Annotated in this window: 48 protein-coding genes (1 of these 48 running past the window's edge); 25 read left to right on the top strand and 23 right to left on the bottom strand. The window is 43.7% G+C overall.

From position 1 onward, the window contains the following. The 3 genes from AC5JM2_RS02455 to AC5JM2_RS02445 form a co-directional block, all read right to left on the bottom strand. Positions 1-340, bottom strand: partial view of an NACHT C-terminal helical domain 2-containing protein gene (locus tag AC5JM2_RS02455; RefSeq protein WP_495833324.1) — the 5' portion only. It extends 2,219 nt beyond the left edge of the window; the window shows 340 of its 2,559 coding nt (coding positions 1-340); the start codon lies at positions 338-340; the stop codon falls past the left edge of the window. Between the two features lie 383 nt (positions 341-723). After that, positions 724-906, bottom strand: coding sequence for a hypothetical protein (locus AC5JM2_RS02450; RefSeq protein WP_495833323.1), 183 nt, complete (start codon positions 904-906; stop codon positions 724-726). A 74-nt stretch (positions 907-980) separates the two neighbouring features. Further along, positions 981-1,886 carry a phosphodiester glycosidase family protein gene (locus tag AC5JM2_RS02445; protein ID WP_495833322.1) on the bottom strand — a complete coding sequence of 302 codons (906 nt, stop codon included), beginning with the start codon at positions 1,884-1,886 and terminating at the stop codon, positions 981-983. Positions 1,887-2,245: 359 nt separating this feature from the next. On the opposite strand from AC5JM2_RS02445, the gene AC5JM2_RS02440 reads away from it, so the two are divergent. From AC5JM2_RS02440 to AC5JM2_RS02430, 3 genes are all read left to right on the top strand, one after another. Then, entirely contained in the window at positions 2,246-3,829 is a 1,584-nt protein-coding gene (locus AC5JM2_RS02440; protein ID WP_495833321.1) for a phytoene desaturase family protein, read from the top strand. A 37-nt stretch (positions 3,830-3,866) separates the two neighbouring features. After that, the gene (locus AC5JM2_RS02435; protein WP_495833320.1) at positions 3,867-4,646 is read left to right on the top strand and encodes an MBL fold metallo-hydrolase; all 780 of its coding nucleotides are present in this window, start codon (positions 3,867-3,869) and stop codon (positions 4,644-4,646) included. A gap of 544 nt (positions 4,647-5,190) precedes the next feature. Then, positions 5,191-5,712 carry a hypothetical protein gene (locus AC5JM2_RS02430; RefSeq protein WP_495833319.1) on the top strand — a complete coding sequence of 174 codons (522 nt, stop codon included), beginning with the start codon at positions 5,191-5,193 and terminating at the stop codon, positions 5,710-5,712. A gap of 295 nt (positions 5,713-6,007) precedes the next feature. Here the strand turns inward: AC5JM2_RS02430 and AC5JM2_RS02425 are convergent, their stop codons facing one another. Continuing rightward, the gene (locus AC5JM2_RS02425) at positions 6,008-6,190 is read right to left on the bottom strand and encodes a hypothetical protein (protein WP_495833318.1); all 183 of its coding nucleotides are present in this window, start codon (positions 6,188-6,190) and stop codon (positions 6,008-6,010) included. Positions 6,191-6,360: 170 nt separating this feature from the next. Here AC5JM2_RS02425 and tmk point away from each other — a divergent pair, with 170 nt between their 5' ends. From tmk to AC5JM2_RS02410, 3 genes are read left to right on the top strand one after another with little or no spacing between them, the layout of a single operon-like run. Continuing rightward, a complete protein-coding gene (tmk, locus tag AC5JM2_RS02420) occupies positions 6,361-6,996 on the top strand; it encodes a dTMP kinase (protein WP_495833317.1) in 636 nt (211 codons plus the stop codon). A 23-nt stretch (positions 6,997-7,019) separates the two neighbouring features. After that, the gene (locus AC5JM2_RS02415) at positions 7,020-8,219 is read left to right on the top strand and encodes a n-acyl-d-glucosamine 2-epimerase (protein WP_495833316.1); all 1,200 of its coding nucleotides are present in this window, start codon (positions 7,020-7,022) and stop codon (positions 8,217-8,219) included. Between the two features lie 45 nt (positions 8,220-8,264). Beyond that, positions 8,265-8,855: a Uma2 family endonuclease gene (locus AC5JM2_RS02410; protein ID WP_495833315.1), complete on the top strand. Its 591-nt coding sequence runs from the start codon at positions 8,265-8,267 to the stop codon at positions 8,853-8,855. Between the two features lie 16 nt (positions 8,856-8,871). On the opposite strand, the gene AC5JM2_RS02405 is transcribed toward AC5JM2_RS02410, so the two are convergent. Then, positions 8,872-9,702: a hypothetical protein gene (locus AC5JM2_RS02405; RefSeq protein WP_495833314.1), complete on the bottom strand. Its 831-nt coding sequence runs from the start codon at positions 9,700-9,702 to the stop codon at positions 8,872-8,874. Between the two features lie 135 nt (positions 9,703-9,837). On the opposite strand from AC5JM2_RS02405, the gene AC5JM2_RS02400 reads away from it, so the two are divergent. Together AC5JM2_RS02400 and AC5JM2_RS02395 are read left to right on the top strand one after the other, a co-directional pair. Beyond that, positions 9,838-10,104: a BrnT family toxin gene (locus AC5JM2_RS02400; RefSeq protein WP_495833313.1), complete on the top strand. Its 267-nt coding sequence runs from the start codon at positions 9,838-9,840 to the stop codon at positions 10,102-10,104. Continuing rightward, positions 10,088-10,318, top strand: coding sequence for a hypothetical protein (locus tag AC5JM2_RS02395; RefSeq protein WP_169267470.1), 231 nt, complete (start codon positions 10,088-10,090; stop codon positions 10,316-10,318). The genes AC5JM2_RS02400 and AC5JM2_RS02395 overlap by 17 nt, the downstream gene beginning before the upstream one ends. Positions 10,319-10,421: 103 nt before the next feature. On the opposite strand, the gene AC5JM2_RS02390 is transcribed toward AC5JM2_RS02395, so the two are convergent. Both AC5JM2_RS02390 and AC5JM2_RS02385 read right to left on the bottom strand, forming a co-directional pair. Further along, the gene (locus AC5JM2_RS02390) at positions 10,422-10,757 is read right to left on the bottom strand and encodes a XisI protein (RefSeq protein WP_495833312.1); all 336 of its coding nucleotides are present in this window, start codon (positions 10,755-10,757) and stop codon (positions 10,422-10,424) included. Beyond that, positions 10,745-11,164 carry an element excision factor XisH family protein gene (locus AC5JM2_RS02385; protein ID WP_169267472.1) on the bottom strand — a complete coding sequence of 140 codons (420 nt, stop codon included), beginning with the start codon at positions 11,162-11,164 and terminating at the stop codon, positions 10,745-10,747. The genes AC5JM2_RS02390 and AC5JM2_RS02385 overlap by 13 nt, the downstream gene beginning before the upstream one ends. Positions 11,165-11,468: 304 nt before the next feature. On the opposite strand from AC5JM2_RS02385, the gene AC5JM2_RS02380 reads away from it, so the two are divergent. From AC5JM2_RS02380 to AC5JM2_RS02365, 4 genes are all read left to right on the top strand, one after another. Then, a complete protein-coding gene (locus AC5JM2_RS02380; protein ID WP_495833311.1) occupies positions 11,469-12,665 on the top strand; it encodes a phosphotransferase enzyme family protein in 1,197 nt (398 codons plus the stop codon). Next, positions 12,662-13,198, top strand: a complete 537-nt coding sequence (locus AC5JM2_RS02375; protein ID WP_495833310.1) for a DOMON-like domain-containing protein — start codon at positions 12,662-12,664, stop codon at positions 13,196-13,198. The genes AC5JM2_RS02380 and AC5JM2_RS02375 overlap by 4 nt, the downstream gene beginning before the upstream one ends. Before the next feature lie 150 nt (positions 13,199-13,348). Continuing rightward, on the top strand, positions 13,349-13,684 hold the full coding sequence (gene petJ, locus AC5JM2_RS02370) for a cytochrome c6 PetJ (RefSeq protein ID WP_495833309.1): 336 nt from the start codon (positions 13,349-13,351) through the stop codon (positions 13,682-13,684). A gap of 106 nt (positions 13,685-13,790) precedes the next feature. After that, positions 13,791-14,729, top strand: coding sequence for a tetratricopeptide repeat protein (locus AC5JM2_RS02365; RefSeq protein WP_495833336.1), 939 nt, complete (start codon positions 13,791-13,793; stop codon positions 14,727-14,729). Between the two features lie 70 nt (positions 14,730-14,799). Here AC5JM2_RS02365 and AC5JM2_RS02360 read toward each other — a convergent pair whose 3' ends face one another. Next, positions 14,800-16,500: a tetratricopeptide repeat protein gene (locus tag AC5JM2_RS02360; RefSeq protein WP_495833308.1), complete on the bottom strand. Its 1,701-nt coding sequence runs from the start codon at positions 16,498-16,500 to the stop codon at positions 14,800-14,802. Between the two features lie 687 nt (positions 16,501-17,187). Between AC5JM2_RS02360 and AC5JM2_RS02355 the strand changes: the two genes are divergently transcribed. Beyond that, on the top strand, positions 17,188-17,967 hold the full coding sequence (locus tag AC5JM2_RS02355; RefSeq protein WP_495833307.1) for a class I SAM-dependent methyltransferase: 780 nt from the start codon (positions 17,188-17,190) through the stop codon (positions 17,965-17,967). A gap of 115 nt (positions 17,968-18,082) precedes the next feature. On the opposite strand, the gene AC5JM2_RS02350 is transcribed toward AC5JM2_RS02355, so the two are convergent. The 4 genes from AC5JM2_RS02350 to AC5JM2_RS02335 all read right to left on the bottom strand — a co-directional run bounded on the left by AC5JM2_RS02350 (position 18,083) and on the right by AC5JM2_RS02335 (position 23,301). Continuing rightward, positions 18,083-18,778, bottom strand: coding sequence for a class I SAM-dependent methyltransferase (locus AC5JM2_RS02350; protein WP_495833306.1), 696 nt, complete (start codon positions 18,776-18,778; stop codon positions 18,083-18,085). Between the two features lie 166 nt (positions 18,779-18,944). After that, complete coding sequence (locus tag AC5JM2_RS02345) at positions 18,945-20,060, bottom strand: iron-containing redox enzyme family protein (RefSeq protein WP_495833305.1); 1,116 nt, start codon at positions 20,058-20,060, stop codon at positions 18,945-18,947. Positions 20,061-20,334: 274 nt separating this feature from the next. Then, positions 20,335-22,200 (bottom strand): peptidoglycan D,D-transpeptidase FtsI family protein, encoded by a 1,866-nt coding sequence (locus tag AC5JM2_RS02340; RefSeq protein ID WP_495833304.1) that lies wholly within the window; start codon positions 22,198-22,200, stop codon positions 20,335-20,337. A 399-nt stretch (positions 22,201-22,599) separates the two neighbouring features. After that, positions 22,600-23,301, bottom strand: a complete 702-nt coding sequence (locus tag AC5JM2_RS02335; RefSeq protein WP_495833303.1) for a hypothetical protein — start codon at positions 23,299-23,301, stop codon at positions 22,600-22,602. Between the two features lie 485 nt (positions 23,302-23,786). On the opposite strand from AC5JM2_RS02335, the gene AC5JM2_RS02330 reads away from it, so the two are divergent. The 4 genes from AC5JM2_RS02330 to AC5JM2_RS02315 all read left to right on the top strand — a co-directional run bounded on the left by AC5JM2_RS02330 (position 23,787) and on the right by AC5JM2_RS02315 (position 28,861). Further along, a complete protein-coding gene (locus AC5JM2_RS02330) occupies positions 23,787-24,050 on the top strand; it encodes a hypothetical protein (RefSeq protein WP_495833302.1) in 264 nt (87 codons plus the stop codon). A gap of 817 nt (positions 24,051-24,867) precedes the next feature. Then, positions 24,868-25,185: a hypothetical protein gene (locus tag AC5JM2_RS02325; protein WP_495833301.1), complete on the top strand. Its 318-nt coding sequence runs from the start codon at positions 24,868-24,870 to the stop codon at positions 25,183-25,185. A gap of 345 nt (positions 25,186-25,530) precedes the next feature. After that, positions 25,531-27,816, top strand: coding sequence for a 1,4-alpha-glucan branching enzyme (gene glgB / locus AC5JM2_RS02320; RefSeq protein WP_495833300.1), 2,286 nt, complete (start codon positions 25,531-25,533; stop codon positions 27,814-27,816). A gap of 298 nt (positions 27,817-28,114) precedes the next feature. After that, the gene (locus tag AC5JM2_RS02315; RefSeq protein WP_495833299.1) at positions 28,115-28,861 is read left to right on the top strand and encodes a thioesterase II family protein; all 747 of its coding nucleotides are present in this window, start codon (positions 28,115-28,117) and stop codon (positions 28,859-28,861) included. Positions 28,862-28,867: 6 nt separating this feature from the next. Here AC5JM2_RS02315 and AC5JM2_RS02310 read toward each other — a convergent pair whose 3' ends face one another. After that, positions 28,868-29,512: a sigma-70 family RNA polymerase sigma factor gene (locus AC5JM2_RS02310; protein ID WP_495833298.1), complete on the bottom strand. Its 645-nt coding sequence runs from the start codon at positions 29,510-29,512 to the stop codon at positions 28,868-28,870. A 110-nt stretch (positions 29,513-29,622) separates the two neighbouring features. Here AC5JM2_RS02310 and AC5JM2_RS02305 point away from each other — a divergent pair, with 110 nt between their 5' ends. Together AC5JM2_RS02305 and AC5JM2_RS02300 are read left to right on the top strand one after the other, a co-directional pair. Beyond that, on the top strand, positions 29,623-30,357 hold the full coding sequence (locus AC5JM2_RS02305) for an HAD family hydrolase (RefSeq protein ID WP_495833297.1): 735 nt from the start codon (positions 29,623-29,625) through the stop codon (positions 30,355-30,357). 220 nt (positions 30,358-30,577) lie between these two features. After that, on the top strand, positions 30,578-30,712 hold the full coding sequence (locus tag AC5JM2_RS02300; RefSeq protein ID WP_495833296.1) for a hypothetical protein: 135 nt from the start codon (positions 30,578-30,580) through the stop codon (positions 30,710-30,712). A 137-nt stretch (positions 30,713-30,849) separates the two neighbouring features. Here AC5JM2_RS02300 and AC5JM2_RS02295 read toward each other — a convergent pair whose 3' ends face one another. From AC5JM2_RS02295 to AC5JM2_RS02285, 3 genes are all read right to left on the bottom strand, one after another. Further along, a complete protein-coding gene (locus tag AC5JM2_RS02295; protein WP_495833295.1) occupies positions 30,850-34,524 on the bottom strand; it encodes an NACHT and WD repeat domain-containing protein in 3,675 nt (1,224 codons plus the stop codon). Positions 34,525-34,533: 9 nt separating this feature from the next. Next, complete coding sequence (locus tag AC5JM2_RS02290) at positions 34,534-35,625, bottom strand: CHAT domain-containing protein (protein WP_495833335.1); 1,092 nt, start codon at positions 35,623-35,625, stop codon at positions 34,534-34,536. A 208-nt stretch (positions 35,626-35,833) separates the two neighbouring features. Continuing rightward, positions 35,834-38,638 (bottom strand): zinc-dependent metalloprotease, encoded by a 2,805-nt coding sequence (locus tag AC5JM2_RS02285; RefSeq protein ID WP_495833294.1) that lies wholly within the window; start codon positions 38,636-38,638, stop codon positions 35,834-35,836. A gap of 225 nt (positions 38,639-38,863) precedes the next feature. Here AC5JM2_RS02285 and AC5JM2_RS02280 point away from each other — a divergent pair, with 225 nt between their 5' ends. From AC5JM2_RS02280 to AC5JM2_RS02270, 3 genes are all read left to right on the top strand, one after another. Then, on the top strand, positions 38,864-39,166 hold the full coding sequence (locus AC5JM2_RS02280; protein ID WP_495833293.1) for a hypothetical protein: 303 nt from the start codon (positions 38,864-38,866) through the stop codon (positions 39,164-39,166). A 77-nt stretch (positions 39,167-39,243) separates the two neighbouring features. After that, complete coding sequence (locus AC5JM2_RS02275) at positions 39,244-39,579, top strand: DUF2281 domain-containing protein (protein ID WP_495833292.1); 336 nt, start codon at positions 39,244-39,246, stop codon at positions 39,577-39,579. Further along, positions 39,579-40,022, top strand: a complete 444-nt coding sequence (locus AC5JM2_RS02270) for a PIN domain-containing protein (protein WP_495833291.1) — start codon at positions 39,579-39,581, stop codon at positions 40,020-40,022. Before AC5JM2_RS02275 ends, AC5JM2_RS02270 begins: the two co-directional genes overlap by 1 nt. 202 nt (positions 40,023-40,224) lie before the next feature. On the opposite strand, the gene AC5JM2_RS02265 is transcribed toward AC5JM2_RS02270, so the two are convergent. From AC5JM2_RS02265 to AC5JM2_RS02255, 3 genes are all read right to left on the bottom strand, one after another. Continuing rightward, positions 40,225-42,954: an AAA-like domain-containing protein gene (locus AC5JM2_RS02265; RefSeq protein WP_495833290.1), complete on the bottom strand. Its 2,730-nt coding sequence runs from the start codon at positions 42,952-42,954 to the stop codon at positions 40,225-40,227. Positions 42,955-43,236: 282 nt separating this feature from the next. Next, on the bottom strand, positions 43,237-45,360 hold the full coding sequence (locus AC5JM2_RS02260; RefSeq protein WP_495833289.1) for an AAA-like domain-containing protein: 2,124 nt from the start codon (positions 45,358-45,360) through the stop codon (positions 43,237-43,239). A gap of 568 nt (positions 45,361-45,928) precedes the next feature. Then, on the bottom strand, positions 45,929-47,122 hold the full coding sequence (locus AC5JM2_RS02255) for an FtsW/RodA/SpoVE family cell cycle protein (RefSeq protein WP_495833288.1): 1,194 nt from the start codon (positions 47,120-47,122) through the stop codon (positions 45,929-45,931). 561 nt (positions 47,123-47,683) lie between these two features. Between AC5JM2_RS02255 and AC5JM2_RS02250 the strand changes: the two genes are divergently transcribed. Next, a complete protein-coding gene (locus AC5JM2_RS02250) occupies positions 47,684-48,199 on the top strand; it encodes a P pilus assembly/Cpx signaling pathway, periplasmic inhibitor/zinc-resistance associated protein (RefSeq protein WP_495833287.1) in 516 nt (171 codons plus the stop codon). A 227-nt stretch (positions 48,200-48,426) separates the two neighbouring features. On the opposite strand, the gene AC5JM2_RS02245 is transcribed toward AC5JM2_RS02250, so the two are convergent. From AC5JM2_RS02245 to AC5JM2_RS02230, 4 genes are all read right to left on the bottom strand, one after another. Beyond that, positions 48,427-48,633 carry a phycobilisome linker polypeptide gene (locus AC5JM2_RS02245; protein ID WP_210612449.1) on the bottom strand — a complete coding sequence of 69 codons (207 nt, stop codon included), beginning with the start codon at positions 48,631-48,633 and terminating at the stop codon, positions 48,427-48,429. Positions 48,634-48,865: 232 nt separating this feature from the next. Beyond that, positions 48,866-49,354, bottom strand: coding sequence for an allophycocyanin subunit beta (gene apcB / locus AC5JM2_RS02240; protein ID WP_495833286.1), 489 nt, complete (start codon positions 49,352-49,354; stop codon positions 48,866-48,868). Positions 49,355-49,420: 66 nt separating this feature from the next. After that, positions 49,421-49,906: an allophycocyanin subunit alpha gene (apcA, locus tag AC5JM2_RS02235; protein ID WP_495833285.1), complete on the bottom strand. Its 486-nt coding sequence runs from the start codon at positions 49,904-49,906 to the stop codon at positions 49,421-49,423. Between the two features lie 904 nt (positions 49,907-50,810). Next, entirely contained in the window at positions 50,811-54,110 is a 3,300-nt protein-coding gene (locus tag AC5JM2_RS02230; RefSeq protein ID WP_495833284.1) for a phycobilisome rod-core linker polypeptide, read from the bottom strand. 553 nt (positions 54,111-54,663) lie between these two features. Here AC5JM2_RS02230 and AC5JM2_RS02225 point away from each other — a divergent pair. Further along, a complete protein-coding gene (locus AC5JM2_RS02225; RefSeq protein WP_495833283.1) occupies positions 54,664-55,413 on the top strand; it encodes a filamentous hemagglutinin N-terminal domain-containing protein in 750 nt (249 codons plus the stop codon). 96 nt (positions 55,414-55,509) lie between these two features. Next, entirely contained in the window at positions 55,510-57,555 is a 2,046-nt protein-coding gene (locus AC5JM2_RS02220; RefSeq protein WP_495833282.1) for an autotransporter outer membrane beta-barrel domain-containing protein, read from the top strand. Positions 57,556-57,671: the final 116 nt, after the last annotated feature.

Genomic DNA, 57,671 nt, shown 5'->3' with positions numbered 1-57,671 from the left:
GAGAATTACCCGAACTACTTTGAGGATTTTCTCGTTGAGCCAAGTTCGGAAATTCCTCTTTCAACATAGAGCGAACAATTTCTCGAATATCTGCGGCGTTAGAACCCTGAAGGACAGAACGAGCAACTTCTCGAATCGCTTCGGCATCAAGCCCTTGGTAAGTGCGATCGCCTATATGAATATCTTGTCCCTGTCCGATATTGACGTTGTACTTTCCTACTTCCACATTTTGAACACCACCACTATTTAACCACTGACGCAAAGCTTCAACATCGGAATCGGTTTGAGTTCCGTTGAGGATGCGTTGAATAATGTCGTTGAGGTTACTAGGGTTCGCCATTTATCGGAGTTTTTTAGTTTTATTTTAGACCATATATAGTGAATTTACTTATGAAGTCGAAGATTTTGAGAAAAACTCGGCAATCCATTTAATTGGTAAATATAGCTTCAAAGGATGTTGCTTAAATTGCTGAAAACCATACTTTTGATATCAAACAAAAGAAATCCCCACTATTCCTACCTACAAAGCTGTGGATGGAAAAGATGGGGATAAATTTGGATTCTGTTTTTGAGTACTTTCAAATTTCCTGATTACACTCAAACTTAGAGTTCCCTGTTTGTGATCAGGAAATTTGAAAACCTACTTTTCAAGTAGTTTAGATGTGGGGTAACGATTTCCTTGTTTGTTGTCGTAAGCTTCGAGTTACAATAGTTCAGGCTCTTTCACTCGTTAAATGCTTCAAGTTTACTTAAATCTATAGATCTAATGTGTTCTTTGTTGGAGTGTTCAATTTCCCTTACAACGAAACTCCTGTCTGTTTGCACTCCAACATCTGGCTTTTCACTCTCGACTTGCGATGAACTTTTCACTTGTGTGTAATCAATTCCCTCAAAATCTTTTTTCATAAAGCTTTCCTCTATTTGCAGTGTCTTGCAATTAGAATTCCCATTAGCGCAAGAAGTAGTGAAAAGTGTAGGACTCACTGAGCCGCGTAAAATCCCAAATGGTTACCAACAGGACGCTCACGCATTGGTACTCTGGTATGTATTGGAGCATTTAATATTTTTGAGCCATTATTAGTTCCCATCACCAATGTCGTTGATCCACCCCCATCTAAATTTAGTGCTGTATGAACCCCCAAATCGGCGACAATTTTTCTTAATTCAGCCATTGTGATTCCTTCACTGTAAAGTGGTTGCTTCCCGTCTACCAAAATCAGCCACAGTTTTGTCCCTTCTCGATTGACAGCAGCAGCAACACGTGGATACGGCTTATTATTTTCTAAACTGTCATTAATTGGCTTACCGTCATAAACCAAAAGCTGGTTCCCTGCAACACCTTGAATTGTCCCTTCAGGACAGTTAGGACTTTTCAAGATTTGAGCACGATTTTGGGCAGAAAAGCACAACATGGGGAAATTTGCTTCGGGTGGTGAATAACGATATCCATTAGAGATAGCCTCGCCTATTGGATGAGAAGGATCACCACTGTGAGGATAGTAGTCCCAAGGGGACTTTTCGTGGAAAAGATGGAAAAAGCTAGCATTAATTGCTAATTGCAGCTTGAATTCTTTGAGAAAATCAGAGGTTTTCCGTGCGCTTGTTTCTCTATCCGTTGGTTTTGGTTCTCCTGGAGTGACAAGTGGTTTAACTCCTGGTGTTTTTAAGTCAATGGTGACAATGTGGATCATTCCTGGGCGTGGTGTCGAGAGAGGATAACGTTTGTAAACAATTCCACGAAACAAGACTTGCTCCATATCCGTGCGGGGGGGACGCAGAAAACACCGCCAGCCGTAGAATATGAGTGGTGATAATAGTAGAGCTAGTAAACCTATCCCGGTAGCTAGTAACAATCGCCGTGTGTAAACTTTGTATCGATAATGCATTGCTTGATGGAAGTAAAGCTATTCTTGGGCGATAGTGCACCTGTAATGCCAAAAAATATCTTCAAACGCCTAGCACTAATTTAGCGTCAATTCCTAGAACCTGTACCAGACGCGCATATAACCTACTGCCAAAAAAAAATATTGTGATTTTCCGGAAAAGATAAACCTCTGATTGTAGATATTGTTAGTTGACTCCTCTATAACTAAACATCTATATGAGCCGCAGGGGATATAACCCCAATCTCTATGGAAAACCCGGTTACAACAACCGGGTTTTTGGCATTATGTGCAGTTTTAAGAATTGTTACGTTGCATTACAATATCCTTGAATGACGCAAGACTAGCACAAGGTACGCTCAGTGGTACAGCAAACTTCTTCTAATACAGCATCTATCTTAGGTCAGAAAGAGATAGATTTTATCATCATTGGTAGTGGTATTGGCGGTTTAAGCTGTGCAGCTCTTCTGGCACGGTATGGCTTTGATGTCACAGTTTGCGAAAGTCACTCAATTCCAGGTGGTGCAGCACATGCTTTTGAGCGTGATGGATTCAAATTCGACTCAGGTCCATCACTCTATTCTGGCTTATCCTACAGTCCCTCTGCTAATCCTCTCAAACAAGTACTAGATGCAATCGGTGAGGAGTTACCTTGCGTCACCTACGATACGTGGGGTTGCTGTTTACCAGAAGGAGATTTTGACACCTCAGTTGGCACTGACCAGTTTTGTGAGGTGCTACAACGGTTTAGTGGTGCTGAGGCTATAGCCGAATGGCGTGAACTACAGCGTGTGATGGAACCATTGGCGCGTGCTGCAACTGCACTACCGCCAGCAGCCTTGCGGCTTGATGTCGGCGCGATTATGACTGTGAGTAGATTTGCCCCGTCTTTATTCCAACATATTGCAGACATAGGCAAGCTCACGGGACCGTTTAGCCGAATTATGGACGGCGTTATCAAAGACTCTTTCATACGCAACTGGCTGGACTTGCTGTGTTTTCTTCTTTCTGGACTACCAGCAGATGGAACAAGTGCCGCAGAGATGGCGTTTATGTTTGCAGATTGGTATCGACCGGGCGTTAAGCTTGACTATCCGATAGGTGGGAGTGGTGCTTTAGTAAACGCCTTGGTACGGGGACTGGAACGTCACGGCGGTGAATTGATGTTGAACGCTCATGTTGAGGAAATTCTTGTAGAAAGCAAGCGTGCTGTGGGTGTGCGTTTGCGTGGTGGGAAACAAATAAAAGCGCGTCGGGCAGTCATTTCTAATGCTTCGGTATGGGATACGCTCAAGTTGATTCCACAAGAAGCATTACCAAAAAAGTTTCAGGAACGACAAGCAACTCCAGAGTGCGATAGTTTTATGCATCTCCATTTAGGTATTGATGCACAAGGATTGCGCTGGGACCTTGCTTGTCATTATATAGTTGTTAATAATTGGGAAAATGGTGTCACTGCTCCTCAGAACGTCGTATTGGTGTCTATTCCCTCAGTTTTAGATCCCTCATTAGCACCACCAGGAAAGCACGTTATTCATGTTTACACTCCTGGTAACGAACCTTATGAACTATGGCAAGGGATGAATCGAAAAAGTGAGGAGTATGCGGAACAAAAGCAGTTGCGTGCAGAAGTTATGTGGCAAGCCTTAGAACGAATTATTCCAGATATTCGATCGCGTTGCGATGTCACACTAGTTGGTACACCACTGACACACGAGCGCTATTTGCGACGCCATAAAGGTTCATATGGTCCTGCCATTCAGGCTGGAAAAGGTTTCTTTCCTGGTTCTGGTACACCTATTCCAGGGCTTTTGTGTTGTGGAGACTCGACTTTTCCTGGTATTGGTTTACCTGCAGTCGCCGCGAGTGGGATGACGACTGCAAATACACTCGCACCTTTACACAAGCATGTCCAAATGCTTCAGGACATAGGTTACCTTGGTTAGTTCATAATAAATTTAGGTGTTATCTTTACAAAAGTTTATGTATTTAACTTGGTTAGACAGCAATTCTTGGCTGATTGAAATCGGCGGACAACGGATACTTCTTGATCCTTGGTTAGTTGATTCGTTAACTTTTAGCGGTCAGGATTGGTTCTTCAAAGGCTCGCGATCGCAACAACGCCCAATACCAGAGAACATAGATTTAATTCTACTATCTCAAGGTTTGGAAGACCATGCTCATCCACCAACGCTGAAGCAACTTGACCACAATATTCCAGTCGTAGCTTCTCCCAATGCTACCAAAGTTGTACAGCAGTTAAATTACACTCAAGTCACAAAACTTGCTCACGGGGAAAGCTTCACCCTGAATCAAAGTGTTGAAATTAAAGCAACTCCTGGCTCACTGGTTGGTCTAAATTTGGTGGAAAATGGTTATCTCCTCAAAGAATTGGAAAGCGGTTTGACTCTTTATTACGAACCTCATGGAAATCATTCCCCCATACTCAAGGAAATTCCTCCAGTGGATGTCGTTATCACTCCGTTAACTGAGTTGGGTTTACCTTTAGTTGGCGCATTTATCAAGGGGAATAAATACGCTTTAGAAGTTGCTCAGTGGTTGCAACCTCAAGTCATGGTATCAACTGCAGCTGGAGGTGATGTCACTTTTGAAGGATTACTTAGCTCTTTTCTTCAGACGAAAGGAAGCATTGAGGAATTTCGTTCGTTACTAGAAAAGAACAATTTATCAACACAGGTGATAAATCCTAAACCAGGCGATCGTTTTGAGGTGAAGTTAGAAAAACGAGTGTTGAATGTGTGAAGCTTCTGGTTCTGCTAAATGCGAGGCGGAGCCTCGATAACTGTATTCCCAGTCTCAGACTGGGAACAAGTTTAGTCTGAGACTGGGAACAAGTTTATGAAAGTTTTTGTGGTGAAGTACTAGAAAGGACGGAGCTTTTTCACCGTTTTCTGTAAAAGAAAACATCACAATTTGTCGTCAAAACTCCTGCTCTTCCTCAAAAAACCAAATTTCTGCTAAAAGGGTTATACCAATAAGCCAAAGAAAGCAGCAACCCACAAACCAAAGTATTCCTGTCATTGTGCTCACCTCCAACCAAGAGTTTTACTTATTGCAAAAAAATAAGTTTAAATGCAAGATAAGCCAGAGCAAAGTTCATGATATTTTCGCTTTGCTATCTCGACTTTCTTGATTTATATAAAGCCCTCTCTTTAAGATATCGAGATTTTTTGCAATGATTCCTAGGTTGAAACAAAGTTTAAAAAAGACTTATGCAACCCTCGAAGTTTTCAGTTTTACGAATTCTGCTATAACAGAGAAGTTTAACGTCGTGAGGAGAAAATTAATGCGATTACTACTAAGTGGAGTCCTTCTGAGCTTTGGATTGTCTTCACTTGTTTTGCCAGATTCATCTTTAGCTCAAGCACAGTCGTCAGCGTCGCAAACCCAAATAAACGCGATGGTAGAAGCACTGCGGCAAGCAGCACCGCCGAAAAGTGGTACTAAAGATGATGGATATTATAGTGAATGGCGAGTCAAACCAGAAACCCTGAAAGGTTGGTCAAAAAATTGTCTCAAGAAGGAAGTGACACCAGCGCAGTTTGACAGTGATGCTGGGTTAGCACGCGAAGTGGTCTCATGTATTACACGCCGGGAGTTAAGTAAGCAGTTGGCTGCTAGTGGTAACAATGAAACGGCTGCTGTGCGTGGTGTTGCTTGTTGGTGGATGACTGGTAACTACACAGGCTGCAACAGCGGCTTCACTGCTGACTATGTAAAAAAAGTTGTAGCTTATTACCAGAAACCGGGTTCAAAACCAGCATCTGGTACTGCTAAACCCGTAACCAGTCCATCTCCAAAATCTTGATTGCAGTTTAGTGCGGATAGTTGATCTAAGTCTAATACAGCTGTTTGTAGAGGGCTTGATGAAAGTTACTCACGCGTTGGTCAACAAGAGTCAAAATGGCCAACTGAAATACTCGTTTTTGATGCACAGTGTTATGTTTGGTTAGGTTTGAATGCCGCCGAAAAGCCGGATATAACCTATCTAGAATGATAATGGTTGACCAACGGGTGAGCAGGATTTATCCAAGGCACAGCATGCTGTGCCCCTACCTTGGTGGGGTGCAACAACAGAACCACTATATATTTCAAAATCTGTATTAAATAGAACTTGCAACGGTAGAAGATTCTGGTTTTGATTTCACTCGCTTTTGTCGCTTGCTAATAAGTTGTCTTTTTTTCTGGTTTTCCATTACTTTACTCAAACCAACGGCTACAATGTATGTCATTTCTGCCGCTGCTTGATATGCTAATTTAATATCTGCTTCCTGTTGGTTACTCATAGTTAAGTTTGTTTATTGCTACTGTTATTACTCGTTGATACAAACAATACAATGTTTGTCATTAACTAGACTTCATCCATTTGGGTCACCCAATCGGGTGATATCGAGGATGACTAGGTAAACTGCTAGTCATCATGAGATAATAAAAATTTCAAAAAATTCCAAAAAATATGAAGGGTAAATTAATTGTATTTGAAGGAGTGGAAGGTTGCGGAAAAACTAGTCAAATACAGCTCACGCAAGAGTGGTTACAAAGTTTTCAGACTTCGGTAGTTGTGACTCGTCAACCAGGAGGAACAGAGTTAGGGTTGTATCTGCGAAAACTTTTGTTAGAAGCAGGCTCTCACTCTATTGTAGATAAAACCGAATTACTTTTGTATGCTGCCGATCGCTCGCAACACGTAGAACAAGTTATCAAGCCCAGCCTAACAGATGGGGCGATTGTTTTGTGCGATCGCTACACTCACTCTACCATTGCCTACCAAGGCTGGGGACGTGGTTTAGATATCAATTTAATTCATCAGCTAAACACCATTGCGACATCCGGGTTAGAAAGTGACCTAACTTTGTGGTTTGATGTTGATGTTGAGGTGGGACTTGCTCGAAAACGAGGAGGCGGGGATATACTTGACCGCATTGAAAAAGAAACAATAGCCTTTCATCGTCGCGTCCAGCAAGGATATGCACACTTAGCCGACTCTCACCCAGAGCAAATTGTTCGTGTGGATGCTAGCTTGAGTCAGGAAGCTGTACAACAAAAAATTCAAACAATTTTAACCCCTAAGCTCAAAGCTTGGGTTGACTAGAAAAAGGATAAGTAACAGAATTCATGGAGCACAACTTTAAAGAGCTTGCTGAACTTTACAAAAACGCGCTCCTCAATGACGTACTCCCGTTTTGGGAAAAACACTCGATTGACTGGGAGCAAGGCGGATATTTCACTTGTCTTGATCGTCAGGGGAAAGTTTATGACACAGATAAATTTATCTGGCTGCAAAACCGTCAGGTGTGGACTTTCTCCATGCTTTACAACCAACTAGAAAAACGCGAAAATTGGCTGAAAATTGCCAGCAATGGCGCGAATTTTCTCGCACAACATGGTCGAGATGCTGACGGAAATTGGTACTTTGCGCTAACTCGTGAAGGGAAGCCTCTGGTTCAGCCTTACAATATTTTTTCGGATTGCTTTGCAGCAATGGCTTTCAGTCAATATGCCCTCGCTTCTGGTGAAGAATGGGCAAAAGATGTAGCTATGCAAGCTTACAACAATGTTTTGCGCCGCCAAGATAACCCCAAAGGCAAGTATACCAAAACCTATCCTGGTACACGTCCGATGAAATCTCTGGCTGTACCGATGATTTTAGCCAATCTGACTCTGGAAATGGAATGGCTACTACCAAGCGAAACCCTTGAGAACGTCTTGACTGCAACCGTTCAGGAAGTGATGAGCGATTTTCTTGACAAAGAACGCGGATTGATGTTTGAAAATGTTGCTCCGGACGGTTCGCACATTGATTGTTTTGAGGGACGTCTGATAAATCCCGGTCATGGTATTGAAGCGATGTGGTTCATCATGGACATTGCTCGTCGTCGCAACGATACTCAAACGATTAACCAAGCTGTTGATGTGGTGCTAAATATCCTGAATTTTGCTTGGGATAGTAAGTACGGCGGATTGTATTATTTTATGGATGCAGATGGTCATCCGCCACAGCAACTGGAATGGGATCAAAAATTGTGGTGGGTTCATTTAGAAACTTTGGTTGCATTGACGATGGGCGTTAAGCATAGCTGCGCCTCCGGCGATCGCCTAACAGGGCGTAATGCGTGTCGGGAATGGTATCACAAGATCCACGATTACACTTGGTCGCACTTTGCCGATCCAGAATACGCTGAGTGGTTTGGATACCTCAATCGCCGTGGAGAAGTGTTGTTAAATCTTAAAGGTGGGAAATGGAAGGGTTGCTTTCACGTCCCGCGTGCGTTGTATTTGTGTTGGCAGCAGTTTGAGGCGTTGAGTGGAAATTAAATTTATTAAATTTAAAGTGGAAGCCGCTATATCTGAATAAACGCCATGACTGTTGTCAAACCAAAGCGATTCACAATCGACGAATATCATCGACTGATTGAAATTGGATTTCTGACGGAGGGAGACAGGATTGAATTGATTCGGGGAGAACTGATCCAAATGACTGCAAAGGGCACACCTCACACATTTTGTACAACTCGACTTTGCCGTCAATTTGATCGATTGCTAGGCGATAGAGCTGTCGTGCGTTGTCAAGAGCCTATCATTCTCCCGTCAGATAGTGAGCCTGAACCAGATGCAGTGATTGCACGAGGAGATGAGGCTGACTATCTTGCTCACCATCCCTATCCCGAAGATATTTTGCTTGTTGTCGAAATTTCCGATTCCACATTGACTTATGACCAAACAACGAAACTAAAGCTATATGCAGAAGCCGGAATTTCTGATTACTGGATCGTGAATTTGCAAGCTCGTCAACTAGAGCGTTACAGTCAGCCTTATCAAAATATTCAAGGTGAGTTTAATTATCTGAGTAAACAGATTTCTTTGGCGAATCAGTCAGTGTCAATTCCTGGGTTTGAAGATGCTTTCTTGAACTTGAGTCGGATTTTTCCAGAGGGTGCGGTTGGTGAGTGATATTATGTCCGGTTGATTAGTTATAAAAAAGAATATCTATAACTCCAAAATCGAGCAATTGATCTGGCGGACTAACGTCCGCCAGATCAATTGTTTTCGGCTTTTGTTTGTGCTTAAAATTCTGCTCACGGAGCCTGAATTGAGCTTGAGAACCAATAAAGTTAATTTCCACTTCCATGAATTGAGCTTGCAACTTTATAAATTTCGCCCGATTTTCAGTAGCTTGCTTTCTCACCGCTGTCCTCTGAATTTCATACACCTTATTATTGGTACGCATACAATTGCCTGGAGCGCTTATCAAATGTTTAGAATAATTGGATTTTTCTTTCTGTTCTAACTCTTGTAGTTCGACAGTCGAATTATAAATAGCGCTAAGGAGTGTTGCTAAAGTTTCACCAATTATCGGCTTTTTACTGACCAAAATTTCTTTAACTAATTTTTTCGCCGAATTAAGTGTTAGGCACGGTGAATTAAGTGCAGTTAACAAATCCTCGTTTGTATCACGCAACTCTTGCTGTATCTCTTGCAGTTCTAATTCTTTGTAGTACAGCAGTTGCTTGAAACTTTCTACTTGCTCGCACAAAAGCTCTAGTGTCTCTTCCATTTCTGGTCTTTCACTATAGTTAAGCTCAAGGGATCTTATTGTCAGACTATTTTTGTGTTTAGTATTTTCGCTTTGATCACCTGTTTGAGCAGATTGACTGATTCGGGTGACAATTTTTTCTATAAGTTCTATAGTACTGGATAATACGCTCATATCCAGAATGTTGTCATCTTCGGTATTATTTACCCCTGATTGTAAATCTTCTAGGGATCTTGACTTGGAATCGTCGTTTAAAGAGTCCATGCACTTTGGTAGCAAGCTTCTTAAGTTATTTTAGTCGAAGACATAAGCTGAGCATAGCGCTTCTGACCAAGAAAGGGGTGTAGGGGTATGGGGGTGTAGGGGTGTAAGAGAAAGAACAAATGTCTCAACAAATAAATGTGGAATCCTGATAAAGCAGACACAAATCTTAAAAAGCACAGCGTTTCATTCCAGGAAGCCGCTACTGTATTTGGCGATCGCCTATCGATAACATTTCCAGATCCTGATCACTCGATAGGAGAGAGTCGATACGTTACTATCGGATTATCCAGGTATGATCGCTTGCTGCTGGTTTCTCATACCGATCAAGATGAGCGTATCCGGATTATCAGTGCAAGAGAAGCAACACGGCGAGAGCGGAGATTCTATGAGGAAGGAGACTGAAAACGAGTTTGAGGATGAGCTACGTCCTGAATACGACTTTTCCAAAATGACAGGTGGTGTTCGGGGGAAGTATGCAGAACGCTATAAAGCTGGAAATAATCTCGTATTACTTGATCCTGACGTAGCACAAGCATTTCCAACTGATGAGTCTGTCAACGAAGCATTACGATTATTAATGCAAATTGCTCAACGCCAACGCACACAACATCAATAAGCGTTAAAACTTTGTACGATGACTGGCGCTAAGCTGCGTTACGTTTACGCCCATCTGTGCGAATGTGCGGATGAGTAATAACTATTCAAGATTTCCTTACCTCTTACGACACACTATACCCCGTATACTCTCTTACGTACACAGGTTGTAAACCCAACACGATATCATTCTTTCGCACACCCATTGCTACCAATTCATCAGCAATCAATTTATCAGTCTGGTTGCGTTGAATCCAGATTTTACGGTCTTTAATATCTAAATGCATAACGCAGTAGTAGATGCGGCGATGTTTATCCCATCCCAAATCAACAATTTGATAATGGTCGTGTTGTGTATCAAAAATTGTTTGCACCTCAATTTCGTCATTACTCAGTGTACTTTTGCTGTATTCTCTCAAGAGTTCTTGGATACACTGACGATAAAATTCTAATTTTTCCATTTGACTATTACCTCATCCACTGGATCGTATACAATCAGTTTGACTTGATATTTGCTCACTGACGCTTTGGGTAAATCATGTTGAAAAAATGACTCATAAGCAGCAATAGGAACACCTAAATATAAGGTGTATTCTGTCTTATTTAATTCTAAAATTAAACGGTAATTTAAATATTGACCCAGAGCAATATGGAAATCAAAAAATGCTGAGTCACTCAAAAAACTTTTGACTTGTACTGCAATCTTTTCTCCGAATTTCTCAGCTACTAACAGCCGTTCTGAAAGCAAGTCAACTCTAATTTCATCTTCCTCAGTAAACAAAATCCTCAAAGGGTCATGTGTGATCACCCACTGTTCTTTCTCAAGACCTTTTTTGAGTGCTTTGTAGAATCGGTCTTTGGCTAACATTATCCCTCGCACACCTGTTAATCTGATTTTATATCAGTAAGGTATCCCAAAAAATCCTTGACTAAACTTCTTTAATCATTAGTTATTGCTCATGAGTATTGACTTTTTAGCACTCATGAGTTCTGATGCGAAACCCCATTTTTGTAACAGTTATTTGCTATCAGTTATTAGGTTATCAGCACATCTGGCTCCAGAGGGGCGCTACGATGGGGAGGGAGTAATTTAACGGTGGGATGAGTTAAGCTACGATATCTCCTATTGCCTCGTGCAATGACGTGGGGAGTCGCGCAGGTTAAAGACTAAGATGACAGAAGAACTCAAGACACAGAATACAGACAATCTTGTTACCATTGCCAAGCAATTTACCCTACAAGGGAAGGTTACGGACGTCCAATCCTTGGGAAGTGGTAATATTAATGATACTTTTTTAGTGAGTCTAGATTCTCCAGAGGAACAGCATTTTGTTCTGCAACGCATCAACACACAGGTATTTCGTCAGCCACAACTGATCATGCAGAATATGCGTACCTTCACTGAGCATATTCATAAACGGCTACAAAATGCAAGTCTCAGCCGTCGCTGGGAAGTACCTCGGGTGTTGTTAACCAAGGATGCTCAAGATCACTGGAGAGATGCTGACGGTGAGCAGCGCGTTGGACGGGTTCCCCGGCTTGAAGCGACTGCGTTAGCGCAGCGGAACCGGAGGTTCTCCCCGGAGGGCTCGTTTTGGCGGGCAATCAGTTTTATTGAAGGTGCACAGTCTTTCGACACGATGCGCGATCGCTCACACGCCAAAGAAATTGGCTACGCTTTGGGGATGTTCCACAATCTTATCAGCGACTTGCCGCCGGAAAAACTTGCTGACACCCTGTTCGGGTTCCACATTACGCCGCTGTACCTGAAGCACTACGAGGAAGTTCTGGCGAAAACTAGTCCGCGCCAATCTCCGGAAGTGAATTACTGCTTACAATTTGTGAGCGATCGCACTAACGTCGCACATGTCCTTGAAAATGCCAAAGCCACAGGTAACCTACCACTGCGCCTGATGCACGGTGATCCAAAAATCAATAACGTTATGTTCGACACTGTAACCCAGCAAGCTGTCAGCGTGATAGACCTCGACACTGTTAAGCCAGGTTTGGTACATTACGATATTGGCGATTGTTTGCGATCGGGCTGCAATCTCGCCGGAGAAGAAACCGAGCAGTGGGAAAGCGTTTCTTTCGATACTGATTTGTGTCAGGGAATTCTACAAGGCTATCTCTCTGTGGCAAAGGCGTTTCTCACCGAGAATGACTATGCTTACATATACGATGCAATCCGTCTGATTGCGTTTGAGTTGGGACTGAGATTTTTTACTGACTATTTAGCAGGGAATGTCTACTTCAAGGTAAAACACTCAGAACACAACCTTGCGAGGGCGCTTGTCCAATTTCAACTCACCCAAAGCATCGAATCTCAGGAAACAACGATTCGCAACATAATTGAGGATTTGAAATGAGCAACCAGACGTTTTCTCTGCAACCCTTTCCTTCTGCTGAACCAATACCTAATTTAAAGATTACAGGCAATATCGCCCGACAAGCGAATCAATTCACTATCCACTACGCGCTTCTCGGTGATTTAAAAGAAGTTGTCATTCCTACACCATCAGACACACCAGCGCGAAAGCACGAACTGTGGAAAGACACCTGCTTTGAGTTCTTCCTTGGTGTCAAGAATTCTGACAGGTATTGGGAATTCAATCTCTCCCCAGCTGGAGACTGGAATGTCTATCGGTTTGAAGCGTATCGTCAAGGAATGCAAGAAGAAACAGCTTTTACAACACTCCCGTTTCATGTTGAGTATCTATCGGACAGTTTCACACTTGGGTTGGATGTCAATTTAGATAAAATCATTGCAGCAAACCAAGCCCTTGAAATTGCCATCACCACCGTCATTAAATATAGAAATGAAGTGTCTTACTGGGCGTTGACTCATCGAGGAACTGAGGCTGACTTTCACCGAAGAGACAGTTTCATCATTGCGTCTTGAAATCCAAGTTAAAATTTCGTGAAGTTTTTCGATATTGGCAGTCATTTTGTAGTACCTAAGTTTGACAGCCTGTCTTTTGACAACAACTGCTGGAAACATCAAAATTATGGTGATTCTTAAAGAATATGCCAATTCTCGGGAGAACACGGGATGAAAAAGATTTTTTCAGTATTGTTGTTGGTGATGGTAATTTTTACCTTTGCCTTCAATTCTCCAGCTCTTGCAGCAGACGCTGCTAAGGGAGCTAAACTCTTCAGTGCCAATTGCGCTCAGTGTCATGCAGGTGGAAAGAACCTAGTTAACGGTGCCAAAACCTTAAAAAAAGAGGCTTTGCAAAAGTTTGATATGTACTCAGAAGAAGCTATTATCACCCAAGTGACAAAAGGTAAAGGTGCCATGCCTGCCTTCAAAGGTCGTTTAAAACCTGAGCAAATTGGAGATGTAGCAGCATATGTGCTCGGACAAGCTGATAATGGTTGGAAGTAAAAATCAGTACTAGTAATCTACGTACAAATATCAGCTTTATAGGTAGGGCATTTGCCTTACCTACTATTTTGTTCTGCTAGCAATGTGAGACATTCTTATGAATCGCTTGAATCGCTGTTTTCGATTCACGCTTGAGTTTGGTGTTGCTGTGGTACTTGCTTATTTTGTGCTGATTTCACCAATACACTTGTCAGCTACAGCCAGCACCCAAGTCACAGGGGATGACTTCTTTAAGATGGGAGTCAAAAATGTGCTGAACGACAACTATCAGCAAGCCATTAAAGATTTCACTCAAGCAATTGAGCGCCAGAGCAGTTTTGGTGCGGCTTATAGTAATCGATGTTTCGCTTATCTTCAATTAGAAGATTATCAGAAGGCGGTAGCAGATTGCAACCAGGCGATAAAAAATGCACCAAACGGTGCTGAGGCTTATGTGAACCGTGGACTTGCCCAGTACAGACAAGGAAATTATCCGGCTGCGATCGCTGATAATAGTCAGGCGATCGCACTCAAACCCTATGATTTCCGAGCCTACTATAACCGAGGGATCGCGAATGCTATGTTAGGAAATCACCAACAAGCAATAGCAAACTATAATTCAGCCTTAAGTCAAATTTCTCCTTATCCAAGTCCTCTACTTGCAGATATTTACAATGATAGAGGGATATCTCGTTTTCAGTTGCAAGATTTCCAAGCAGCCAACCACGACTTTTCTCTAGCAATTCGTCTCAATCCTCAGGACTATAGAGGTTACTTTAATCGAGGTTGTATTAGTGGCAAAAGCGGAGATAACAAAAGTGCAATTCAGGATTTTACTGAGTCACTGAAGTTGAATCCTAACGATGCTCATGCTTATTTTAACCGGGGTATAGCTTATCATGAGCTTGGTTATGAACAGACTGCAATACCAGACTTACAAAAAGCGGTTAAATATTTTGCAAACTTGGGACAAACCACCTTATACGAAAAAACTTTAGATTTATTGAAGAATTTACGGCAGGAACTTCTATTTTTATCAGAAATAGCTCTTGTTTCATTTTGGTGAGCTTTTCTTGGGTGAGAAATTAAACTGAGAGAGTTTTTCGATTGAAAAATCCTCTCAGTTTAATTTCTACTTACATTTGTTCGCTAGAAAGCTTAGGTAGTTGCTCAATGGCTTTTGACCAAACTCTTTTGTAATCTTCAATTGCGCCGCTGTAATCTTTAAGCTTAGAGCGAGCGTTACCTCGGCTAATATAAGCTTTAGGATCGTTAGGATTGAGCTGTAGAAAGTAGGTGTAATCTTCAATTGCACTATGATAGTCTTTTAGCCGAGAGCGGGCATTAGCTCGATTGATGTAAGCTTCAGCATCGTTGGAATTCAATTCTAGACACCGAGTGTAATCTTTAATTGCGGCAGTGTAATCTTCTAACTCACAATAAACATTGCCCCGGCTAATGTAAGTCTTAGCATCATTCGGATTTATCCACAAGCACTGAGTATAATCATCGATTGCACCAGTGTAATCTTTGAGTAGAAAACGAGCATTTCCCCGGCTGACATATGCTTGTGGATCGTGAGGATTCATCTTCAAAGATTGTGTGTAATCCTCGATCGCGCCACTATAATCATTCAAATCACAACGAGCATTACCCCGTTGAATATATAACTTGGCTTGATCAGAACTTAGTAACAGAGTAGCGGTACTTTCTTCAGGCTGATATTGGGTGTTACTTAAGGTAACGTAACTCTCCGCATCGTCAGAATTAAATGGCAGATACTGGATGCTATCCTCAAATGTGTTACTGTTATTTTCCAAGATAGAGTGAGTGTGAGTCTGGCTGATATTGATATCACTGTCCATATCCATATCAGTGGAATGGAGTTCCAAATAATGGGTGTGTTCTACAACTGCTTCTTTTTTGTCAACATCAGAGTAAGTAAACCCCATATCACCAGGAATCAAATTGTGAGGATGAGGGTGCATGGCGCTACTGTAATCTGCAACTGCTCCTTTGTAGTCTCCTAACTCAAAGCGGAGCAATCCCCGATTTTGGCGAGCTTCAACATCGTTAGGATTGAATTGCAGATACTGATCAAAATCTATCATTGCACCTTGGTAGTCTCCTAACTTTTGACGGGCAAGCCCTCGGTTATAGTAAGCCTTAAAGCCGTTAGGATTAAGTCTCAAGAACTCGTTAAAGTCTACAATGGCTCCTTTGTAGTCTCCTTTTCGAGCTTTTTCTTCTCCTCGGCGGTAGAAAACTTCAATAAAATCCTGTTGCTGACGAAGCTGTTCTGCTGCCTGCTGTTGTTGAATAATAGTATGTGATAAAGTTATCGCATGGCGTCGCAACTCAAATTGTGCCATGACCTGACTACTCAATGCCCGTAGTGCTTCCACCTGTTCAAGACTCAAATCTCGAGGCATAACATCAATGACGCATAGCGATCCAAGTCTAAATCCCTCAGGTGTAATCAGGGGTGCGCCAGCGTAGAAACGAATATTGGGATCATCGAGTACCAAGGCGTTTGTTGCAAACCTAGAGTCTGCCAACGCATTTCTGACGATTAATGGTTTTTGCTGCAAAATGGTGTAAGCGCAAAATGCAAGATCCCGACTTGTTTCAGGTGCTGTTAAACCCACCTTCGATTTAAACCACTGCCGACTCCCATCAACAAGGCTAATGATCGCAATTGGAGTATGACAAATTTGTGCAGCTAGGAAGGTTAAATCGTCAAAGACTTTTTCAGGATGAGTGTCAAGAATTTGGTACTGGCGCAGTGCATTGAGTCTATCCAATTCATTGTTAGGGAGTGGGGGTTGTGAGTTCATCTTTCTTTGATAGATCTTCAAAGGTTAGTTTTTGAAAAAATGTATCTTCTTAATATGGTGTTGTGCTTCTCAAGTACTTAAAGACACTCAATTTACTTGTGCAATGCGAGTCAAAAAGCCCTTTGAACTGACTAATTACTGGCTGCTAAAGCGGTTACAGTCATATCCTGTTAAAAACCAGATCCAAATTGTGACTCGTTTCAAATTTACTATATAACATTCTGTGTATCCTAAATAACACTCTATGGTTATAAGAAGAAGAATAAAATTATTACATCTACTTTTAGATAGAATTTTTAGTGGAAATGATCTTTTTGTTTCATGCTCAATCAGAACAGAAGCTTAGGTACTTAGGCAATGACGACACTTACATGTTTGAGGTATGTACAAATATAGGAATCCGGTTTTATTTGTGAACTAACAAAGTCAGGGCAGGGAACGCTTAACAGGGAACAGGGAATAGGGAAGAAGCAATAAAGGTGTACGGGGTTTTTTAAGCGCAAAGCGCAGGCTGCGGCAACAAAAATTAAATAGGAGTCCTACAGATATATTTGACATGTTACAAAATTTATGCAAAGTTCTTTCAAATTTATTTATGCAATGATTATTATCATCTAGCAGGTAACTTGATTGAGCAACTTTACTAAGTATAAATGAAATGACTATAAATGCTAATGAAATTCCTGGATGAATGTTTTAAAAAAATTATGGTTATCAGTGATAGTACTTATGGGAGAACATTTACCTGAGCGCAATACGTCTGAAGAAGAACGTTTTCAAGATGACTATTATTCCTACTTTGAGTCGCCGGAAAATGCCCCTCGATATAAACCGGCAGTTTCTTTTCTGGGTGACGCTTTTGAGCAACAGTCATTTTCATTATTGGATCTGGGATGTGGTAATGGTGCTTTGTGTAAGTATTTACCTGAGCGCTGTGACTACTTCGGAGTCGATCACAGTGAATTGGCTATTGAATACTGTTTAAAGCTCTACCCCAACAGGAACTTCGTTGCTAAAGATCTATCGGTTGTACTGCCTGAACTTGTTGCAAAGAACAAAAAATTTGATGCAGTTGTTTTATGCGGACTCCTTTTTCATACTACTGACAAGGAAACCCTAGAAAAAAAAGACGATCAGGAATTCATTCAATTTTGTCTGGGCAAAATAATAAGTGACAAAGGATATTTGGTCATCACTGTACCTTTTGCCTACGGCGATCATCCATCTCATAATCTGTATACCCGAGCAGAATGGCTACAAAATTCCGTAGAAGAAATGCTGGAAACTGCCAAGGCAAAAATTGTTTACGAGAATATTTCTCTGCTGCTCGGCTTGGATAAAAAGATTCGACAGCAGAAAACGACGCCTGACTGGTTTGTTCCAGATAGTAGCGCTGACTATTCCAATAAGTACGCTGGAACATATATGGCAACTTGGACATTTATTGGCTCCTCCTCGGTACGTTAAATCCTAATCTTTAGTTTTTGTGAAAAAACTTCTTGAAGCAAGACAGAAACACTTCAAGAAGTTTTTATTTCATAGTTAGCTGTGAAATTTATTGATGAATTTTTCACAGCCTATTTTACAGACTAGTCATGACTTGAGCTAATTCCTTAGATAAATCCACCCTAGATTCTTGAGATTTTTGAAATAAAACACCAGCTAAAAAGTAATAATCGCCAGAATAAAATGCCATTTTGTTTTCTCGTAATTCCTCTATGTGTTTTTTCACTTTTGGCTCAGAGCTATAGTAGCCAAATTGCAAAGGTAAAACCACAAAATTCTTTACATGGTAACCGTTGGCTCTTGCATGATGAATCGTACTTTCTGGGTTGGAAAAGCTAGAGACTAAAAGTAATACATTATCATAACCTAATGATAAGAGTTCGTTGGTAACTGTTGCTCCATCTTCTCCACCAAATAACAAAGGCATATAAATATCATTATCTGGTGCAGGGAGATAAGGTGGATTAGCTACTAGATACTCTGCTTCGGGTTGAGAAAAATCAAACAAACTGGAATTATAGATGATGTATTTATGACCAAGATTATATTCATCTATCGTTGAATTAGCGGCTTTCCAAGCAGAAGAATTTAATTCAAATCCATGTATGACACCATCAAACCGGTTTTTCAAGAGTGAATTAATAACTGGACTGCCATCTCCTGAGCCAAATTCAACAACACATTCCGATTTTTTACAATTTCTCAAAACCAAGTTTTCCAAGCAATGGGAATAGAAATTAGATTCTTCAGGGCAAGAAAAAATGTTTTTCATTTGACTTTCACTATCTGTAGATTACATTTGTTATGAAGGGCAGTGCTCACCCTAGGAAATTTTGCAAAAAGGCAAGCACAAACTGTTCTTAAGCCAAGCAATTGATGACTAAAGAAATAGTTTGCTCTTAGGTAAAGACTAATGAGTTTCTAACTTTTAAGATGTTTTAGATAGATGAGGCAGCTTGTTCTGCTTCACGTATTGATTGGACAACAGCAAAGCTCGCGCGATCGCCCATCAGCTTTTCTTGGTCGTACCCCAACACTAGTTCCCACGCCTCATTGGGATACATTTGGGCTAAAGGTAAAGCCACATCATCCAACATCCAGCGTCCGTGGCGTTCATCTTCCCGAATGTGCAATTCCCAATAACCCATCGCTGCGTCAGACAGTCCAAGTCTTTGTGCTGCAGCAAGATAGTTTCTATAAGCCGCAGGTCCTGCTATCTCAAAATAGGTTAACCCACCACTATACCGTAGGAAATGACGCTTGCACTCAGTCAGTAGAAAGTTCTGATTAGCGCAGGCCAGAACTTCCCAAGGAACTAAATCGAAATATCCTTCTGGTTCAGTATTCATCCCAAATTCAGTCAGCATTTGGGCAAAAAATGTAGAGTGCTTGCGAGAAAAACGACCGTTGCCGTACTCTTCCAACAGGACTCGCACCAAAGTACACTGTACTTGATTAGCAGCGCCACCCAAAATGCGGGAAAGACGACTACCTTCCACTAAACCGTCAAACGAGCCAATAGCCAGTAAGTGACGGTAGCCAGCCTCGCTCATTTCCTCCCGGATGTAGCGACTATCTTCTGATAAAGGCGGTTCTAAATCGTAAGCACCACGCTCAACGAGAGCTTGCTTAACATCTAGTTGTTGCAATGCAGCCACATCGATTTGTCCAAGTTCCCACTCTTGCCAAGCTGTCTCAATTTGGTCACGCACCTTATGTAAGTAAGGAGAACGCTCGTTTATGTAGTGGCGTAGATCATCGTACCAAAACAGATTTAATCGATTAATGCGATATAGTATGCGTTGGAGAAAACGATGGGCTGCATCATCACCAGCGCCATTTTGATAAGCAGCAGAAATTGCTACACCGAGTGTGTCTTCAAACTCGTTCTTCTGTGAGGGATCTGCATCTAGTTTTTTGTCTAAATTTTCTGTTGCCAGCAGTTCTATAAATTGCTGCTCAACAATATCGTAATTTATACTTACTTTTTCTGGTATCTGCGTACTCTTTGCTTCAACCTCGGCGAGAGGAGATATCATTAAATTGCTTTGCATGGAACATTTTACTAGTAAAGGCTGGCATGAAATTATTTCAGCGTCTACTATCTAGATTTCCATTAAGTCAATTTAAGTACATCTCCCACGAGTGATAAAGAAAAATTAAGTTATTGATAAAAAATTCAGTATACAGGCATACAAAGATCAGGAGATGGGGAGATTCAAAATTTTGAATTTTGAGTTGATATGCTGCTTGTCACGCCAGTCCAGAAGGGCGGAGGACACCTCCGCAAGGGACAACTCTTGGCACAAAGGCTGGCTCCGCTTTTGTTCAACGCGGACTGGTAGGTGCTTGATTGGCAGGTATTTGAGTCATTAGTTTACTTGGTGGAATTTGTTCAATAGTAATCAGTGCTTCCATCACTGACTTAGCAACGGGTGCTGCTACAGTACCACCATAGGCATTTTGACCCCTGGGATCATCAATCAATGCCAACACAACATAGCGGGGAGATTCCACAGGTAAAATACCCACAAAGCTAGTGATTTTAGCTCCGATGATGTAGCCACCAGCGCGACTAGCTTTTTCGGCTGTGCCAGTTTTGCCTGCGATGCGATATCCACGAATTTGTGATTCTTTCCCTGTTCCGTCATCAACCACAGTTTCCATCATCTCTACAACTTTTCGGGCAGTCGTCAATGAGAAGATTTGACGGGGTGCAGCTCGATTGGGTGAGTAGTGGATCTGCCCTTTGGTATCTACCAATCCCTGGACTACGTGGGGTGTGACCAATTTACCCCCATTCGCTAAAGCACCAAGCATTTGCACCAACTGCAACGGTGTCAACGAAAAGCCTTGACCAAAAGAGGTCGTTGCTGGTTCAACTGGTGTAGCAAGAAATTCTTGCTGGCTTTTAAGCTGACTGCTAACAGTGAAGGGTAAATCTGTATCAACGCTTTGCCTTAAACCCAAACGTTCCAACCAACCGTAGTAGACAGAGGGTTGCATTCTTTGGATAATTTTCACCATGCCTATATTACTGGAGTGCTGCAAAACCTGAGCGATGTTTATCCGCCCGTAACGTTTGTTTTCAGCATTCTTGATTGTTCTGTCACCTACTTGAATGTAACCAGGGTCATTAAACATATCTTCAGGTTTAATAATGCCAGCTTCCAAACCAATAGCTACATTCAAAGGTTTGAAAGTTGAACCTGGTTCATAGAGATCTGCTACTGTCCAGTTTTTAAATAAAGAGATATCGGCTTTAGAGTATTCGTTTGGATTATAAGTGGGCTGAGAAACCAAAGCGAGTAGCGAACCATCCCACGCATCCATAACAATCACTGCCCCTCGTTTTGCTCGGTACTTTTGTATTTGTGCCTTAAGAGCAAAGCGGGCAACTCTTTGTAGACGGCTGTCTATAGTCAGTTGTAGTCGCAGATCATCAGAATTGAATAAACCGTCTGGAGCATAATCTGGCATCAGCGACCCGTTACCTGTTCTGCTGAGCCGTACCATATTCATAGAACGTTCTAGCAACTTCTCTTGGCTGTACTCCACACCAGCCTGACCACGACGGTCAAGATTAACATAACCTACTACTTCTGCAGCTAAATCCTGCTGTGGGTATAATCGGGAGTATTTTTGAATTGACTCTAGACCATTGAGATGTAGTGAAGAAATACGATCTGCAATTTCTTCTGACAAGGCATTAGCAAGTGTAATACCGCTTTTTTTACTGTCAAACTTTTTTTCTAACTCATCAGCATCTTGATCCAGTATTGGCGAGAGCAGTTCTGCCATCTGGTTGTTAGACTTTTCAAAGAGTTTGGGATGAGCATACAAAGTATATACCGGACGGTCAATTGCCAGCAAATCTTTATTGCGATCCACCACTGGGCGACGGGGTATAAAAGGTCGCAAATTCACCATTTGTTGGTTTCGCGCCTTTTCTGTTAGCTTTGCTCCCCGTATAATTTGTAAATTGTATAAATTAACACCTAAACCGAATCCAGCCGCAATCAGAAAGCTCCAAACAATGAGAAGTCTAAATTTTATGTTGGGTGGTTGCTCTTGCGTGGAGTCAGCAAGTTTGCCATTCGCCTCTCGTCTCGAACCCTTCTGTTGTCGCTTCTTGAATGATGGTTTCGGAAAGTTAAAGTTTTTTAATTTTGTTCTGCTTGATGATTTTGGCATGAAAATAGTCCTTTGTCCTTTGTCCTTTGTCTTTTGTCTAAGTGCCAATGACCCTTCGGGTGTGCGCAAAGCGCACGCCTTACGGCGTTAGCGCAGCGTCTGGTGGAGGAGATACGCCAGATGCCTGGCTGTCGGGAAAACGCCACATGCGACAGATTGCGGGAAGCCCTCCGGGGATGACCTATGCCCTGCGGGCACGCTGCGATAGCCGTAAGGCATGGCGGAACGCCATAGAGCGGGGGTGCCTCTTTCAGAGGAACTTCGCTCTTCGCAATCGACGCTCACCGCCAAGACTGCGACCCCCTCACCTTCTGGTGCGCGTCTAAGCCTGTGAAAGCCTAGTCGAGCAGTAGCTCCCCTCCCGCAGCACTGGTCTCACAAATGACAAATGACAAATAACTAATATCCCAGTGGATTAGGGGTATGCTGTTGTATTTCGGAATTTGGTGCTGTGGTGGGTACTGAGTTAGGCTCAACAGGTGCTGGATTCAAAAAAATCATTTTATCGGGAGAAGGCGATACGAGTTTGGCAGGTGGACGTTCTGCTTCTTGTGCCATTTTGTTTTTTAGTACCTCGTTAGTGGTCATCAATTGGCGCTCATGGCGTTGCAAGTTTTGCATTTTACGGTATGCTTGACTCCAGAGTTGTTGAGAATACACAGTCCAACCATAAACCACAAGTGTTACACTTACCAGTGCAAACGCCATAATTGAAGAATAACGATGTAAAGTATACAAGCGCAGCAGCCAGGAAGGTACGGACTCAGCAGATGGCATCACGGGCACAGTTGACGCTTTTTGTTTGCCGGGGTCTGACACTGATGTTGTTGTCTGTTTCTTGGCGCTAGAACCTTCCCTTGCAAGTTCTTGTGGAGAGAGTGACGATTTTTTTGACGAAACCCCTTGTTTTCTGGTGGATACTGGTGTATACACAGCAGGCAGATCAACATTTGAAGTTTTTAACTGCTTTGCCTCTGGGACTTTTTCAGGTTTGGTGGACGCTTTTTTTTGTTGAGCAGAGCGACGTTTTCTGCGACTTTTCACTTCTGTCGGGAGCCTACCGCCCGTCGGATAAACATCTGATTTACGTGCTACAGCCATAATTGTTTGGAATTTTTGGATTATGAGACTTTACTGTATGCTCATTGTCTGTTTTTACTCTTGTTATTATTGCCCATCAGACAATAACCACAAATAACACCATTAACTCGGTCAATATATTGTGATAGGTAGGCGCACTAATCTTTGTATCCTTAAGAAACATGGCTTCCTAAAGAAATTTAGATTTCTTGATAGTTTTGGAATCAACCCTGAATATCTTGAGTGCTCAGGTATCGTATTTAAAAGTATGACAACGCATTGTCACTATAAGCAAGAGTATGCGAATAAAATCGGAATTTTTGGTATGATATCGCGCTCCGTGACTTAATTTGGTAATGCTACCCTAAACAATTAAGTTACCCTACAATAAACTCAGGAATTTTGCTTAAATCTGTGATATCAAGTCACTTAAAAAAAAGCAACAGATAGGGTATCTTAATCAACAGACTAAAATAGTTCTTGCCGCAATTGGTGAAAGAGGAGTTATGAAAGTAAAAATCGTTAGTCTTGCATTAATTCTTGGTCTGGCCGCAGCTCTCGGAGCTTGTGAGGGTGGCGGTGGAGCACCCGAAGCCAGTCCTGGAGGTGCTGGAGGTGCTGGAGGTACTGCTACTACGCCTGCTGAGCCATCAGACGGTGCTAGCCCTTCTGGTGGTGGTATGACAACTACCCCTCCCGCAGCTGGTGGCACTACAGCTACTCCTCCCACCTCTGCTACTACTCCTGCTACGCCAAGCAAGACTCCTTAATAGCAGTCTCAAAACAGCTAAAACACTTTGTTGTAGTGAGGAGCACTACATTGGTTGAGTTGATACTCTCAAACTCATAGATCTAGACGGCTATGTTTTAAGAGTGCATTAAGTTAATCACGCTCGCTGACCCTTACGGGTTTGCAGTCGCTTCAACGGGACGGCACGTGCGTGAATGTCGGCTAAGCCGGACGCCCTTCGGGTATACGCTTTGCGCACGCCTTACGGCTAACGCCAGTCGCCAAGGTCGGGAAAACGCGCTGTGTTCTACTTGGGGAGACCCCAAGACGAGCCACTGCTGTAGGACGGTCTCCCGCTCTCACGGCATGTGGCGTCGGCACTGGCTCCCCTCCTGCGCCGTGCTAGTCTCACCAGATACCTAGGTCGGGAGTGCCTCATAGAGAATTCCCAAAGGTGCGCTACTCACAATTTGTATTAACCTACCTAATCTGGAAAAGTGCCCAGCCAGTAGCACCATTACTTGCTAGACTTTGACAACAACTTCCCCAAGAAACCCGGTTTCATAAAGAAACCGGGTTTCTTGGCAGGTAAGCTGCTGGAAAGATAAAAATATAGGAAGTAGAAGACTAGGATCTGTTCAAAATTCATGCATTCAAAATATGCCTCTGCCACGCTCTAGGCTCACAAAAAGAAGAAACTTTCTTCGATCAAGCATCCTGCCAGTTGACTGTACGTATTTATTATGTTGTTTTTGATACTTAAAAAGATTGCGACAGATAGAACCTATATATGAGCCATCATGTGTCGCATTCTTTTTTCAAAACGGTATTAGCTTATGACCGGGAATAGAGGGAAAATGAGAAAAGTGATAAAGTTTCTGCTTTTAATTGTCTGTACTAGCATATTGGTAGGGTTAAGCACTTCACAGGGAGCATTGGTCATGGCATTACCGCCAGAACAAGATTTACCAGAAGAAATATTGCGAACCCAGGTTATTACAACAGCGCGATCGCCTGTTGATGGTAAGCCCCTAACTGCTGGAGAATACGCTCAATTGCAAGCCCAGTTGCAAAAAGCTCCCCCACCAAAACTTGATCCGCGAATTCAAGATCAAGTTTTTCTGATACGACTGCGTAAGACATTGCTTCAGCTTTTCCCATTTTTAGATATTTGATATCAAGTCCAGTTGATTAGTTATTATTCCTAAATCTATGCAGAAACCGAAAACCCTTTCTCCGGTGCTCTTTTCCCCCTGCTCCCGAAGAGTCTTAATGATAAGTCTTTAACCGGACACGATATGAAGGGTATGGGGATAAAACAATGAGTGCACATCATCCCACGTTCACTACTCACTCAACCGATGAAGCACATTCTTCCAAAGGTACTCCTTCCAAGGTACGATCACTATCACAACAAAATTTGCAAAGAAATGTAAAGAATGTAAAGAATATATATAGACGTTTTACAAAGCAAATTTACTTAATCACTTTATTCAACGAACGTAGGTAGCTCCATGTCTATGACCACGATAGCCCCAGAACAAGTTAACAGCATCGTTTGGAATCAACATCAAGATCCGTTTGAAGTACTAGGTGCCCATCCTATAGAACAGAATGGTAAAAGCTTTTGGGCTGTGCGAGCCTACCTACCAAGTGCGAGTGAGGCGTGGGTTATCCTTCCTGAAGAACGGAAGGAATACCCAATGGAAGCGGTGCATCATCCCCACTTTTTTGAATGCACGATAGAAACAAATGAACTGGCGAACTACCAGTTACGGATAAAAGAAGGGGAACACGAACGAGTCATGTATGACCCTTACGCTTTCCCTTCTCCCCGCCTGACTGAATTTGATTTGCACTTGTTTAGCGAAGGTAACCATCACCGGATTTACGAAAAACTGGGAGCACACCCCACAGAAATCAACGGTGTTAAAGGCGTTTATTTTGCTGTTTGGGCACCGAACGCCCGTAATGTGTCAATTTTAGGAGATTTCAATCTTTGGGACGGTCGCAAACACCAGATGCGTAAAGGTCACACTGGGATTTGGGAATTGTTCATTCCCGAACTTGGTGTAGGAGAGAGTTACAAATACGAAATTAAAAACTTTGAAGGACACATTTACGAAAAATCTGATCCCTACGGTTTTCAACAAGAACCCCGCCCCAAAACCGCATCCATTGTCACTGATTTGGATGCCTACACCTGGAGTGATCAACAGTGGCTGGAAAAACGGCGTAACAGCGATCCCCTCACCGAACCCCTTTCAGTTTACGAACTGCATTTAGGTTCTTGGTTACATGGATCTAGTGCAGAACCACCACTACTGCCCAATGGTGAAACCCAGCCAGTCGTCACAGTTTCAGAACTCAAGCCAGGCGCACGCTTCCTAACATACCGGGAACTAGCAGAACGGCTTATTCCTTACGTTAAAGATTTAGGATATACCCACATTGAAGTGCTGCCTGTTGCTGAGCATCCCTTTGATGGTTCTTGGGGTTATCAAGTCACTGGGTATTATGCTCCCACCTCCCGTTTTGGTAGACCAGAAGACTTTATGTACTTCGTTGACCAATGCCACAAAAATGGTATTGGGGTGATTGTAGATTGGGTTCCCGCTCACTTCCCCAAAGATGGTCATGGTTTAGCATTCTTTGATGGTACTCACCTTTACGAACACGCTGACCCCCGCAAAGGCGAACACAAGGAATGGGGTACTCTCGTGTTCAACTACTCCCGCAACGAAGTCCGAAATTTTTTGGCAGCAAATGCCCTCTTCTGGTTTGACAAATTCCATATTGATGGTATTCGCGTTGATGCTGTCGCCTCAATGCTTTATCTTGACTATTGCCGCGAAAATGGAGAATGGGTTACCAACCAGTACGGCGGTAGAGAAAACCTGGAAGCTGCAGATTTTCTGCGTCAGGTCAATCACACTATTTTCAGCTATTTCCCTGGTATTGTCTCAATTGCCGAAGAATCCACCTCATGGCCAATGGTATCTTGGCCTACCTACACCGGAGGCTTGGGTTTTAACTTGAAGTGGAATATGGGTTGGATGCACGATATGCTGGACTACTTCAGCATGGACCCCTGGTTCCGCCAATTCCACCAAAACAATCTCACCTTTAGTATGTGGTATCACCACAGCGAGAACTACATGCTGGCACTGTCCCACGATGAAGTGGTGCATGGTAAGAGCAATATTATCGGCAAAATGCCTGGAGATAGATGGCAGAAGTTCGCTAACGTGCGTTGTTTGTTTGCTTATATGTTTACTCACCCAGGTAAGAAAACCATGTTTATGAGCATGGAATTTGGACAGTGGAGTGAGTGGAATGTCTGGGGTGACTTGGAATGGCAGCTATTCCAGCATGAGCCACACCAACAGCTAAAACAGTTTTTCAAAGAGCTAAACCATCTTTACCGCTCCGAACCAGCTTTGTACACCCAAGATTTTGGCCGCGAAGGGTTTGAGTGGATTGACTGTAGCGATAACCGCCACAGCGTAGTTTCTTTTATCCGTCACGACAAGGATTCCGATAATTTCGTTGTTGTGGTTTGCAACTTCACACCTCAACCCCATTCCCACTATCGTATCGGTGTTCCAGAACTAGGATTTTACACTGAACTATTCAACAGTGATGCTCGTCAGTATGGCGGTAGCAATATGGGTAACTTAGGCGGTAAGTGGACGGATAATTGGTCACTTCACAATCGTTCATACTCGCTGGATTTATGTTTGCCACCCTTGGGAGTATTAATCCTCAAGTTAGATAAGGAGAAAACAGCACAGATGATGGAATGATTACTCATTCGTCATGAAATCAGTGAACAGGGAACAGGGAACAGGGAACAACTGATAACTGATAACCCTATGGCTAACGCCACGCCTTACGGCTATCGGGGAGAACCTCCGGTTCCGCTGCGCTAACGCAGTCGCCTAGGTCGGGAGACCCTCCTGCGCCGTGCTGGCTCACTGGTAACTGTATTTGTAGGTTGGGTTGAATATATGAGAACTGACCAAGCAAAGTTGAGTTTCTTTGTTTAATCCAATCTCTGTAATAACACTTAGCAGCTTGCTTATCATTCTTAATTGCTAACTGATGTTTACCTGTCCCAAGCCAAATCCTCAAGCTAAACTACGGCTATTTTGTTTCCATCATGCTGGAGGTGGGGCTTTAAGCTTTCGCCCCTGGTTAAATTATTTACCATCCTCTGTGGAAGTTTGTCTGATTGAACTACCTGGACGTGGAACACGGATGAAGGAGGCTTTGTTCACTCAGTTTGAACCCTTAATTCAGGCGCTAGAAAAAGCCCTGTTGCCAAGCCTCAATAAACCTTTCATCTTCTTCGGTCATAGCATGGGCGCAGCGGTTAGCTTTGAACTTGCCCGACGACTTTATCAAAATTATCGCTTGACTCCATTACATTTATATGTATCTGGTCACCGCGCTCCACAAATTCCCGATCCAGAACCACCTATTCACGATTTGCCAGAACCAGCATTCTTAAATGAACTACGCCGCTATAACGGCACGCCCAAAGAAGTACTAGATAACTCCGAACTCATGGAACTGCTTGTTCCAATCCTGCGCGCAGATTTTGCTGTTCTGGACAATTACCTCTACACTCCCTCTGCGCCACTAGATTTTCCCATTACTGCCTTTGGGGGCTTACAAGATTGGAAAGTCACTCGTGAAAATTTAGCAGGTTGGCAACAACAGACTAATGGTGCTTTTTCACTACAGATGTTTCCTGGAGATCATTTTTTTGTGTACTCATCCCAGTCACTCCTGCTACAGCGGCTTTGCGAAGAACTGGATAGCTATATTAGCAAGTTTGTTGTGTAATTTTTTCTAAAAATACCCTTCTTTCTCAGCAAATTTTCGTAAACGGGGAAGACACTGCCGTTGATAAAAACTACTCAAAGTGGAAACAGGCAACTTAAACTCCGCTGATAGTTCCTTCCAACTCACTTCTGGTGGCATACGTTTCAAAATTAACATTTGACAATTCACTTGCGGATGTCCTTGAATGTATGTCTGGCGCAGTTCTCCATCAGCGTCTTTCTTTGCCCAGGATCTAACGTTTTCTAAAATAGGAGGAATATCAGGTTCAGCAGCAAGGTTATCTACAGGATTAACAATTTCACTTGCTTCACCCGAACGAGACTGATTGATACTAGGAGAAACGATTCTGGCTTGTTGTCGTTGATGATCACGGTAAAAATCTTGCAGTCTGCGTTTGAGATAAACATTCAGCCAAGTTATAACACTACCTAAAGAAGAATCGTACCTCTGACCTGTTGTTCCTTCACAAATGTTGCGACAAAAATATAACCAAGTTTGTTGCAATGCATCCTGATAGTAAGGAGTCGTTTCCCTCCAGAGTTTGCTTGAGGTTAAGCGAATAACTCGCGTCAGCAGTTTTTGACGTTCTGGGCTTCCGGGTAGGTGTTGACAAGCTTCGTCAACTAAGCAGGATAACAGTTCCTCATCCATAGCATTTGTGGCAAAACAGCAAGCATTATCAGTATTGCTCAGAAACTGATTCTATAGTATTACCCCTCGTCGCGATATTATATGCTATGCCCCTTTATCAGAGGTCTGTTTTGGCAACTATTCAGTGTAGAAATGTAACGTTTTCCAATATCCAAGCGATTCTGTTTGACAAAAACGGTACGTTAGAAGACTCAGAAGCTGATTTACGTGCCTTCGCACAAAAAGCTGCACGGATAATTGATGCCCAAATTCCTGGAACTGGGGAACCGTTGTTAATGGCGTTTGGCGTTAATGGTGATCAGCTCGATCCAGCAGGTTTAATCTCGGTGGGGAGTCGTCGCGAAACAGAAATCGCTGCTGCAGCATATATTGCAGAAACTGGACGGAGTTGGTTTGAGTCGTTAACGATCGCCCGTCAAGCTTTGGACGATGCTGAAAAATACCTTGGCAATACGCCTTCACCTTTGTTTGTAGGTAGTTTGGAAGTGCTAAAGTCTTTGTCGGAAACTGGATTGAAATTAGGAATTCTTTCGGCGGCGACAACCCAAGAAGTGCGTGCTTTTGTCAAGCATCATCAATTAGGTGATTACCTTCAATTATCTATGGGAGTCGATAAGGGACCAAGTAAACCAGATCCAGTTTTATTTTTGAACGCTTGCCAAGCTTTAGGAGTCGAACCAAGTGCCACGCTGATGGTAGGAGATTCTGTCGGTGATATGCAAATGGCACGTAATGCCAAAGCTGCTGGTTGCATTGGTATCACTTGGGTGGGGAAGGCAGAGAATGTCAAAGGTGCGGATGTGGTGATAAATCGACTTGATGAAATTCAGGTTGTTAGTGAATAAAGTATGGTTCGATTCCTACAATTGCCCGTAACGGTACTGCGCTCCGCGCGTACGCGTAGCGTCAAGCCTCCGGCTTATCGCTTAATTCATACTTTGATTTAGCAACGCTTTCAAAAGTGCATAAGTTGATTTGAGTGAAGCCTATTTAAATATTGAGAAGGAAAACTTCTATCAAAGTTGTTCCACATCCAAAAATATTCTATATTATCTAGGTGAAATTATGACTATCCAAGTGAATGATCAACCTTCCCCTTCCGATAAATCCCAAAGTCCATCTTCTAATGTAGCTGGTGTACCTCCAGGACTAGGAGGTCGTGGTTTGCAGCCTAAAGGCAAGGAAGTGTCAACAAATTAGAAAATATTCCTCCAAAATAAACATTAGTTCAGACAGCTTAAGGCTTTGAGATTAGTTTTCAAAGATGTGTAAAAAATATAGAGCGGATTTCAACTGTATTGCAACAAAGTGACAGGCACTATAGTTTCTGGAGATGTCTATTTGATTCGACTTTCTCTAACATCATCGCAGAGATTCCTGTTTTTCTCTCTGCGATTTTCACTGGGGTTATGCAGGTAGTCCCATAGCCAATCGCAGCTTTTTGTAAGCAGTTCTTTGGTATCACCAATTTGCCACAATTTTATTGTGCCATCCGCTCTGCTACCAGCAAGCCATTGTCCATCCGGACTAAACGCCACGCTATAGACACTTCCTTGCTGCATAGAGATGGTAGCGATAAGTTTGCCCGTTAAATCCCACAACTTTGCGGTGCCGTCATCTCCGCCAGTAGCCAGTTGTTGACCACGTGGACTCAACGCTACGCTCCGGACTTTTCCTTGTTGCGTAGGAATGGTGGTAATGAGCTTGCCTGTCAAATCCCACAATTTTATGGTGCTGTCATCTCCGGCAGTGACCAATTGTTTGCCATCTGGGCTGAACGCTACGCTCAAAACACTTTCTTGTTGTGTAGGAATGGTGGTAATGAGCTTGCCTGTCAAGTCCCACAATTTTATGGTGCTGTCTTTTCCGGCAGTGACCAATTGTTTGCCATCTGGGCTGAAGACTACGCCATAGACACTTCTTTGTTGTGTAGCAATGCTGGTAATGAACTTGCCTGTCAAGTCCCACGATTTTATGGTGCTGTCTTTTCCGGCAGTGACCAATTGTTTGCCATCTGGACTGAACGCTAGGCTATAGAGCTCCCCTTGCTGTGTAGTTATCTTGGCAATGAGCTTGCCTGTCAAGTCCCACAGTTTTACGGTGTCCTGATATCCAGTGGTAGCAAGCTTTTGACCATCTGGGCTAAAGACCACGCTCCAGACACTTGCTTGCTGTGTGGTCATCTTAGCAGTGCGATTGCCTGCTAAGTCCCACAGTTTTGCGGTGCTGTCATCTCCACCGGTTGCCAACCGTTGACCATCCGGACTGAAGACCACGCTATAGACAGGTCCTTGCTGTGTGGCAATCGAAGTCACAGGTTTGCCCAAATCCCATAGCTTAGTAGTACCATCAGATCCACCAGTAGCTAGCCATTGACTCTTTGGACTGAATGCCACACTCAAGACACTGCCCTGCTGTGTAGCAATCGAAGTAATGGGTTTGCCCGTTAAATCCCACAGTTTTATAGTGGCGTCAGGTCCAGCAGTAACTAACCGCTGACCATTCGGACTGAACGCCAAGCTCCAAACTTGCTCGTGTTGTGTAGCAATTGAAGTAATGAGTTTGCCCGCTAAGTCCCACAGTTTAATCGTACCGTCGTTGCCAGCAGTGGCAATACGTTGACCATCCGGACTAAACTTGACATCAAAAACACTCCCCTGGTGTGTAGCAATTGAAGTAATGGGTTTGCCCGTTAAGTCCCACAGTTTAGTCGTACCGTCGTTGCCAGCAGTGGCAATACGTTGACCATCTGGACTGAATGCTACTTCATTGAGGCTCTTCTGCTGTGTAGCAATCGAACTAATGGGTTTGCCCGCTAAGTCCCACAGTTTAATCGTACCGTCGTTGCCAGCAGTGGTAATACGCTGACCATCCGGACTAAACACCACACCATAAACACTTTTCTGCTGCGTGGCAATCGTGACAAGGGGATGGCCTGCCAAATCCCACAGAGTCGTACCATCGTTGCCAGCAGTGGCAATACGCTGACCATCTGGACTAAACGCCATGCTATAAACTTCTTTTTGGTGCGTGGTAAATTTGACAGTAAGTTTGCCTGTCAAGTCACACAATTTTACATCGCCGTTAAGTCCGACAATTGCCAACCGCTGACCATCCGAGCTAAACACCACTTTCCGAATACTTGTCTTCTGCATACTTTGCCATCGGTTGCGTTCTCGGATCTCACTCGCAACCCAAATCAGCATACCAACAGTCTGATCATTTACATCCTTGCGTCCAAACAACAGATGCCTACTTTGTTGCTCTGCATTCACAGCGTCTATCATCGCTTCAAGCGGCTGATTAGCGAGTAGATTCGCCTTTGCTGATTGGACTAAGGTTAAAATGTTGCGTTTTTGGGACTCTGTCCATTGAGCGAATGCAAAAATGCCTACAGCACTAATTAATAGCGCAGCACTCACTGCACCAGTTGCAATCCTCCTAGCTTGCCTGATCTCTCGTTGTCGAATGCGATCGCGCCTTCGTACACTAGCATCAATAAACTGATTGGCAATATCACAAAACCCACCCAATACCTGATTAAATACCTCATTCAGTCTAAGTTCCAAAGCTTGCTCTAGTCTCGAACCGCTCCACAATTCATCATCTGCTTTCTTTATTTGCCAGCGTGCGACATCTTCATTCAAACGGTTGCGCAGGGCGATCGCTTGACGGTTTTCTCCAATCCATTCATTCAACCGTGTCCAAGAAGTTAGCAAAGCTTCATGAGCAATTTCCACAGTGGAGACTTCAGACTGAGGTTGACGATTACTGACTAACAAGTTTTGATCAATCAACTGAGTCAACACTTTTTTTTCGAGTTCTTCGCTAAACTCAAATCGCGTCGCCCGTCTACGAACGGGTTTCCACTCGGTTCCCGATTCTTCATCCCCACCAATCTCAACTAACCTCAGAAAAATGCGTTTTGTGCACGTTTGCTCTTCTTTTGTCAAGTTGTTGTAAATTTTCTCAACTCGTTGGTGGAGTGCGCCCCACACGCCACCCAACTGCCGATAGGTACTAAGATTGAGAGTGCGATCGCCAATATCGTGATTTTTAACCTCTGTTTCCCACACTAAATTTAGTGTGTATTGCAACAACGGCAAATATCCTGCCTGTCCTTGTACATTTTTGATGATTTCTTCTACCAATCCCTTTTCAAATACCACTCCATGCTGAGCCGCAGGCTGTTCGATTGCTAACCGCAACTCATCTTGTTGCATCTCAGCAATAAATGGACGATGTTTATCTGTAGCTTTTACAAGCTGGGGATAAGGACTTAATTGATCGAGAAAATCAGCCCGCATTGTCGCTACAATTTTGACAGAACGCTGCTTAGTTTTACTCAATTGCACCAAGCTGGCGATAAATTGGTTACGCTTTTCTGGTTGAGTGGTAGTGAACAACTCCTCAAATTGGTCAATCAAGATGAACCAATAATCATCAGGCTGCTTGAGCCGAGTGACTACCTGAGTGAGCGTGCCTAGTTTCGCCTCACGAGCACCTTGAACTTGTGCTTGCTTATATTTACTGAGTAAACTAGCATAAAAAGATTCAAAAGGATCACCATCTGGAGTAAACGTCAGGTGTACAAATCGCGAACCCAATTTCTGTGACAGCCAGGGAATTAAACCCGCTCGCACGACTGATGACTTGCCACTACCACTAGCTCCTAAAAGTAAAATTAAGTTAGTTTGTTCTAGTTCATTGACCAAACCTGTGAGAAATTGGTCACGACCAAAAAATAAATCTTTATCTTCTGGCTCAAATTTCTTTAAGCCTTTGTAGGGTGAGGTTTCTATGAATTGACGGGTTTTAATCTCTTCAACAGCGATTTGTAAAATCTCTGTCTTGTTAAAAGTAACAATGTTGCTGTCACCCTCAATTTGGACATTATCATCGCCGATTGCAGCCAGCATTCCACCACCTAATGTGGAACCATCAACTTGCTGTGAAATTCCTGGCTGTTGCGCGGATGGTAGATTGCTTCTGGGATCCAAAGGCTGGTTCATAGGTTAGTCCTACTCTGGGAAGAAATTCTGAGCGATACCTAACCAAGTCGATAGTTGCATGAGTATTGCTTTTACATTCTCCCATAAGCCTTTAGTAGATGCCGAGGTTTCACTTATAGTTTTTAATGTTTCAGCCATGCGTTTGAGATTTCCAGCTGCGAACTGTTTATCTGGATCATTTGATTGAACTTCTTCAATAGATGCTGCCAAATACCTGAGTGATTTTTCTTTTGTGATAGTTGGCAATTCTGGGAATTCCTTTACCATCTGCTCAATTTGCACTAGCAAGTGAACGGCTTGTTGTTGGGTAAGCTGTTTTTCATTAGCAGAGGCAGTATTTTTAATCCTCATAGTTTGTTGGTTGTAGTCGCCTTGTACCGCTTGCATCCCACCGTACATTTGTCCACCACTCAGACTTTGAGAAATTCCACCATAGTATTTTGGCTGTGAGTTGTTTTCTGCTGATTTTGCCAGTACGACATCTCTGGAGTTGGTTTTGGGTTGTGTTTGTTCACCACTCGTTTGTTCTCCCCAACGGAGCAATCGCCGTCTTGCTTTGAGTACTGGTGTATCTGACTCTGGAATTCCCTGTAGATCAACAGAAGCACAACCCACTTCAAAACAATCCTCATAAGATCTGCCAGCACCCAGTGCATCATAAAATCCAATGGCAAACTCAATAGCAGCCACATCCCCAATTGCCTGATTCATGCCGACGACATAATCTATATGTTGGTGAATAGCTTCTGCTTGAGTTTGTGAATAACAGGCATTGAGTAAAACACACTCAATCTTGTCTTGAAACAATCCAAATAACCTTGCCAAAGGTTCTGTACTCACGAGTTGCACTTGCCCAGAATTATTCTCTAAAGCTAAGCCAGTACTACCTGAACCATGCCCAGAAAAGTGAACGATCGCCGGTTGGTATTCCAACAGTGCACGGCGCAGATCTTCAACTCGTATCGCAAGGGAGGTAACGATTTCAAACTGCTCTCGATTGTTAGCACGTTTGATCGCCGCCTTAATTTCCCGCACTTCTTGGTCTAGGCGCAGTTTATCTGTATTTTTAGGATTGGCTGATAATATTAAAATTTTTTTCATCATGTTATGTGTTCTGGAATACAGTTTTTGTATAAAATAGTTAATTCATGATGGCTACTTAATTGTTTGCTCACCTAAATCTTGAATAGTTGTCAGTCAAATCAACTTATGCAGCAAGTTTTAGGTTCTTTACTCAACAGCCAGGAGAAGAAAGAGCTAACGTTCGTTAACTCTTAATATTGCTGAATTCTGTATTCTGATATCAAAGTTAGTATGAAAGCAATTGTGCGTTTAAAGCTTTGGTAATGCGATCGCCACTTTCTTCCAAGTGAGCCAGCGTGTAAATATCCAAGTTGCCACTGTGTTGTTTAACACCAGCATCGATTGCTTTATGCAGTTGACGCAATTCATACCAAGCTATTGTACGACCATCTTCAGGCACATAAGTCTTACGCAACACCATGCTTAGTAAGATATTCAGATGTTCACGTTGCAGGGAACGGCGGATGCTAGAAATTGACATATGTGATTCAGAAGTGAAAACTTCTGTCCAAATGTCTTTTTGCAATGTGTCAAACAGTTCTGGTATTGTCAGGGATTCCCCAGGCAAAGTTTTTAGTTCTAGATCCCGTAAACGATTTAGGCGATCGCCACTTAATAAGCTTTGCAATATCACGCTTTGGATGTACAAAATCCGCTCATGAATTGGATAATCGAGACGGTAAACAGGTATGGGGTTACCCCAGTGTGAAAAACGTGATGGTGCTAATTGATTTAGCAAATGTGGAGAGAAACTGAACGCATTTTCTTCAAACACATACTCATGCAAATTTGTCAATACTTGACGTTGTTTTTCTAGAGGAACTGGTACAAAATGAGCATGAGTCTGATCTAAAGCATGGTGACGCCTAAAAGACTGCCCACCAATGTATTGAGTCAGCAAGGTGGCGTTACGGAAATAGTAGTTCAGTATTCTGTTAAATAACAGACGTAGATCACCATAACCTTCTGCTCTTAATGGAGAACCCTTATCCAAACGCTGCCACATCATCCGGGCATTATCCATTTGCCATTGAGAATAAACTAACACATCACTACTCATGTCCCAAATATTTGCCAGAGGATTGATATCCGAGATATCTTCATCAGTTGCGTAGGATAATTCTGGTTGAGGCGAGGCTAAAGCAATTTGCTCTAAAAAGGGCTTTTCAGTAACAGGAGTCATTGCTTCAAGCATGAAATTTGAGTATCTTTTGTAACCGTACTCAATAGCCCATTCATCGTAGGGACCAATAACCGCTGGAAAATAATCGCCTTGCTGTACTCCTTGTGGTGCTATGTTCACAGGTAGATAATCCATCACTGAACCTACCAAACCTTTGGTGTGAGTGATTTGTGTGTCGTTTAATTCCCGTGGCGCTAACATTGTGCTGCCGTGAAAATTGTGGCGTAAACCAAGAGTGTGTCCAACTTCATGAGCGATCAGAGAACGTAAATATTGATGTACGTACTTTTTCATTTGGTCACTACTTGGTGTAGCATCTTGCACGAGTGAGAGCGTTAATGCTCCCATTGCGGCTTGAAAAGATGACTCCATACTGTAGTAGAAGTCAGAATCATTAGACCAAGATTCTCTGTTTTCAACTCTTGATTTATGAATTCCAGTCGCGTAAGGCTGGTTTATTTTGACCCCTCGGCTCCCTTCGACTACGCTCAGGGCAAGCCGCTCGGGGTCAACTCCAGACTTTGCATAGATACTCGTGGAGTAGAGGTCGTCTGAATTTGCTTCTATTAATGTGTGATAATCTTGCTGAAGTGAACGCACCATATTGGCATCGACAATGATGTCTGCATCCAATATTTCCCCAGTGAATGGGTTAACGCGCATTGGTCCTCTGGCAAAACCTGCATCTAGAGAATTGAACCAGCGAATTGTGTTGTAACGCACATCTGCGGGATGCCAATCAGCATCATCTGGCATTTGGCGGACTTCAATGGCGTTTAGACATCCTACTTTTTCAAATGCTTTGTTCCACATCAAAACGCCTTCACGAACTGCGTCGCGGTATTCCAAGGGTACGGCATTTTCAATCCAAAACACAATCGGTTTTTTAGGTGGAGACAAAGCAGCATTTGGATCAGATAATTCCAGATGCCAACGATTGATGTAACGTACAAATGGTTCTTTGCTATGATTGCCAGAAAACTCTTGGAAGGCAGTAATAAAATATCCAACTCTGTCGTCAGCAAGTCTGGGAATATAACCGTTGTTTTCTCGGAGTTGAGAAAAACTATAATGTACTTTGAGCGTGAGTGCCCTGCTGTCAGGTAAAGTAATTAAATTTGCTCCTTCTGGTGATGAGAAACCATAAATAGAATCAATCTCTAGGTTGAAAGGAAAGCTGTTGACATCACCCAAATATGACTTATTTTCTTCTAACTGATATTCAGTTTGCAAAAAATATTTTAATAGAGGAGTTAATCCCGGAAAGTCCTGCATCAGCAGGTCATTTATATCAATAATAAGATTTTTACTGTATGGGTCGATACAAACTATATTCACTGCATAGAGAACAGAGTCGCTGAATGAACGAGCAAGCGATCGCTCTTCTGGTTGTCCCGCTTCTGTACGGAACTTCACATTACGAATGACAAAGTGCAAATTATTGTTAACTCGCTGGAAGTAGAACAGAAAATCTTGCAACGGGAGTCCACTATAAAGTCCGCTTTCCCCAACGCCTGACTCCAACGTCACGATACCCAAGTAATTTTTGTTGAGTTGTTCTGGCTTAATTTCCCAATAGATTTCGCCAGAATCTTTAGCGCGATAAAGCGTAAAAAGTCCCTCTAACTTATCTGCACCTTTAATTATCTCGCGAAATCTTCGGAAATCGTCTCTTCTGTTCTCTTTAAAGAGATTGTCAGCAATTGCTAACTTTTCCATTCCTGGAATTGTATTTAATTGCTGTACATAAACATCTGAAAGTTGGTTAGCTGCCGCGTCATTCGCTCCTAGCAACAGGTTGTAGAATAAGGCTATATATATTAATAATCTTGTTATCCAGTTTTTCATACTTCAGCTTCCCGTGGTAAAGCAGATATAAAATCTGCATCCCTCTAAAGTATTAATAGATTACCCGCTTTTCTCTTTGGAATAAAGTTATGTATTTTACCAAAGTTACTAGAAAAGTATGAGTTGATGACTGGTTAATTTGCCACCATCTCACCAAAGTTGTATATGTAGTTGCTCGCAATAGGCAGACGCCTTTATACATCGACAAATCCCCTACTGATTGATATGCGCGTTGCATTCATGTCGGGTATGTCCTCCCCAGGCGACTGGCGTGAAACCTCAAGGCGATCGCCCACTTTGTGCACAACAAAATTCTGTTATTCTGTTGGCATTGCTGATTTGAAGTATGAATTCAGCTTTGTCATGCTGAATGCAGCGGAGCGAAATGAAGCATCTGCGAGATTCTTCGCTTCACTAGTTCCTAAGAGGAACCGCTACGCTGCGTTACGCACCCTGCGGGAAGCCGCAAAGCGTCTACAGAATGACAATTCATACCCTGATTCAGCAACACCATTCTGTTCTTTGTAGCGTGCGCCGTCTTCGCATGCGTAGCAATAAAATCGTTAATATATCAGTTGAATAACGAAATTTTGTGACTAAGCATAATGACTATTAAACGACAACTTATTGAAGAAATTGAATCGACTTCAGAATCTCTGTTAGCAGAAACACTAGACTTTTTGCGCTTTTTGAAAACTCAGCAAGAGAAATCATCAGAAGCGATATCTCCACCTCACCAGAACGAATCGCCAACGTCTATTCATTCTTATGATTCACAGAAAACTTCATCTGAAGCATCTCAACTTTCTTACACTCCTGCTTCTGGGCGTTCTATACTCAGACATGCAGGAACATGGGCTGGTGATGACTACCAAGAGTGTCTAGAACTCGTTTATGCCTCTCGCGGTAAAGCAAAATTTGATGATAACGAGTTTGAGTAATGTATTTGTTGGATACGAATCACTGTAGCAGCATTCTCCTTGGAGAACCAAAGGTCATTCGTCGAGTTGCAGAGGTAGGAGAGTTCAATGTTTCAACTTGTGTGATTGTCCAAGGAGAACTTACCTACATGATGGAAAATTCTCGACAAAAGCAAACTAATCTGGCACGGTTGGCAGAATTTATTGAAGATATTCGCATCTATCATGTAGATAAAGATACTGCTACTATTTACGGTCAACTTAAGGCAGCTTTATTCAACCATTTTGGTCCAACAGAGAAAAGTAAGCGCAGAAAAACTAAAATCACTGATTTGGGATTTGATGAAAATGACCTTTGGATTGCTGCCATTGCTGTACAATACAATCTCACCGTAGTCTCAGCTGATAGTGACTTTGACTGCATTCAGCAAGTTAGAACGTTATCTTTAGAATCTTGGCTTTGAATGAAAGAGCGATCTGCCGAAGGCAGCAGCGAAGCTATCGCCACCTAAAAGCGCGTACTTTGCGCGATCGCCGCAATCCAACCTCACCCTCGCTTTTTACTGCGTAAAAATCTTTCCCTCTCCTTAAGGAGAGGGATGCCCGACAGGGCAGGGTGAGGTAACACGTATGAATGCAACACGCCCACCAATCCCACAACCCAACTCACCGACGATCGCCAACATCATCACACAGCTTGCGATCGCCATCCTTAACACTAGGGTTATACTTCAAATAATCATGCGCCCAAGCGCAACCGCGTGCCAGTAAGTCATCCAAATCCAGATTCCACAACCGTACCGTGTTGTCATCACTACCAGTGGCAATGGTTTTTCCATCGGGGCTGAAAGCGACGCTCCAGACAGAACTGCTATGACCTTTGAGGGTTATCAGTTCCTGCCCTGAGAGATTCCACAAGCGTACCGTGTTGTCAGAACTGCTAGTGGCAATGGTTTTTCCATCGGGGCTGAAAGCAACGCTCAAGACATAACCGCTATGACCTTTGAGGGTTGTCAGTTCCTGCCCTGAGAGATTCCACAGCTTCACCGTTTTAGAACTGCTAGTGGCAATAGTTTTTCCATCGGGGCTGAAAGCGATGCTCAAGACAGAACCGCTATGACCTTTGAGGGTTGTCAGTTCCTGCCCTTGCAGATTCCACAAGCGTACTGTGTTGTCAGAACTACGAGTGGCAATGGTCTTGCCATCTGGACTGAATGCTACGCTCCAGACAGAACTGCTATGCCCACTTAGAGTTTTGAGTAGTTGTCCATCACGATTCCATAAGCGTACCGTCTTGTCATCACTTGCAGTGGCAATGGTGTTGCCATCGGGGCTGAAGGCAACGCTTGTGACAGAACCCCTATGCTCAGTCAGGGTATTGAGTAGTTGTCCATTACGATTCCATAAGCTTACCGTCTTGTCATCACTTGCAGTGGCAATGGTGTTGCCATCCGAGCTGAAGGCAACGCTTGTGACCGGACTACTAAACCCGGTGAGGGTTTTGAGTTCCTGCCCTGTGAGATTCCACAAGCGTACCGTGTTGTCAGAACTACGAGTGGCAATGGTTTTGCCATCGGGGCTGAAGGCAACGCTTGTGACCGGACTACTAAACCCGGTGAGGGTTTTGAGTTCCTGCCCTGTGAGATTCCACAAGCGTACCGTGTTGTCAGAACTACGAGTGGCAATGGTTTTGCCATCGGGGCTGAATACTACGCTTGTGACCGGACTACTAAACCCGGTGAGGGTTTTGAGTTCTTGCCCTGTGAGATTCCACAAGCGTACTGTGTTGTCATCACTTGCAGTGGCAATGGTGTTGCCATCGGGGCTGAATACTACGCTTGTGACCTTACCGCTATGCCCTCTAAGAGTTTTGAGTTCCTGCCCTGCGAGATTCCACAGCTTCACCGTTTTGTCACTACTACCAGTGGCAATCGTCTTGCCATCGGGGCTAAATACTACGCTTGTGACCTTACCGCTATATTTTTCCAGTTGGTTGGGTTTAGATATTTTAGAAATAACTTGATTAAGAGCAGCTAGTACTTTTGTTTGAGTATTTGACTCTACATCATTGTCATATCTTTTGAGCTGTTTTCCTGCCTTTAAACCTTCTACTAAAGCATCTAGTGAATTAGAACCAGCCAAGTTTTGTGCGGTGAGGGTATTTAAGATGATTTCAGCATTAATTCGTCGTCTCTCTGCATCTTCTTTTGCAATAAAGGCATATTGCGCCAGTGCCCCCATTGAAATTGCCCATACTACCGCAAGCCAGGGTAACGCTGGCTTAAGGCTTTCCCACAACTTTCCTGGCAAATGTTTGTTCACCCACTTTAAATCAAACACTTGCTGATAAATTCGATTCCGCACTTTCAAAACATTTTGCTCACGCCGCACCACACCCGATAGCTTCAAGTGAGATTTAACTATCGATTGCTCCTCATCCAAAACATCACGCTTACCCCGACGAATTTCTCGATAGACACTCAAAACACCTTCTTTGTCTGGTGCGCGTTTTGTCAGCATATCGCGGACAAACTGCAAGTTATTGTCTTGCTCGCTCATTGCACCCAAGAAAGTACTGCTCACTAAGCCGTCAACATCAGCTTTTGACAAAGTTTTCTTGTCCTGCTGGCTAATAATGCAACAAAGACGCTGCGATAAATACGGATGTCCCCCTGTCCACTCCAGCATCCATTTCAACACCTGTTGCGCTTCCTGAGTTGACAGCCCTAGTCCTTGTGCCAGTGGTTTTGCCTGCTCAAAAGTGAAATCAGTCAAGTCAACGCGCTGACCGATATTAAACGGTGTACGCTTGGAGTCACGTATCAAATCGCCCGGAGTCGCGACACCAATCAGGACAAAAGAAAGACGCTGAAATTCTGCATCTGAAGCGCGAGCAACGTAGAGAAAGCGAATAGCAGCAAAAAAATCATCAGTAAAATCTAAGCTGAGTGTCGTGTCAATTTCATCAACAAAAATCACTATCGGTTCGGCAACTTCTTGCAGCAACACCTCTTGAAAAAATGAAGTCAGCCGTTGCGTAAAACCCAGATGTGAGCGTTCTTGCCACCACTGCACCACATCTGTATCCAGCATTAGAGTTCCTTCAATAACTGTGAGTAACCCCAGATACCATTGTTCAGCAGTCACCTGCACGCCCACCTGAGTCAAATCAATCACAACCGTCTGAATTTCTTCTTCTGCCAGTTGTTCAGCAGTCCGCACCATTAGGCTAGATTTACCCATCTGGCGTGAAGTGAGGATATACACAAACTTATTTTCCCGACACAGCCCCAGCAATTCCTCATCTGCTTTGCGGGGAATGTAGACACCATTTTGGTTGGCTTGCACAGTACCGCCAACAGTGTAAATGCTTGGGTTGTGTCGAGTTTCAGTCATAGATAGAATTTATAGAACGAACCGCAGAGGGCGCAGAGGGCGCAGAGAAAAAATGGTAGGTTGGGTAGAGCGTAAGCGAAACCCAACAGACGCTTAATATTGTTGGGTTACCCTCCGGGAAGCCGCCCTCCGGGCGTCTACGTTCCTCAACCCAACCTACGCCTGTCATTGCGAATGGAGCGGAGCGGAATGAAGCAATCTCAAACCGTTGCGATTGCTTCGCTCCACTTCGTTCCGCTCGCAATGACAGATGGTACCTTTGATTGCAACTTAGTATTAGCATCACTCACGCAAGTTCTCCCGGAAATACTCGGCATAAAGCTGACAGCGTGGCAAAACAGTTCGTCCTTGTTCGCGCACCAAACCCGCACCCCGCAGCCGCCAGAAGACACGCTTATCATCACAGGTGTTCTGGCGAATGACTTGCAGCAGCCCTTGAATCAATTCTGTTTTTTTGTGCAGTAGTGAAATGTGGTGACGCAGATGATCACCAAAAGCACCATTACCAGCAGTTGCATTGGCAAACAACTCGGGCGTGGAAATTCGCTGACTCGCCACTAAGTAAAGCGCCCGCCGCACCAAATAAGGATGCCCGCCCAACAGCAATATCAATTGTCTTTCCTCACTGGAGTTGAAAGGTGAACCGTGACGGCGATTGAGATCAGCAACCTGTTCTGGTGTAAAATCTTGTAATTCAATCACCTGTCCCACATTAAAAGGTGATTGGTAAAGGTCGTCAATCAGCTCATAAGGTTCTGTGGAAGTTACCAATGTCAAATCCAGTCGCTTCCAAATGGGCATTGTGGCGCGGCTATTGTGCCAATTGCGCAACATCCCAAAGAAATCATTGCGGAAGTCGGCGTCAAAAACCTTATCCACTTCATCCATTGCCAAAACCAGCGGCGTCTTGCCCAACTCTTTCAAAATATGGCGTTGAACATAGCGCGTACAACGTTGACTATTTCCCAGTGGCGTCTTCCAATACTCCTCCACTCGATCTTCCATTTCCAACTCATAAGTCAGCCAGCTGCAAAAGCCCCGAAAGAAAAGTTCAGCATCTGTGAGGGCGGCTTTGTCAAAAAGTTGAAAATCTAAGAAAGCAATCCGCTTACCTGCATTCACCGCAGCTTCAATTGCGCGAATCAACAGCGAACTCTTACCAACTTGTCTTGGTCCTTTGATAACGATGGTGACTCCTCGTTGAGCAATTGTCGTGAGGGCGATCGCATCCGATGAACGTTCCACATAAAATGCAGATTGGCTGTCCATCGTCCCTTCTGGCATTTCCAACCTTACTGGCTGGGCTGAAGCAAAAGGTCGAGGTAACGGTGAAGGTTCGCTTGTTTCAAGTAAAATCGCTTTGGCTTGCGCCTTATCAATCGGTAATTCGCCGCCGCAGACAGCTTGTGTCAACTCTGCTATCAGCCGTGGCGTATCCTCTTCACCTTGCCAGAAAGCCCAGTTGATATTGTTCAGGTAAGCACTCAAAGGATACTGAAACGGTTCTCGATATCCCAAACGTACCGGGAGAATTACCGGACGCCCTCCCTGCACTTGCGCCATATCGTGCGCCATCCGGATTTCTTGCTCCACCATCTCGCTGTAAACTGAGCGAGACGAAAGGAAAACGATGAGAAAATCAGCTTGACTAATTTCCGCTTCAATGCGTTCAGCCCAGCGCGTCCCAACTTGCATTCGTTGATCGATAAAAACCTCGTGCTGCTGCGACAGCGCTTGAAAAACCTCTAAAGCCACTGGTTCATCCGGCTCAACATCACGCTTATAGCTGATAAAAATACGCTGGCGCGTCGTCTTCTGTGCAACGGGATGATTCAGCAATTTTCTTTTAAACACAGGTGTTTGGTTTTCCTTCAAACCAAAAAGCTGAGAACAACCCAACTCATAGGCAAACTCCATCTCTTCCCCAGCCGCTAAAGCATCGTAAAACGCCACAGCAAAATTAATCGCAGCTTTATCCCCTATCTGCCGATTCATCCCAATCACATACTCAATGTGTTCGCTAATCGCTTCTGCTTGCACCTGGGAGTAACAAGCGTTCATGAGAACACACTCAACTCCCTTTTTAGCAAATAGCTTAAACATACTCGCCAACGCATCTGCTTGCACAAACGCTACCTGCGCCGTCTCATCCTCCAACACAATTCCATCTTCCCCAGCACCGTGTCCACAAAAGTGTATAATTTGGGGCTGAGTGTCGAGGATTGCCCGATAAAAGTCGCGCGAACGAACCGCCCATTTTTGCTCTAGCTTAAACAGTTCCCGCTTATTTGCCCGTCGCAATCCCTCATCAATTTCCCGTACCTCTTCATCCAGCCGCAACTGGGAAGTATTTCTTGGATTCGCCGCCAAGAGCAAAATTGTTTTGACACGGGTGTTTTCACTCATAGCGCGAGATGCAAGAAGTATGATAAATTACCTTTTTGACAGAATAGACTATATATGGTATGTAGACCAAATCAGCACAATGAAATTTTTTGCTGATACTCACACATTATTTTATAGATAAAACCAAAGTTAACTTATACACAACTGAGGTGAGTTCACTGGTGAAGAAACACATGTAGGGTGGGCACTGCTAATCAGATCTTGCCTACTATATGAGAGTTTTAATGGCAGTGCCCACCTGAGAAACACACGTAGGTGGGCACTGCTAATCAGATCTTGTCTACTATATGAGAGTTTTAATGGCAGTGCCCACCCTACACTACTACTGGCTCCTTAACAAGCAAATTTCTTATCCGAACCGTATCGAGAGAAACACATGTAGGGTGGGCACTGCTAATCAGATCTTGCCTACTATATGAGAGTTTTAATGGCAGTGCCCACCTGAGAAACACACGTAGGTGGGCACTGCTAATCAGATCTTGTCTACTATATGAGAGTTTTAATGGCAGTGCCCACCCTACACTACTACTGGCTCCCCTACACTACTTATGCACTACTGAGGTTCGCCTTACTTCTTCTGAAATAACCGTCGTTTGCGCCTCTTCTCACCCTCCTCTCGCAACGGTACCACCTCAGCTTCACTACTCTGGCGTGCAACCCGAATAATCAAAGCAGATGCCATCAAACTTGCAATCATCGAATTTCCACCATAACTAAACATGGGCAATGGCAAACCCGTTGTTGGCAAAGCACCAGTAGTCACACCAATGTGGAGTAAAGATTGTCCCACCATCAAAATTGTGACACCGATCGCCACCAATCGATACACTGGATGCTTTGCCTTCAGAGCGATAATTAATCCTAAAGTGGCGTATAAAGCAATCAGTAACAACAGCACGACACCACCAACAAAGCCAAACTCCTCAGCAAACACTGCAAAAATAAAATCAGTATCCTGAATTGGCAAATAAAACTGCTTTTGTTGAGAAAGCCCAAACCCGGCACCCCATTCTCTACCAGAACCCACTGCTAGCAAACTTTGCACCAGTTGATAACCATCGCCAGTTGCATCAGCCCAAGGATTGAGAAATGACAACACCCGCTTACGCTGATAGTCCTTGATACTGATACTGAGTACTGCCAACAACACTCCCCCCAATGCTGTTCCTCCTAAGTACTTGTAAGGTAATCCAGCAGCAAGGGCAATAAACCAAATCGTCATACCACACAATGCCGTTGTGCTCAAGTTGGGCTGTGCCAAAATACCCAACAGGACTAGACCAAAAATACCCAGCCAAAAGAAGCGAACACGCCAACTCAGGTTTTCCCACTGACCAAAAAGTCGCGCACTTTGCAACACCAAAAAAGGTTTAATTAATTCAGAAGGTTGAATTGGAATCGGTCCTAAAGCTATCCACCGGGATGCGTCAAACGCCTTCTTTCCTAATCCCGGTACTAGGGTGACGAAAATCAACCCCAAAAACACTATCACAAACCAATGGGATATCTTTAAAATCTTATGCAAAGGCAAATGAACAACAATATTGAATACTATTAAACCGACTAGTACCCACAAAAGTTGACGTTTAAAGTAGTAGAGTCCGTCATGTTGACGAACATCAGCTACGGGATAAGATGCCGAAAATAGCATCACTAATCCCACAAACAGCCAAACCAGCGTTAACCAGCGCAATAAACGCGCCTCTAATGCCCAGCTGGACACGGAGTCATCAAATAATAAAGTCAGGCGGCGTAGATTCACGATGAATAAAATTTAGATTGTAAGGTGCGATCGTTTAGAGTTGACGTTAATGATACCAACTTGCACTCAAAAGGGATTAAGTTGTTGATTCTGTGTTTCAGAATTAGACTTGAGCAAACTGAGAACTCCCACCAAGCAGCGGCGATCATTACAGTACTCAAACCTTGCGACAGGTATGAGAAGAATATTACGTTGTCAACCCAGATTTTACCCATCGAAATAAAATACCGCCAGATTTCCCCCACACCCTTAAGAAGTAGGGAGCAGGGCGCAGGGGGCAGGGAGAAAGAAGAGTTAACGTCCATTGAGATTCTTCCTCTCCCCATCTCCGGTGCTCCCCGCTCCTGGGCTTCTTCTCCCACATCCTTACACCCCTACACCCCCACACCCCTACACCCTTACACCCCTATCCCGATCAAGTAGGAGAAAAGTCCTGTTTGAATTTAGTACTTTTTCTCTACGACAAAAAAGTGAGATTTGGGACTTTTCCCCCATCTCAAAGAATCATGCAAATTCTTATGATTTTGATGTTGAACTCAATAAATTGGCAACGAGGTCATAATGAAACTCAAACTTGTCAAGATGTTCTCTCTAGTGATTGGGCTGACTTTGATAGCTGTTCCCTTAAGCGCACAAGCTTTACCTTTCCCATCAAGTCCAGCTTTCCATGCGCAAAACTTTCCCCAATCAGGACCACCAGGTCAACCTCCAAATATAAACCTGAGTGATGACCAAAAACAACGTTTGAACGAAATTGACAAACAAACCAAAGAAAAAATTGATGCCGTTCTCACATCAGAACAACGGCAGAAATTACAAGAAAAATTCGCTCAAATGAAAAACCGTAGAGGTGGGATGAACGGTGGCTTTGGTGGTCCTGGCCCTGGTATGCCTCCCCCAGAAGCAGGGAGAAATGGTCCTTTTGCTGACTTGAATCTTAGTAATGATCAAAAAGCAAAAATTGAGGAGATTATGCAGTCATCTCATGAAGAAGTGAAATCAGTGTTCACTGATGAACAGCGACAACAACTGGAGAAATTTCACCAGAACATGCCAAAGCGACCTCCATCAAGCTAGCAGAATAATCAGGTTTTTTAACCGCGTTTTGCGCAAACAAAAAAGAGGTCTACCTGACCTCTTAACAACTTCCTACAAGTCGTATTCACATAAATAAGTAGCCGTAATTAATTTGTAGATAGCACTAGTGGGAGCCAAAAATCTCCCTATTTTATTACCAACGCGGCTTTTCTGGGCAGCACTACATTTTATATTTAATTCAAAATGGCTACTTACAATAAGTGAGATTAAGACAAGCCAGTATTAGTTCCCCGCTTACCAGTAGCCAACTCTACCTTAACAATTGTGCCGCCTGCTTTTTGAATCCGTTGTTGTTCACTGAACCAGTTTTCGTAGGGAACTAACTTAGTAAAATAGGTATTTTGCAGTTCACGCTGAGTACGAGTTCGGGTTTTGCTAGGAACAACAGCAGTAATTTTAAAGTACCTTGCCATGTTTTGATATCTCCCTATAGTGAAGTGGAAACTTTTTTATTTCAAAGAATTATGAGTGCATATTTTATCTAATCACTCAAAGGCTGGAAATCAAGCATCAATACTAGACTTTTAACACTCATCATACATACATCTTTAGTAAGATAAGCGATTAAAAGTTCTAGCACTCACGATTGATTTCCAGACCTTACTTAATAAAGCCGCACTTACATTCTCAAGTGCAACCTAGCTTTTAGCTTAAGCCAGAGGAAATGTAATCCAAGTAAACACCCATTTCCTTACCAGCATCGGGACCTACCAAGCTAGCAGTCACTTCTTTGATTGCTTGGATAGCTTGCACGGTAGCACCGACTGGTACACCTAAGGAGTTGTAGGTTTCTTTCAAGCCATTGAGGACACGCTCATCCAATATGGATGGATCGCCTGCCAACATAGCGTAGGTAGCATAACGGAGGTAGTAATCCAAGTCGCGGATGCAAGCAGCATAGCGACGAGTGGTGTACATGTTGCCGCCGGGACGGGTAATGTCAGAATACAACAGAGCCTTAGCCACAGCTTCTTTGACAATTGCAGATGCGTTAGCGCTGATAGTAGTAGCAGCACGTACGCGCAGTTCGCCAGTTGAGAAGTAGCTCTTAAGCTTTTGAAGAGCAGAAGTATCCAAGTACTTACCTTGAACGTCTGCAGAGTTAATAACAGAGGTAATTGCGTCTTGAGCCATGTTAGTTAATTCCTTATTTCCAACCTTATTGCATTAGTTCAGTTTCAGCAGGGAAATAACTTCACCCTATTGCAAGCCACCGACTACGTAGTCGAAGTAAGAACTAGCTTCAGCAGCGTCTTCACCAGACAACAGTGCAGCTGCGGCATTCTTCAAACCACGGACACCTTCAGCAACACCGTCAATTGGAGTACCAAGGGACTTGTACATTTCGCGAACACCCACAAGCCCAATTTCTTCAATGGGGGTGACATCACCAGCGACAACGCCGTAGGTGACCAGACGGAGGTAGTAATCCAAGTCGCGCAAACAGGTAGCAGTCATTTCTTGACCGTAAGCATTACCGCCAGGAGAAACAACATCAGGACGTCTTTGGAACACTTGGTCACCAGCTTGCTTCACAATACGCTCGCGGTTGTCGGTGAGAACTTGAGCAATGCGGAGACGCTTTTCACCACTAGTAACAAATCCCTTAATCCGGTCTAGTTCACCAGGAGTGAGGTAGCGAGCTTCTGCATCAGCATTCACGATGGCCTTCGTGACGATACTCATTAATGGATTCCTCCAGTACTAAATAAAACCAGAATCTTAAACTGGTGCGGCTTTGATTGGTTAACTAAGCTTATTTTCTCATTTTTTAGATACAACAGCCAAACAATTGCTGCAACTAATACCTAAACGAGTGCGCTTGCGTAATGGCTAGTACATAAGCTCATAAACTCAGTTACCTTCCGGAATTATTTTCGGGCATTATGTTGAGCAATTATGACTGCTCTTAATATTTTGTAACATTGCTTTTCATGTTTACTGCCTTAGCGACAATCACAAAAGCTAATGTTGGCAAAGGTTAGAATACCTTTTGCGAGTCAATAGTCCTACGGGCAGGGTGTAAGGGTGTAGGAGAAGAAGCCCAGGAGCGGGGAGCACCGGAGATGGGGAGAGGAAGAATCTCAATGGACGTTAACTCTTCTTTCTTCCTGCCCCCTGCGCCCTGGTCCCTACTTCTTAAAGGTGTAAGGGGGAAGAAGTAGGGAGCACGCTAGCTCCTAAGAGGAGCGCTGCGCAAACGCTTGGGTGCAGGGTGCAGGGGGAAATTAGTTCACATTAACTAGTCTTCTCCCTACTCCGGTGCTCCCTGCTTCTGTTTTTCTCCCTACACACGCCCTTCGGGTTCGCAGTCGCCTACGGAGGGAGACCCTCCTGCAGCGCTGTCTCACCAGATACCTAGGTCGGGAAAACGCCAGGTGCTACAACGGGGGGAACCCCAACGCCAGGCCCCTACGGAGGGAAACCCTCCTGCAGGACTGGCTCCCTTCGGGTTCACCAGTCGCCTACGGAGGGAAACCCTCCTGCAGCGCTGGATTCACCGCAACGCACTGGCTCCCCTCCTTCAGTACTGACTCCCCTACACCCCAACTTCATGACTACATGACTATTGACGATTGACTGATTTCACTTAATCAAGCGCTTTCACGCTACCAAGGTAGTTACCCGCAGGCAAGGATGGGAACCGCTGGTATGGCACCACATTCTCACCAAAGTACTGAGCATACTCAGAGCTATTGACAATCTCCTCGACAGCAGCTTTTAAACCGCTACTTGCCAGTGAGTTGGTGTAATGGTGAATTTCCACCTGAGTTGCTGGCGCACGTCCCAACAGATGACGGAAGAGGAACTCAACCACTTTGGCGTTGGGATAGGAAACACAGAAACGCTGGCGATAAATTTCTGAGCTAGCAAGTTCACTCACAAATTTTCTCACAGAAATTTCACCATTGCGCAGTCTGCTTTCCAACTCAGGATAGTGGAAGTGATCACGAACTTGATCGCCATACACATCCATTACTTGAGAGTAAATAGCGTTTATCACCTGCTCTATCTCAGCTTGATTTGTATTTACTGTTATGCGGTAAATACGAGCTGGGTTGCGGCGGGTTGTATCCACACCAGATTCAACCAACTGTCCCTGACTGGAATTAAAAGAACGACCAACTTCGACGGGCTGCGGCTGTTCATTCTCAATTTCAGTGGATGTCTCTACTGTGTCTGCGGTTGTCTTTATGCGCGCCTGCACTGGCTCAAAGCTAGGGACAACAATATCTGGATTTTGCTTAGTGAGCTGGTTGTAGAGCTTTTGAGTATTCGGGAAGTTCGCCGCTGGGAAGGTCGCGAAGCGGTTGTAAGGTATTGTATCTTCACCAAACGCTTCAAGATATTCCGGACTGTTGACCATTGCCCGGATAAAGGCGCGAATACCTTGAGACGCTAGTATTTGATTGTACTTACGTATTTCCGCTTGATCCAGTGGAGCACGTCCCAGGAAGTGCTTAGTTCCTAGTTCAATGACCTTGGTGTTGGGGTATGGGGTGTAGAACTCTTTCAGGTATAGGCTGGAACAACCCAAGCCTTCAAGAAATTCTTTAACGGTGATTTCACCATTACCCAGTTTGCTTGAAAGCGCTGTGAATTCGTTTTTGACAATGTACGGTTCAATATTGCGCTCGAAAATCTGACGGTAAGCAGCACCAATAACTATTGCCACTGCAACTTTATCGTTGTTACCTGCCACCAACTTGAAGACTTTCGTTTGTTCGCGCTTCTTGCTGACCCCTTGGCTGATGCGCTGCTGAATCTCAAGTTCTGGCCGGTCTCCCACAGTACCGAGTTCAACAAATAGTGGAGTTGGTTCTTTCTCAATTCTCCGGGTGATATCTTCGCGGATGCTACCAACGCGCAATTTCCGTAATGCTACACCACCAGGAGTTAAGTACCGTTCGTAAGGAACTGTATCTTCACCAAATGCCTCACTGTACTCTACACTACCAATGATGGCGTCAACAACTGCGTAGAAGCCCTTCTTAGAGGCGAGGTCAAAGTACTTATTGTTTTCTTGACGACCGTAAGTAGGACGACCTAACAAGCGACGGTGGATGTACTCAATTGACTTCATGACATACAGGGATGTCCAGTACATCTTCCTGAACACATCGGACTTAGCCAAAGCGCGGATAAACTCCCGTACGGAGATGTCACCGTTTTCCAGCTTAATTTCTTGCACTTTCAGGCGCTGACCATCGAAAACATCACGACCGAAAACTTGCAGGTAAGCTGCCCGAATTACCGCTTGCGTAGAGCTTTCTGAGTACTTAACACTGAGTCCAGTTGGTGTCTTTTTACCTCTTGTACCAGGCAGTTGATCCAACTTGAACACCTTGGGACCTAGGGTACCAGGGTTCTCGCCTCGCGCTCCAGGATTGCTGTTTTGGTTATTAATTCCTGGTCCAGAGTGAATCAGGATGCGCTTGGTATCTTTACCAAAAGGAGCAGGACGAGTATTGGGGTTGCTGGTTTCTTTCGGGAAAATTGCCCCAAACTGAATTTCTAAGGGGTCGTTACCAGAACCGTAAGGATGCTGGTCTGGTAGCGGTTTGTTATAGGCAGCAAAAGTTGTGATAAACTGTGGAACCTTGCGGAAAGGCGCACTGTAGTTAAACAGGTCTTGCTGTGGTCCCCAGTTACGACATTCTTGTGCTTCTTGACCAAGTCCCCGAATGTAAGGAACCGTTTCCTCACCAAAATAATCACCGTATTCCGCAGAATCTACCAGTGCATCGATTAAGGCTGACAGACCGCCTCGGGAAACGATGTCAAAGTACTTTTGTACTTCTTCGCGGCTACTTGGTCCGCGTCCCAAGAAGTGACGGAAAGCAAGCTCTAGAGCACGGCTGTTGATAAACGGTTGGAAAAATTGTTTTTGGTAAAGCGGAGATTTGCCCAGGCGACGGACAAATTCTTTCATGGAGATAGTGCCGTTCTTGACCTGGGATTCCAGGTAAGAAACTGACTGACTGTAAGCACGGGTAATATCGCGCTCAAAAATTTGTCTATATGCCGCTTTTACAACGTCGTTTTTCTCAACTCCTGACAACCCAGGCTTCATGACAAACTTGGGACGCCGTTCTGCCGCATTGAAGTAAATCTGAGGCAGTTGTAAGCCCTGTTGGTCGCTTGAAGGACGTTGACGCACTTTAGTCGAAGGAGTGGGTGCTTTGAATTCTGTAATCAAAACATCCATGTACTCAGACACAATGTCTGTTGCCTCAGCATCCTGACGGAAATAGGAAAGCGCTGCGAATTTTATTTCCTGCAAAGCAACAATTGTCGCTTCACCAGAACAGGCGTTTTCAATGATTTCTCTCAAACCACGCGTGTTGACAGCGATGATGCTGGGGTCACCAGCGACGATCGCGTAGGTAGCGTAGCGCAAAAACCACGACAAGTCCCGCAGGCTCTTAGCCATATTCGCCGGACCATAACGGGCGACGTTGATTGGTCGAAAACCCGGAGGAGTCGGACCACTGGGTGAACTGTTAAAGACTGACCGCAAATTTTCTAAGAAACCACCACGACTTTCTGCGTAAGTGAGAGTTCCTGAGTTTGTGGTACTGCTAACATTCTTCGGTGCGCCTGCCATCACCACTTCTGGTTCTCTGGGCTTTTCTAGGAAAGACATTGGCGAACCACCAACAAAAATCCTGTTGGCAGCACGAGAGACAATAATCTCCGAATTTTCCGTAAGCCTCTGAGCGATTTCTAGACGCTTGGTACCAGATGCAAAAAACCTTGCCAGTTCACTTAATTCACCAGCTCCCAGAAAGCGGTCTTGCTGCTCTGCTTGGGAAATTGTTGATACTGCTAGGGTTTGATATAGTTGCGGACGCGCAACTGAGCTTCCACCACTTGCCTTAACACTCATCGGATTTGTAAAACTCCTATCATATTTTCTTTGTGTTAAGTCTGGGTTGCTTTTAGGCTTGACACATTGGTGCAGTTATGCGTTAAGATTGCTGCCCTCAAGACTGCCAAAAAAAATTAACCCAGTCAGCTTTTAGATTAGAACGTTTTGGCATTTCTCTGTGGCTTTATTAAGAAGTATGTAGAAATCATAGCCCTGATGTATCAACTCCAAAAGCAAATGCTTCAACTTCTCTGAGAAAATATTTAAGATTTGTATCATTTCTTGATCAAACTAGATTTATTCTTTTAAGACAAGATGTAGCATCGTTTTCGCTCTAATCGCTACTTGGAACTGTAGATGCACGCAGATGCACGCAAATGCTCACAAGTCAATATATCTATCAGCATCTGTAGTTAAATACAATCATTTGAAAAAAAATTACGAAATGATCGCCCTTGTTTGCCTGAAGGGTTCAACTAATGCCTCGTTCCCAGTAGATTACTGAGAACTTCTATTAACAGGCTCAGACTCGCTTACTCACAATCGCTGAATTTTAGATTTGGAGTTGATCATGAAACAGGGTTGGCATTCACTAATTTTATTCACCTTACCCCTATGCGCAATAGGGAGTTTAACTTTTCTAGATACAGCCACAGCACAACAAGTCACTCAACAAGTAACTCCTGATGGAACTGTATCCACCACCGTCACTACTCCTGACGGCAAAAATTTCAACATCAATGACGGAACCAGAAGAGGAGGAAACCTTTTTCACAGCTTCAAAGAATTTTCTGTACCCACAGGTGGTTCGGCTAATTTCAACAATGCAGCTGATGTCCTAAACATCATCGGTCGGGTGACAGGTGGTTCTGTTTCTAATATTGATGGTGCGATTAGAGCACTCGGCAAGGCAAACTTATTTTTACTCAATCCTGCGGGGATTATTTTTGGACAAAATGCCAGCTTAAATATTGGTGGTTCGTTTTTGGGGAGTACAGCGCACAGTTTTGTCTTTGACAATGGATTTGAGTTTAGTGCAACTGATCCACAAGCACCCCCGTTGTTAACGATAAATGTTCCGATTGGGTTGAGGTTTCGGGATAATCCTGGAAGCATTCAGGTACGAGGACCAGGGCACGGAGTTGACTATAATAATCTTGCTAAGTCAGGTGACCGTAACCAATTTGACTCGAACGTTACAGGATTGCAAGTCGAACCCGGAAAAACCTTAGCACTCGTAGGAGGGAATGTCTTTGTTGAGGGTGGTGTACTCAGGTCACAAGGCGGACGTATTGAAATCGGTAGTTTTGATGGGAATTAAATTGTAAATCTCATCCCAGCACAATCTGAAGGTTTTTCACTTGCTTCTCAAAGCACCCCCAGTTTTAGAGACATCGAGTTTTCTAATAAATCGTTCGTGAATGTCACTGGAGATGGCGGTGGTTTTATTGCGATCAAAGGTAGGAATATCAATTTCACCTCTGAGTCAATTCTATTAGCTGATACGCTTGCTGATAAAAATGGGGGAGAAATTAGCATTGTTGGTGACTCTATAGCTTTCAATCGCTCCAGCCTCCTGTCTAACACCTTCGGTTCCGGGAACGGCGGACAAATTAAACTGGAAGCCAACAACATCAAGTTTGAGAATCGCAGTGGTGTAAACATTCAGACATCGGACAGGGGTAATGCCGGAAATATCAACGTTCGTGCAAATTCTTTGGGAATCGAAGGCGGAACTGGCTTTGTGAGCAGAACGACAGGAACTAGCACTGGTAAAGCCGGAGACATCAACATTACTGTCAATGGTCCGATGGCTATAACGTATACAGGTATAAATGCTGACTCTTATGGCACGGGTAGCGCTGGCAAAATCAACATCAGTGCAAATTCTTTGCAGATTGACGACTCGCTTGTCACTAGCACTGTGGGAAAGGCAGGTCAAGCTGGAGAAATCAAATTTAATGTCGCAGACTCTCTTACGATCAACAAATCAGTTATAAGGACTAACACCTCTGGCACGGGTGACGCTGGAAAAATTAATATCACCGCAGGTTCTTTTCGGCTTAAAGGAGTAATTTCTAGCCAAGCGCTGCAAAATAGCACAGGTCGGGGTGGAGAAATCAACATTACCGCAGGCTCTCTGGAAGTACTAAAAAATCCAGGAGAGATAGCATTTATATCTACAGACACTTATGGTAAAGGTGACGCTGGAGACATCAACGTTAGTGTTACAGGTCCATTGACTCTAGCAGGTATAAGTATAACTACCGAATCCAGTGGCGCGGGTAACGCTGGCAAAATCAACATAAATGCAAATTCTTCGCAGATTGAAAACTCGGCTGTCACTAGCAGTGTGACAAACACAAGCACAGGTCAAGGCGGAGAAATCAACTTTCATGTCGCAGACTCTCTTACAATCAACAAATCAGGTATAAGGACTAACACCTCTGGCACGGGTGACGCTGGAAAAATCAACATCAATGCAAATTCTTTTCAGCTTAAAGGAGAGATTCGTAGCGAGGCGCAGGGAAGTAGCACAGGTCGGGGTGGAGAAATCAACATTACCGCAAACTCTCTGGAATTACCAAAAAATCCAGATCCAAAAGATTACACACTTATATCTACAACCACTGCGGGTATTGGTGACGCTGGAAACATCAACATTCTTGTTAAAGGTTCATTGACTGTAGCCAGCGGTGCAAAGATAAATGAGATAACTACTAACTCCTTTGGTAATGGTAAAGCTGGTGATTTAAAGATTTCGGCTGACACCATTAAGCTTGATAACAGTTCGCTTAACGCCGACACTCGTGGGGGAAAAGGCAACATTACCCTCAATTCCGGTGACTTAATCTTGCGCAACAACAGCAAAATCACCGCTAACGCCACAGGCACGGCTGATGGAGGCAACATAAGCATTAACACTGGTAACTTAGTTCTAGAAAATAGTGGCATCACTGCCAGGGCCGAATCAGGCTTAAATGGAAACGTAGTTGTTAGAGCTAAAAGCTTTTTTCGCTCTCCAGACAGCGATGTCACTGCCACATCTGTGCTTGGTCCACAGTTGTTCATTGAATATGTAGACCCCAGTCAAGGATTATTTGAATTGACAGAAACTGTAATCGACCCCGCACAGCAGGTTGCCCAAAATCCCTGTGTCAAAGGTTTTGGTAGTACTTTCACCATCACCGGACGTGGCGGATTGCCATCTGACCCCAATAAAATCCTCAGTAGTGACAATGTGCGGGTTGATTTAGTTGAACCTGTTCCCAGTAAGGTAAGTTCAACAACTGCAACAGAAAAGAAACCATCTCAACAGCCACCTGTCAAGCGTATAATACCAGCACAGGGTTGGATATATAACGACAAAGGTCAGGTGGTGCTGGTAGCTTATGATCCGACTAAGACTGGTCCACAACGTGAGCAGCCAGCACCTACTAGTAACTGTGCAGCAGTGAGATAGTAATGAGCGCGAATCCAACTAGATTTCTTCTTTTGATATCAAATCTGGTTGATTGGTTATCATTGTTAGAGTCGATGGGGAGTATTATCTCCCGCACCTCTCTGTTAGATCCGGAC

Source organism: Brasilonema angustatum, assembly GCF_059505445.1.
Note: the sequence above shows the minus strand (reverse complement) of the source record. Positions and strands in the feature narration are given on the sequence as shown.

Bases quoted from the DNA above. Each gene is read 5' to 3' on its own strand.
- AC5JM2_RS02450 (WP_495833323.1), bottom strand. From the start codon at position 906: ATGAAAAAAGATTTTGAGGGAATTGATTACACACAAGTGAAAAGTTCA.
- AC5JM2_RS02445 (WP_495833322.1), bottom strand. From the start codon at position 1,886: ATGCATTATCGATACAAAGTTTACACACGGCGATTGTTACTAGCTACC.
- AC5JM2_RS02435 (WP_495833320.1), top strand. From the start codon at position 3,867: ATGTATTTAACTTGGTTAGACAGCAATTCTTGGCTGATTGAAATCGGC.
- AC5JM2_RS02430 (WP_495833319.1), top strand. From the start codon at position 5,191: ATGCGATTACTACTAAGTGGAGTCCTTCTGAGCTTTGGATTGTCTTCA.
- AC5JM2_RS02425 (WP_495833318.1), bottom strand. From the start codon at position 6,190: ATGAGTAACCAACAGGAAGCAGATATTAAATTAGCATATCAAGCAGCG.
- tmk (WP_495833317.1), top strand. From the start codon at position 6,361: ATGAAGGGTAAATTAATTGTATTTGAAGGAGTGGAAGGTTGCGGAAAA.
- AC5JM2_RS02415 (WP_495833316.1), top strand. From the start codon at position 7,020: ATGGAGCACAACTTTAAAGAGCTTGCTGAACTTTACAAAAACGCGCTC.
- AC5JM2_RS02410 (WP_495833315.1), top strand. From the start codon at position 8,265: ATGACTGTTGTCAAACCAAAGCGATTCACAATCGACGAATATCATCGA.
- AC5JM2_RS02405 (WP_495833314.1), bottom strand. From the start codon at position 9,702: ATGGACTCTTTAAACGACGATTCCAAGTCAAGATCCCTAGAAGATTTA.
- AC5JM2_RS02400 (WP_495833313.1), top strand. From the start codon at position 9,838: ATGTGGAATCCTGATAAAGCAGACACAAATCTTAAAAAGCACAGCGTT.
- AC5JM2_RS02395 (WP_169267470.1), top strand. From the start codon at position 10,088: ATGAGGAAGGAGACTGAAAACGAGTTTGAGGATGAGCTACGTCCTGAA.
- AC5JM2_RS02390 (WP_495833312.1), bottom strand. From the start codon at position 10,757: ATGGAAAAATTAGAATTTTATCGTCAGTGTATCCAAGAACTCTTGAGA.
- AC5JM2_RS02385 (WP_169267472.1), bottom strand. From the start codon at position 11,164: ATGTTAGCCAAAGACCGATTCTACAAAGCACTCAAAAAAGGTCTTGAG.
- AC5JM2_RS02380 (WP_495833311.1), top strand. From the start codon at position 11,469: ATGACAGAAGAACTCAAGACACAGAATACAGACAATCTTGTTACCATT.
- AC5JM2_RS02375 (WP_495833310.1), top strand. From the start codon at position 12,662: ATGAGCAACCAGACGTTTTCTCTGCAACCCTTTCCTTCTGCTGAACCA.
- petJ (WP_495833309.1), top strand. From the start codon at position 13,349: ATGAAAAAGATTTTTTCAGTATTGTTGTTGGTGATGGTAATTTTTACC.
- AC5JM2_RS02360 (WP_495833308.1), bottom strand. From the start codon at position 16,500: ATGAACTCACAACCCCCACTCCCTAACAATGAATTGGATAGACTCAAT.
- AC5JM2_RS02355 (WP_495833307.1), top strand. From the start codon at position 17,188: ATGAATGTTTTAAAAAAATTATGGTTATCAGTGATAGTACTTATGGGA.
- AC5JM2_RS02350 (WP_495833306.1), bottom strand. From the start codon at position 18,778: ATGAAAAACATTTTTTCTTGCCCTGAAGAATCTAATTTCTATTCCCAT.
- AC5JM2_RS02345 (WP_495833305.1), bottom strand. From the start codon at position 20,060: ATGCAAAGCAATTTAATGATATCTCCTCTCGCCGAGGTTGAAGCAAAG.
- AC5JM2_RS02340 (WP_495833304.1), bottom strand. From the start codon at position 22,200: ATGCCAAAATCATCAAGCAGAACAAAATTAAAAAACTTTAACTTTCCG.
- AC5JM2_RS02335 (WP_495833303.1), bottom strand. From the start codon at position 23,301: ATGGCTGTAGCACGTAAATCAGATGTTTATCCGACGGGCGGTAGGCTC.
- AC5JM2_RS02330 (WP_495833302.1), top strand. From the start codon at position 23,787: ATGAAAGTAAAAATCGTTAGTCTTGCATTAATTCTTGGTCTGGCCGCA.
- AC5JM2_RS02325 (WP_495833301.1), top strand. From the start codon at position 24,868: ATGAGAAAAGTGATAAAGTTTCTGCTTTTAATTGTCTGTACTAGCATA.
- glgB (WP_495833300.1), top strand. From the start codon at position 25,531: ATGACCACGATAGCCCCAGAACAAGTTAACAGCATCGTTTGGAATCAA.
- AC5JM2_RS02315 (WP_495833299.1), top strand. From the start codon at position 28,115: ATGTTTACCTGTCCCAAGCCAAATCCTCAAGCTAAACTACGGCTATTT.
- AC5JM2_RS02310 (WP_495833298.1), bottom strand. From the start codon at position 29,512: ATGGATGAGGAACTGTTATCCTGCTTAGTTGACGAAGCTTGTCAACAC.
- AC5JM2_RS02300 (WP_495833296.1), top strand. From the start codon at position 30,578: ATGACTATCCAAGTGAATGATCAACCTTCCCCTTCCGATAAATCCCAA.
- AC5JM2_RS02295 (WP_495833295.1), bottom strand. From the start codon at position 34,524: ATGAACCAGCCTTTGGATCCCAGAAGCAATCTACCATCCGCGCAACAG.
- AC5JM2_RS02290 (WP_495833335.1), bottom strand. From the start codon at position 35,625: ATGAAAAAAATTTTAATATTATCAGCCAATCCTAAAAATACAGATAAA.
- AC5JM2_RS02285 (WP_495833294.1), bottom strand. From the start codon at position 38,638: ATGAAAAACTGGATAACAAGATTATTAATATATATAGCCTTATTCTAC.
- AC5JM2_RS02280 (WP_495833293.1), top strand. From the start codon at position 38,864: ATGCGCGTTGCATTCATGTCGGGTATGTCCTCCCCAGGCGACTGGCGT.
- AC5JM2_RS02275 (WP_495833292.1), top strand. From the start codon at position 39,244: ATGACTATTAAACGACAACTTATTGAAGAAATTGAATCGACTTCAGAA.
- AC5JM2_RS02270 (WP_495833291.1), top strand. From the start codon at position 39,579: ATGTATTTGTTGGATACGAATCACTGTAGCAGCATTCTCCTTGGAGAA.
- AC5JM2_RS02265 (WP_495833290.1), bottom strand. From the start codon at position 42,954: ATGACTGAAACTCGACACAACCCAAGCATTTACACTGTTGGCGGTACT.
- AC5JM2_RS02260 (WP_495833289.1), bottom strand. From the start codon at position 45,360: ATGAGTGAAAACACCCGTGTCAAAACAATTTTGCTCTTGGCGGCGAAT.
- AC5JM2_RS02250 (WP_495833287.1), top strand. From the start codon at position 47,684: ATGAAACTCAAACTTGTCAAGATGTTCTCTCTAGTGATTGGGCTGACT.
- AC5JM2_RS02245 (WP_210612449.1), bottom strand. From the start codon at position 48,633: ATGGCAAGGTACTTTAAAATTACTGCTGTTGTTCCTAGCAAAACCCGA.
- apcB (WP_495833286.1), bottom strand. From the start codon at position 49,354: ATGGCTCAAGACGCAATTACCTCTGTTATTAACTCTGCAGACGTTCAA.
- apcA (WP_495833285.1), bottom strand. From the start codon at position 49,906: ATGAGTATCGTCACGAAGGCCATCGTGAATGCTGATGCAGAAGCTCGC.
- AC5JM2_RS02230 (WP_495833284.1), bottom strand. From the start codon at position 54,110: ATGAGTGTTAAGGCAAGTGGTGGAAGCTCAGTTGCGCGTCCGCAACTA.
- AC5JM2_RS02225 (WP_495833283.1), top strand. From the start codon at position 54,664: ATGAAACAGGGTTGGCATTCACTAATTTTATTCACCTTACCCCTATGC.